Genomic DNA, 57,671 nt, shown 5'->3' with positions numbered 1-57,671 from the left:
CCTCAAGGACGTCCAGCGGACGACAGGCGTGACGACGCTCATGGTGACGCATGACCAGGAAGAGGCGTTGGAGCTGAGCGATCGCGTCGTCGTCATGAACGCGGGCCGTATCGAGCAGGTTGGCACGCCTGCCGACATCTATTATCGGCCGGCCTCGACTTTTACAGCTCACTTCATCGGCCGCGTCAACGCGTTACAAGCGACCGTCCGGGCCGTTTCGTCCGACAGCGTCGTCGTCGACTGGAACGGCGTTCTGATGGAGTGGCCGCACCCTGTCAACCAAAGCTGGTCGGCGGGCGATACCGTGACGCTGTTCGCGCGGCCTGAGAGCGTGCAGGTCTCTCCCACGCAGAACCCTGGCCAAATCCCTGCGCGGGTTACACACCTGTCATTCTCTGGCGCACTGACAAACGTTCACCTGCGTGCCGGCGACACCGAGATCGTGGCGGATATTTTGTCGTCACAAGCAGGTTGGCTGACGAATGGCGCGGAAGTGTATGTAAACATGATTCCGCCAAAACGTGCGGAATCTCAATGAACTCGTCTCGAAGAGCACCTAGTCCCCAAGACCGAATGGAGTGTCGACGCATGCATGAAGAACTGAAGCCTGACGAGCACGGCGAAAGCGCCCTCAGTTGGGACGGCCACACACATACACAATTTTGCCCACACGGCGACGGTTCTCTGCTCGAATCGTACATTCTGCGAGCTTGCGAATTGGGATTGACCCGCTACAGCGTCACCGAACATCCGCCGCTGCCTGCCGGCTGGCTCGCGGATGCGGACCTCCAGTCCCAGCTCGCCATGCAGCCTTCCCGCCTGGAGGATTATTTCGCCGCCGTGCAGAGATGCAAGGACCAATATCGAGAGCGGATCAACATCCGCTGCGGATTGGAACTCGACTACCTGCCTGGCGCTGAATCGTTTACGTACGATCTCGTCAGCCAGTATCGGCACGTGATGGACGAGGCCGTCGTCTCCGTGCACTTCCTGCCTGGACAAGGCGGCATGCGTTGCGTCGACCACACCGCGCAGGACGTCGCCGAAGGGCTCCTCGCCCACTACGGATCGATGGGCTCGCTGCTTCACGCCTACTACGATCACGTCGAGCAAGCTATCCGCTTCGCGTCGACGCTGCCGATGCCGACGCGCGTCGGCCACATCAACCTGATTGAGAAATTCCGGCTCGATCTGCCGGAGATGGACGAAGGCGCGATGCGGGAGCGCCAGGAGCGGTTGCTGCCTTCGCTGGCCGCCACGGGCGTCGGCGTCGATGTCAATCTGGCCGGACTTCGCAAGCCCTCGTGCGGCAAGCCCTACGTCGAGCCATGGTTCGTCGAGGCGTGCAGGCGTCAAGGAACCCTCTGCGTGTTTGGCAGCGACGCACACGCGCCTGGAGATGTCGGCAAAGGTCTCGAGACGTTTCTCACTTGGTAATGTGGGCCTGGTCATATGGTAGGATGGTCACAATAGGCTTGCTCGGAATCGGACAGAAGGCGGGATGACATTGCTTGCTGCAGAGAGACAACGGTGGATCATGGATCTGTTGGCGCGCGAATCGTCCGTTCGCGTTGTGGAATTGGCCAAACATCTTCAGGTCTCGGGCGAGACGATCCGACGCGACTTGGAAGTCCTGGAGTCACAGGGCCTGCTGCGGCGTGTGTACGGCGGGGCCGTGACGGACGCGAAAGAAACAGCGCGGCTCTACCAGGACAGAGAGGTGCACCGCACCGCGGAAAAGCAGGCCATCGGCCGTCTCGCCGCAACGCTCGTGCAGGACGGTGACACCCTCTTCATCGACGTCGGCACGACTGCGCTCGCCTTCGCCAATTGTCTCGCTGGCAAAGAGCGCCTGACCGTCGTGACGCCCTCCTTGCTCGCGGCCAATCGCCTCAAGCAGTCGACGGATGCCCGCGTGATCTTGACCGGCGGCGATCTGCAAAGCGACGAACCCTATCTCACCGGGTATTTGGCGGAAGAGGCGTTGTCGCAGTTTCACGCCGATCGCGCCTTCATCGCGACGGGCGGCATCTCGTTCGACAGAGGGCTGACCGATTACAACGACTTTGAAGTGCGAGTCCGCAAACGGATGATGGCGTCGGCCAGTCAAGTGGTCGTGCTTGCCGACACCAGTAAGATTGGAGTCCGCGCGTTCTCCGTGATCGGCGAATTGACGGCAATGGACGTCCTGGTGACGGACGACGCCATTCACGACTCGGTCCGCAATCGACTTGTCGAAATGGGCATCGAAGTCATGATCGCGCCGACGCGCTCCGCCACCCGTTTATCCTGATTGGAATCGACGTTGGAGTCGAGCGTTACTTGGCGGAACCGATTTCGGTCAGCGTTTGGAAGTCCGCGTCGCTCAGCGAGATCCCAGCCGCCGTCATGTTTTCTTCCAGGTGGGCAACCGACGACGTCCCAGGAATCGGGAGCATCACGGGCGAACGCTTCAACAACCAAGCCAAGGCCAGTTGCGACGGCTTCGCGCCTAGGCGATTGGCCATCTCGTCAAGCGGGCCGCCTGGCTTCGCCAACTGCCCAGTCGCCAGTGGGAACCAGGGGATGAAGGCGATCTGATGCTGTTCGCAGTACTGCAAAACCGGCTCCGCGTCGCGCTTGGCCAAGTTGTACAGGTTTTGGACGGAGACGATCTTCGCAATCTTGTTCGCCGCCTCAATTTCCTCGACGCTGACCTCGCTCAAGCCAATGTGACGAATCTTGCCCTCATCCTGGAGCAGCTTCAGCTCGCCAATTTGCTCCTCCAGCGGCACTTTCGGGTCGATGCGATGCAACTGCAGCAGATCGATCCGCTCCAGTCCAAGGTGACGCAAGCTGAGATGGACCTGCTGACGGAGATACTCCGGCCGGCCGACAGGGCGCCAGTCGTCCGGGCCGGATCGGGTAAGGCCGGCCTTGGTCGCGATGACCAAATCTTTGGGATACGGATGAAGGGCTTTTTTGATTAGCATTTCCGAGACAAAAGGTCCGTACGAGTCGGCCGTGTCGATGAAGGTGACATCGAGTTCGACAGCTCGCCGCAGGACGCGCACGGCTTCGTCGGGATCGCGCGGGTCTCCCCAAACCCCTGGCCCGGTCAACTGCATCGCGCCGTAACCGAGACGATTGACGGTCAAATCCCCGCCGATGGTAAACGTGCCAGAAAGCTTGGCCGACATCTTTTCCACTGACATATGTATCCCTCCGAATCGCTTACAAATGGTTAGTGCTACGTATCTAGTTTAACGCATCCATAGTACAATGCCAAAATACGAAGCGGATTCGTCGAATACAGTCAAGTGTACATCGGAAATTCCGCGCGCAGAAAATGGTGCCACATGCCTTGGTTTCGTCTCGTGATGCTGCCTGCGTGCGCGAGCGTGTTGTAGACCGTGAAGTCGGCGTACTGGATACGGCCGTGGGCCATCAGGCGCGAGACAGCAAGGACGTCTTCGTACAAGCGGCCATCCGCAAACGACGACACAGGAAAACCGCCAATGGCTTTCAGCGACTGCGTGCGGTATATCCTCGGCCCAAGCGGCAACGGATAGCGGAGAAGCGCAGAGACATCGTCGATTGGATACCCTCTGTGAACGCCTGTGCCTCGATACTTCCCATGAAGACCCTCTCTCCATGTTCGCAAGTTGCCATACAAGAGATTCGCCTCTGCCGGCAGAGCCGCGAGACAGCTTTGAATGGTCGCAACGGCGTTTGGATCGATCCAATCGTCTGCGTCCAACTCTAGCACGAAGTCTGCCTGCATCTGCGGCAGTGCGGCATTGAGCCTACGGGCCTTGCCTTCGTTCCCGCCACCGCCAAAAAAGCCAGCCCCGTGTTGATTGGCCCACTCTTGCAAGATCGTTGGCGAAGCGTCGGTCGATCCGTCGTCCACCAGCCAAATTTCGCTTGCAGGCACGGATTGGCTGCCAAGTGAAGCGAGCGCCATGGGCAGATAGCGGGCCATATTGTAGTTTGCGAGAATGACCGCGATGGACGGCACGGATGCTCCCGACGCGGGCGCAGGGATTTGGCCCGCCAAGGAACGCAGATACTCCGCGCGGAATCTATCGTTCAGTTTGCGCGTCTGTTTCACGGCTGGCAGCGACAATGTGGTCACCTGATCCGCAGGGAACCGTTGCATGACCGCTACGATGGCCGCTTCCGGGTCCATCGCCAGAAGGGAGTCGAGATTCCCCCATCGTTCAGAGAGACTCTTGCTGTGAATGAGAAAGGGACGCGCGAATGACTCGCTCGCGACAGAATACGGGCTGGCGATCACGCGATACGTTTGGGCTAGGTCCAACCGCAGGGCTCCCAAATCACCTGAGAGATAATCGTGATCGTAGAGAAACAGGTGGACATCGTCGTCGCCATACTCGCGACCATTCAACGCTTCGCTCAGCGTGGATACCGTCGTCCGCGGCCAGCCAGCACGGCCGAGTGGTCCACTGGGATCGATATCGATGTACGGCTGTCTATCGCTTCGAAGCATCGTGATATCGACCATCGAGGAGCCGCACCTGTTCAACGATTCAAACGCTCGAGTGATTCCGAATCCCGTGGAATACGGGCAAAGCACAACGTGAATCCGCATGGCGTTCCTCCCAAAGGTCGGGCGGCGAAGCACAGCGCTGCGCCGCCCGGCAGAGTTTAGCTCATCACTTGCACAAAATCGATGGCATTGATATTGATGAAGGTCACTTGACCAGACGGGGTGTAGTAACTGCCCGAAGGGATAACCGTCAGAATCATTCCTCGCGCAGAGGCGATCACCCCTGAAAGAAGCATATTGTCATAGGCGATTTCGACCGTTCTTCCGACGAGACGGTTCAGTTCACCGACAAATGTGTTTGCAAAGGCCATGCTTGACCGCTCCTTTCTCAAATGAACTATTCACGCAACGCGTTTACGCGGCTGTCGAAACGGACTCGATATTGTTAAACGGAATCAGGACCGTTTGGCCAGCGGCGTTGACGAGAACAGCGTAGTCGCGTTGGACGGCAATCAACGTTCCAGTAACCGAGTCAAACGGCGTGACAATGGTCACCGTTCGGTTCAACAGCCCAAGGAGAACTCCCCGGATGGTGCTCGGCGTGCTGGACGGAAACAATAACGATTCAACCGTCGATACGATGTTGCCGACCACGCCGTCGGAACTCAATTGCGCAGTCGCGGTCGTCAGCGACGAGTTGGTTGCGCTGGTTGTGTTGGTGGTGTTGACATTGGCGAGAGCGCTCTGGATTGCTTCAACGAGCACTTGCGCTCTCTCAGCAGGTGTACTCCCAGGTAACCCAAGACGAGCCATCAGGAATCATTCCTTTCTTCGTATTTGTCACCACGATATGAACTTGTACATCGGATTCGTTCGGACAAACAACCACCTGTGGACATAAATAGGTTTTTATCGCGAGGGACAAACGCCGCCAAAACTTCCATCTTTCTTCATTCTTTCTTCATCAAATGCGTGATTGCCCTAAGCATCTGAGCTTCGAGTGAATAGCGTAGAGAAGTGAGACAAAACCCATTTGCTCGATTGGGTAACGATATGAGGGGTGATATGGATGGATGTTTCCATTTTGATGCTCTTGGATCAACTGAATTTCGGCGGAACGGAAACGTACGTCCTGTCAGTAGCCAAAGAACTCGTCAAACGGGGAATACACGTCGTGATTGCTTCTGGAAACGGTCCGTTTATGGAACGAATCCAACAATCCGGCGTCACGGTGTACGAACTTCCGTCACTCGCGGCGAACTGGATCCATCCAGACGCACGTCGGACCATCTCGCGGGAACTCGCCGATATTTGCAGAAGAGAACGCATTTCGTTGCTTCATGGACATCAGACAACGTCGGCCAGTATCGCGGCGGATGTCGGCAGAGAACTGAATATCCCACTCGTTTTTTCCGTCCATGGAACGTACTACGACCCACAGGCCTTGCGACACGTGTTGGGACAATCCGCAGCAATCATATCCGTGAGCGCGCCTGTGCACGCGTATGTCCAGAAGCTGGGGTTTGCCGCCACCCTGATCCCCAATGGCATTGACGTCGACGAGTTCCGGCCAATGGACGGCCATTCGATTCGAGAAAAATTGGACATCCCCGACGATGCCTTCGTCGTGCTCAACGCCGGCCGACTCGCCTGGGAGAAAGGCTCGATTGCCAAGACGACGATTCAGGCCGCGCTGGGGATGGATATCGAGCGGACTGCCCCGCAGGTGCACGCCGTGATCGCAGGCGACGGAAACGCATTCGTGTGGCTGAACCAATACGCAAACAAGATCAACGCCTGGCGAGGCCACAAGTTCATCCACATGGTTGGCAACGTGCAGGAACTTGCGCGATATTACGCCGCGGCGGACTGCGTCATTGGAACCGGACGCGTGGCGCTCGAAGCCATGTCGTGCGGAAAACCGGTGATTGCGGCTGGAACCCACGGCTATTTCGGGTTGGTTCAACCAAGCAACTTCGCGCAGGCATGGTCCGTCTATTTCGGCGATCACGCCGCCAGTCAATCCCTGAGCCGGGCAGTGCTCACGCGCGGGGTGCGGGACCTCGTCCAAGATCGAACCAGCCTCCCCACCATCGGCAGCATGTGCCGAGAGTGGGTGACGAGCCAGTTCTCCATCCAGCATGTGTGCGACCAACTTCTGAATCTTTATGTCAACGCAGTACCTGCGACATAAACCATCTCAACTCATCCAACATGATCGCATACGGACTCACCTGAAACGTGAAATCCGGCCGGGTGTTCACGAGCGTTTTGTCGGAGCGAGGCTCATCGACGGGGATGACCTCGATGTCGCCTCGGCCAAACGCCTCCTTCAGCAAAACCAGAAGCTCGTACTTCGAGACCGGCTGCGGCGCAGCCAAATGAACCAGTCCAGTGATTGGCCGATGCATCAACCACTGAACTGCCTTTGCCAGTTCCAGCGTGGTCACGCCATTCCAAAACACGTTTCGGTAGCCTGACACTTCACCCGTTTGTCCCATGAACCAATGGAACAGACCGATGCCGTCGGCCTTTCGTTCGGGGCCGATGATCGAGGTCCGGATGGTCACGTTCCGCGCATCCACAACCTCACCCAGTGTTTTCGTCCTCGCATAGGCAGTCGCCCCATCAGGCTGGTCGGTCTCGCGGTATCCCCCTCTGAGCCCGGAAAACACACAGTCCGTGCTCAAGTGAATCAACCGATAGCCAAATTGATTGGAGAAATCTTTCAAAAGATGCGGGAAGAGCGCATTCACGTAGATGGCTTGTGTCAGATCGCGTTCCGCGAATTGGTTCAGGACGCCGACGCAGTTGATGACCACGTCGGGCTGAATATCGTCTATCATCCCGAGGACCCCATCCTGGTCCCGGGCATCCAACTCCACGATGTTCGGGTCGAGTCCCTGCTTGCGGGCAGTGCCCCACACCTCGTAGTTTCCATCGCGCTGAAAGTATTGGAAGAGCACGTGTCCCGCCATGCCGCCGGCTCCAAAGATCAAGAGTTTCAAGTTAGAAATCCCCCCTCTTTCAGCAAGGCCTCGATGCCCTGTTCGGTCATCAGGTTGGCACTGGATTCATAGATGGGATATTCAAAAGCTGGATAGGATCGATAGGCTTCTTGCAACTGTTGAGAAGCGCCGGGCGGAAGAATCACGTAGTATTGTTCGCTGAATTGAACCGTCGTTGGCGCCTCATGACGCGAAACCAACACTTCGTGCAGCTTCTCCCCAGGCCGGATGCCCGTTTCCACGATCTCGGCCGCTTGCGACGCATAGTGCTTGGTTAAAACGGCGGCGAGATCGACAATCTTGCACGATGCCATTTTCATCACGAAGATCTCGCCGCCAAGCGCGACGGTTGCAGCGTGAATGAGGAGATCGATGGCGTTGCGCAGCGTCAGAAAGAAACGAGTCATCTCCCGCGACGTGATGGTGATTGGCTGTCCAGCTTTTAGCTGCGAGATGAACAGCGGCACGACGCTGCCGTTGCTGCCGAGGACGTTGCCCCCGCGCACGCAGGCGAAACGCGTGGTCTCACTCAGCTTGTTCGCTTGCAGAATGAGTTTCTCGCCGAGCGCTTTCGACATCCCGTAAAAGTTCACGGGCTCCACGGCCTTATCGGTCGATACGTCGATCACTTTCTGGACACCGTGTTCGATACTGGAGCGGATGATGTTCTGCGTCCCAATCACGTTCGTCTTCAACGCTTCCATCGGTTGATCCTCACAGATAGGCACGTGCTTGAGCGCGGCCAGATGAAAGACGTAATCGACGTCTTTGCACGCCTCGTCGACGGCTTCCGCGTCCCGAACGTCGCCAATCAGAAAGCGGAGAGGCTTGGCGTGTTGAAACTTTCTTTGCATTTGTACTTGAGCAAACTCATTTCGCGACAAAATCCGGATTTCGCGTGGTTCGTGGGCCAACAAGGCCGTGGTCAACTGTTGTCCCCACGAACCGGTTCCCCCTGTGATGAGAATGACTTTGTCTTTAAACATATGTGAGTCCTCCTAATAAAAACTGGACAACTTTGGTCGACACCGTTTCGTCCATATAACCTTCAGGACATTTCCAGTCCCGGTTGGATTTCACCATCAATCGGACGCAATCCAGGATTCGTTCCGGATGGACGCCAGACAACACATTACTGCCGCAGATCACGGTTTCCGGACGCTCGGTGCTCTGACGAACCGTGACGGCGGGAACGCCGAAGATGCAGCTCTCTTCCTGCACGGTGCCGCTGTCGGTCAAGACGCACAGCGCGTGACGCTGCAACTTGGCGAAGTCGAAAAAGCCAAACGGATCGTGGAGCTTCAACTGCGGATGATGCAAATGGACGCCAAGTTTCTGCAAGCGGTCTTTCGTTCGGGGATGGACGCTTACGACGACGGGCAGTTGGAACGCGTCCGCCACACGCTCGAGTCCCTCGAAGATGGCTGAGAGCCGATCCGGTGAATCGACGTTTTCAGCTCGATGGATGGTGGCGAGAAAATACGCTTGTTCGATCAGCGACAGCCGCTTGAGGATGTCGCTCTCTTCGATTCGCGGTCCAAAGTGCTTGAGAACCTCGTAAATCGGATTGCCCGACATCCAAACCCGCTGCGGGTGCATCCCTTCCCTGAGCAGATTTTCCCTGCTGCCCGGTGTGTATGGCAGATTGTAAGACGACACGGCGTCGATGATCTTTCGATTGATTTCCTCCGGAACCATCGAGTCGTAGCAGCGGTTTCCGGCCTCCATGTGATAGACAGGAATGCCCAACCGCTCTGCAAGAATGGCATTCAAGGCGCTGTTGGTGTCCCCGAGGACGAGAATCTTCTCCGGACGTACGTCGCGCAAAACGGCCTCCACCCGCGCAAACATCTCGCCGATTTGAGACCCGAATGTGCTGCTTTGCAGCGAGAAATGATAGTCCGGCTGGCGAATCTTCATTTCTCGGAAGAACACTTCGCTGAGCGCCGGATCGTAGTTTTGACCGGTATGCACAATCACGTGCTCTGACGCGTCTTGATCTAGTTTTTCAATGATTCGGCTTAGCCGGATGATCTCGGGGCGCGTGCCCAGAATCGTCAAAACCTTCATGCTCCCCACCCTTACATTCCCTTGTTGTCCGCTTCCCTCCACTCATATGCGGCGCTCCCCTAGATGAACGGGCGATGCGACCGCGTTTCAAATTTGTGGACAAACGGACTGGTCAACTGGCCCGGATGGCATGACGTCTGCAACGACAGTTGTCCATGTCCCGACTCTCGGGATCGGCATAGGTTGTCATGGTTGAATTGCGTAACAGGTATGAAGCAAAAGGCGTTCGTGACGCATGTCTTGGGGGTGAGTGTTTGTTTGAACGTGTGCCCAATCTGGTGAGCATCGTCGTCCCGGTGTACAACAACGCGGTGTATCTGCCGGCGTGCCTGGACAGTCTCGTCAATCAGACCTATCGGAATATCGAAATCGTGATTGTCGATGACCATTCGACCGACGATTGCGCAGAGGTCGTGAGCCGGTGGCAATCCGAGGTCGCGCATCGGCTGCCGCCGGAGCGCATCATCTTTGTGTCGCTTCCAGTCAACGTGAAACAGCCTGGAAGCGCGACCGTGGGCCTGTTCCTCGCCCAGGGCGAGTTCATCGCGTGTCAGGCGGCGGATGACTTGTCGCACCCAGAACGGATCCAAAGACAAGTCGAATATTTGCGAAAACATTCGGATGTCGAGATGGTGGGGACCAATTACGCGACCTTTGAGGACGGGGATCTGGAACACGCGTCCTTGGACTATTCGGTCTGGATCAAGTACGGCAGAGAACAGATTCGTCAGAGCTACGGGCTTGGCGAGCATTGTGTCTGTGACGGAACCATTCTGATGAGGGGAGCGGCGTTTGATCGGATGGGAGGATGGACTCGCCGGATGACCAGTGCGTCGGATTTCGAATTTGTCGGGCGCTACGTGTCTGGCGGCGTGGTTACGGAAAACTTGCCCGACGTGCTGTACTACTATCGGTTGCATCCCGGTCAAACCACGCAGCGCCTGGCGAGAGGAGAATCATGGTAAACCGAAGCCATCGCCTTCACGACAAGGGGGGACATGCATGTCATTTGATCGCGCACCAGAACTCGTAAGCGTTGTGATTCCTGGCTGCAACCAGGCCCAGTACGCAGACGATTGCTTTGGCAGCCTGCTCAGGCAAACGTATCGAAACATCGAGATCGTCGTGGTCGACGATGCCTCAACGGACGGCCTGGAACATCGAGTGTCGGGTTTCCAGGAGGCGGCCGCCGCCGCCGGGATCGCCGTCGTGTCCGTGCGATTGCCGCGAAGAATTGGGTACGCCGGCGCCTTGACCATCGGGATGTTCCTGACGCGCGGCGAATATATCGCGTTGCAGGACTTGGATGATATCTCCGACCCCAAACGCTTCGAGATGCAGGTCGATTATCTGAAGAGCCATCCCGACATCGATCTCGTGGGTACAAACGTCGAATGGTTTCACGACAACGACTTTCAGCGGCGGACAGTCTGCTATTGGATTGAATACGGGAACGACATCAAAGAGAGTCTTGCGCTTGGACGGCCGTCGTTGTGCACCTCCAGTATCTTGTTCAGGGGCGTCGTCTTCGACAACTTGGGCGGATTGACACGGACGCCCTATGGATCTGAGGATGTGAATCTGATCCGCAAATACGTCATCAACGGCATCGCCATCGACAATTTGCGGGAGGTTCTCTATTACGCGAGACAACACGGGCATCAGCGATCCCGTCTGATACAGAGCAAGACCCACCGGCCTCTTTGAACGATACAAATTGGACACCGCGACAAAAGGAGGGGATTTGGTGCCACGAGGAAATCTCTTGATACTGATTGACAGCTTCGTTCTGGGTGGAACCGAGACCCAGATATATACCACCGTGCCGCATCTCTTGCGCGCGGGCATGAATATCGTCGTCGTCGGTGCCGATGGTCCGTTGAGCGCGGCGTTTGCAGCGCTCGGATGCAAAGTCCACCACATTCATTTTCCCTTGGGCGACTCTGTGCCCCCGCTTGTCTGGCAAGAGATTGAAGAGACATTGGACGACATTTTGGAACGCGAGGCCATTACCGTCGTGCACGGCCATCAACTGCCGTCCACGCGGTTTGTCGTCCGAATCGCGAAGCGGCGCGGAATCCCGATCTGCTTTACGGTTCATGGCACCTACTACGATACAGCCATGCTCAAAGCGGTCCTCGACGACACCGCCCACATCGTCAGTGTCAGCCCGCCAATCCACGACTGGCTTCAAGGGAACGGCATCGAATCCATCATGATTCCCAACGGGATCGCGACAGATTATTTTCAACCGATGGACGGCTCGGCTCTCCGGCCGAATTACAACCTGGACGCCGCAAGCCCGGTGGTGGTCTATGCCGCAAGAATGGCGTGGGAAAAGGCCGAAATCTGCATGCAGTTGATCAACGCCTGCCGATCCGTCCGCCGGGAAGCCATTCCGAATTTGCAGGTGCTCATCGCGGGCGGCGGCCCGGACCTCTTCCGGGTTGTCGAACATGCGCATTCCATCCATACGAACGAGGGAGCGTTCTACATCCATTGCTTGGGCGAACAGTTGGATCTGCGTCCCATGTTCGCGATCGCGGACTGCGTGGTCGGAACCGGCCGCGTCGCAATGGAGGCCATGGCATGCGGACGCCCGGTCATCGCCGCAGGTACGCGCGGCATGGTCGGCATTGTGACGCCTGCGAGATACGAACAAGCCATCCGCTGCCATTTCGGCGATCACGACGCAGACCGCCCCATCACCATGGACGCCTTGACGGCGTCCATCACGGCCGTCCTGTCTGCGCCTGAATGGGCCAGGGCACTGGGGCGCGACGGACGCGAACGGATTGTACGAGACTTCGACATCCACGCGATCGCACATCGATGGATAGAACAGTACGAACAAATAGGACATTCGAGATGAATGCCCGAGATACATGTTTCAGATGAATGAGGAAAGTACCGAGGCCCTTGGACGATGAGGGCCTCCTGCGAGTGACCCCGTCGCAAATGAACGTCGCTTCCCAGCGCGGATCACCACGACAAATCCGACTCATATCCTAGTTCAATCAGCCGAGCCCCAGCGACGCGCTTGAAATCTTCCTTGTTTTGCTCCGAGAACTCGAAGCGCCAATCGCCCGTCCGCCCTGCGCGGAATGTCGGCGATCGGCTGGGATTGATGTTGCCAATCATCTGCGAAACCAGGAGCTCTTTGGGGATTCCCAGCGCGGAAACATCGTCCCACAGAAAATCCACAATCTTTCGGACCGCTTCCACATTCTTCGGAGACGTAACGAGATCTTCATACCTGACGTGGCAAACGCACGGAGAATCCCGCCACGGCAAAAAAGACCTGATGAATTCGTCGATATTCGGGTAGCGGTTACCGCCATGCGCGACGACAAGTTCGTTGGCCAGCACCGTATCGGCCAGCTCGTCCTGAAACGACACCCCATTGATGATGGCTTGCAGCCGCTGTTCATTCGTCGTGAAACTCATCTTGAACGGAAGATGCAGAATATGCGAAGGCAGGCTGTGCAGGATGAAATACATCAGAGAAACGACAATGTCTCGGGGATCGCGCGTAATGAAGATGGCTTTCAGACCGTGATCGACAAGCAGCTTCTCAAATCGCGGATGGTAAGGCAGGTGCATGACGCCCATCTCGCCTCGCCCGATTGGGCCGGACGCCGATTCGGTCATCATATTCTCGCGAATTTGCTGCATGCCTGGAATGCCCATCACCACTTGCATCAGCAGATTTGTCCCACCTTTCGGCACAGACAGGACAAGTACGCGAGGCAGCGATTGCATCATACAGTCATCTCCTAACCCTGACACACGGTAGTCACTGACGTACACTATGCAATCGCCACTCCCGACGTATAGGACAATCATGGTGAAGTCCGGTTAGGGGGAGATGGTTCCTGTCCCATTTGTGCTTTGAGAACCGGACGTCATCCCGTTGGATTCAGGCACGTTCGCCGAATTGGACTGATTGCGATCCGCCGGCGACGTCACGTCCGTATTGGCCGCGTTGTTCGTGGATGTATTGGCAGCGCCGTTCGCCGTCGTGTTCGCAGTCGTATTCAGGCTGTTGCTGGTTGAATTTACGGTGTTGTTGACAGCTCCGCCGTTGTCGGCAGGACTGTTTTCCGTCGAATTCTCGGTATTGTTCATCGGCGTGGTGTTCGCGGTGCTGTTCCATGTCGAATTCGTCGTATTGTTCCAACCTGTACTCGTGTTGCCAGTGCTGTTCACAGTCGAATTCGTCAGATTGCTCGGGAACGCATTGGTGCCCACAGCGTTGTTCGTCGTTGTGTTCACGGTGTTGTTTACCGCGTTGTTTGTGGTGTTATTCGCAGTTGTACTGTTGTTTGCGGCGCTGTTGGCTGCCGAGTTGGACGTACCGCCAACAGCCTGCGTCTCTGTCAGCGCCGACTCGTTGAACTGCTCAGGCGGAATGCCTGACTCCGCAATACGGACAATGTCGCGGAAGATCATCGCCGCGTTGGCGGAAGGATCCAACGGCGACATGGTCATGTGGTGAGCTGGCGACGACTGATCGTAGCCGATGTGAATCGAACCCACCAGGTTGGGTGTATACCCATCAAACCAGGCATCCCGGATCCAATTCGGCTCGCTGCCATTCAACCCGGTGTCGTATTGCACGGTTCCCGTTTTGCCAGCCACGCCCCAACCAGGCACCTGTGCGGATGTGCCGGTTCCGTAGTTCACCACGTCCTGCAGCAAATTGGTCATGATGGCAGCCGTTCGCGCACTCATAATCGTCTTCGCTTGCGGCTGGAATTGGTAGATGATCTGTCCGTTTTGATTCACGATCTTGTTGATGAGATGGGCTTTCATCTGCACGCCATTGTTGTCGAACGCCTCGTACGCTTGCGCCATCTCCAGCGGATTGACGCCGTATTGCATGCCGCCAATGGCCACGCCAAGGTGCTCCCTGTCCTGTTGCGTCAGTTGAATGCCGTCTCTCATCGCGAAACTCGTGCCTGTGTTCAGACCAATCTGTTGCAGCAGCCAGACTGAGGCGATATTTTGCGACTCCTCCAAGGCGTACTGCAAGGTGACTTTCGCGGGACCGTCGACGCCCTCCCAGTTCTGCGGCTCATATCCCCCGCCAAAGTCCTGCGGCGCGTTGTCGAGAATGGACGTCGGTCCCCATTTTCCACTTTCAATCGCAGGCGCGTACTCCATGATGGGTTTGATGGACGATCCCGGCGAGCTGTCGCTGTAGATCCGATCCAAGCCAAGCGGCGCGTAATCGATCTTGCGCGACCCTGCCGCACCGGCGATACCGCCTGTCTTCGGATCGACAAACACAGCCGCCCCATCGACCGGACCTGGGAAGTCGCTGTCGTACTGCCCGCTCCAAAACACATCGTCCACAGCCTGTTGCACATTCGGCTCGATGGTGGTGTACACCCGAAGCCCGCCTTGCAGCAGTTGTTGGTTCGATATCCCGTTTCGCCGAGCATAGTCGAATAGGAAATTGGTGAACAGCGGATGGGCATTCCACGAATCGCTCGGCAAGGAGTGATACTTCACACCAAGCGGCGCGGCCTCGGCACGCCTTGCGACCTGCGGTGTGATGTAGCCGTACTTCACCATGTTCTGCAGCACTTCATTGCGGCGTGTCCGGGCCGCAGCAGGATGCTGCAGCGGATCGTACGCGGATGGAGCCTGCGGCAAGCCCGCCAGCAAGGCGGCTTGATCCAGTGTCAACGTCTCCCCCGGCTTTTCCAAGTCCACGCCAAAATAGCGCAGGGCCGCTTGCTGAACGCCCACGGTGTTCTCGCCAAGGAAGACTTTGTTCAAATACATCGTCAGGATTTCTTGCTTCGTGAAATCCTGATCGATATGAATACCCATTGCGATCTCTTTCAGCTTGTACGAAAGCGTCTTGTTGTCGTTCAGAAACACAATCTTCGCCAATTGTTCCTCGATGGTGCTGGCACCTTGATTGGTCGTTCGCGTCAGCAGATCGACAAACACGGAGCGAAGAATGCTTCGCATATCGACACTGGAACCTGTCCAAAAGTTGTGATCTTCCGTCGCAACAATCGCATCCTGCAGATTCGTCGGAATCTGGTTGTACTGTAAATCGGTTTCCTGTGTCCCAATCTTCTCGTAGACCTGGCCAGATGCGTCGTACACGACGGTCGGCTCTGGTGTCGCAGTCAATTTCTCGATAGAGATGGGAGCCATCCGGAGCAACAGAAAGTAAGCAATCGTGCCGAGCGCGGCGCCGCCAAAGACGAGACCCGCGAGTGAAAGCCCAGAGACCCATAGGATCTTGCGCCTGGAGAACGCCGGCCGTTGTTGTGCTGACCTGATTCGTTTCGACTTCGGAAGCTTCGACTTCGGAAGTTTTGACTCAGACCGTTTCAATTCTTGAATTCCTCCTAGCAATAGTACGCCTGCATGATGTCTGTCGCTCTAGAGGATACGGGCGGCAGGCTCTATTGATTCCGAATCGCACCGATATGCTGAATCGGAACGAAGAACTACGATGTCATATTCATACGTCCGGCACATTGAAATTGCGTCGAGTCGTCCTATTCATTTTACTCTTTCGTTCGCGGAAATCTGTGTAATTTCTGTGGATGGAGTGAGTGGATAGAGTGGATCGAGATCGCTTGTGACACTTCGCGGTCGCGATTCATGATCAACCGACTCGTGGTGATCCTACTTCTTACTGTCGTCCTTGTTGACGGATTTCTGATTGGTGTTTTCTACGTTGTATACCAGTCTCGGAAGCAGCGTGCTGTCGTTGTTTGGGACTGCTGAAGTGCCTTGAGACGGCGAAAGCTAAATGGCTTGCTCGTAACGCATCTTTGACAGCGATACAGGCCCAGCAAGGCATTGCAGGTTGGATTTTGCCCTACAGCACAAAGAGCCCCAGAATGTGGGCTCAATCGGTGGGGATTCTCGTTAAACAAGTGTGCCTGAGGAGAATGTTGCATGGTAACAATATGTCTGTGCCCCGGACCGGAGTCAGTCCTGCTTTGTTGCTTCACTAGCATCTCTCCGTTCCAACTTGTCCTCGCCATCATCGCCTTCTAGACCTCCGCTTCGCTCGGCTCTCGATTCGTTCCGATTCGTGCGTTGCATAGAGAGTTAGCTTGCCTGCGGACAGCGGAAACAGCCTTCGCAGGCGAAGACAGGCGAATGGATGTCTCAAATTGGCCACCGGGTGAAAGATCGATAAGGCCGATGATATTCTCGGCAGTCACGACATACAACGTGGTCTGTGACACCATCCCCAACTTTGAACGTTTTGATTCAATGTGAATAGAGATCGGTTGGCGACATTCATAATTTTTAGAGTTTGCCCACTGAGCGCGCCCACCTGGGTACTGTCAGATGACCATGAAATCACTGACCGTCGATTCGGCACATCCAAGGTGACTGGCGGTTCCGCCGCCAGACCCGCGCCTATCTTAAGGCGATCAAAGCACGAAAGACGTATCACCATCGTGATCGAATGTCGACTCAAAACGCACTTTTCATCATGAGCTATACCTCGCCGCGAAGAGTGCAGGAGGAACGAAAACATTCAGAGGAGTCGGGAAATTGAAGCCCGAGGTGATCTACGAAAGATCCACTGGCCGATTGCCAATTTGATGCCCGACTACACTGGGCTGTGTCGGCGCAACGCGTTTGCAATCAGTTCGGCAGCGCGCTGGCACTCGTCGGCCGTGGCGGATCGGCTCGCCAGGTAGTCGGACGTGCCCACGACCAGCATGGCAAGGTCTTCGATGGTCGCGTCAGATCTGAGATATCCCTGGGTGCGAAGCGCATTCATCAGGTACAGCAGGCGTTCATTGATCACGCCTACGATCTCCGCTGTCGATTGGTTTGAGAGACGTAGTGCTTCCAGCAGGATCGGTTCGGTGCGAATGCGCAACATGGTGTCGCGGACAAGGGACTCAAAGCCAGGCCAGCCATCATTGTCGTGGATGGCTTGTTCGATCCGCTCAGCAAGCCACTGTCCATGGTGCTCGACGGCGAAATCGAGAATCGCCGATTTCGTCGGGAAGTTGCGATACACAGTCGCCTTGCCGACGCCAGCATGACGCGCGATATCGAGAATCGTCGCACTGCTGCCTCGCTCGGCAAGCACCTCCAGCGCAGCTTGGTACACTCGTTCGCGATTGCGTCTCGCGTCTGATCGACTTCTTGGCTGCTCGGACGTTTCCTCCCGCCTGTCCATACGGATCACCTCCCTGCTTGATAAAACCAACTCTGCAAACCGCACGGCCATCCGGCGATAGGCCGTGATCGACGACGCACTCAGCTTGAAACGCCGCAGAGCGTCCGCCGGATTGAAACAGATCATAAATGACGTCAGCCCACAAACGCAAGGACACTTCGTTCGGCCTTTGAAGTCTCACGGCAAGCTGCTTGACAAACGGACCCAACGGTCCGATAATTTGGTTTGAACAAACGGACCAACAGGTCCATTTGATACCTCGCTGGGGGAGGAAATCAGATGAACACAAAAGAACAACCTGGAGGGCGTTCAGGCGTCGGTTTGTGGATTCTCACCTGGATGATGACCGTCATTATCATCGGTGAGTCCATTGCCGGCGCATTTGGCAAAGGTGTCCCAGCTCTCATGTTTTTGGGAATCCCGTTCGCGTTCTGGCATGGAGGACGCCGTTACGGCGCGAAGGGCATCATCTTGTTCTTTGTAATTACTGAAATAATCTCGAATTGCTCCGAGAACTTAAGTATCATGACAGGCTTTCCGTTCGGTCATTATTACTACACGCAAAACGGGACGCCATTTCTGTTTCATGTTCCGATCACAATTGGCATTGCCTACTTCTGCTACGGTTATCTCGCATGGTGCCTCGCGTCCACGATTCTTCGAAACGGGGACGAGCGCACAAATACCTTGAGCGGCATGATCATTCAGCCGATTACAGCCTCATTTATCATGGTCATGTGGGATCTCGTGTTTGATCCCATCAGCTCCACGGTGGAACACCAGTGGATCTGGGAGAACGGCGGCGGTTACAACGGTGTCCCGCTCACCAATTATCTGGGATGGTTCCTGACCGTCTGGGTATTCTTTCAGGTGTTCGCCGTCATACTGCGGGTGCGGCCGCAAGTGATTCGCCCGCAAAGTACGACCGGCTTTTGGGTGATGCCCATCATGATTTACGGCGCGACAGCCGTCAGCTACCTGGTTTCATATCTTCTGCTCGACGATCATCGAACCATCACGGACGCCGTCGGCCACACGTGGACCGTTCCTGGTATCTACGAGTCCTCGACGATTATCATGCTTTTCACCATGCTCTTTGCCACATACCTGGCGGCGATCACGCTCCTGAACTCCCGCTCGGAATTGCAACGCGCCGCAGGTTCTACTGCGAAGGACTAGAGAAGGTCGTGCGAGTGGGGGAATGCGGGCGACGGAGGGAGGCCGGCGGAGGGAGGCGGGCAGAGGGAGGCGGGCAGAGGGAGGCGGGCGAATAAGCGGCGCTCAGCCGCTTATTCCGGCAAACCGGCGAGATCGAACGCAAATAAGCGGCGCCCGGCCGCTTATTTGCCTCCGAAGCCCCCGAAATGGAGCGGTTGCGCCCTCTTAAGCGGCGCTCAGCCGCTTATTCGGCGTCAATCGGACGATTCGACACACTTAAGCGGTTTAGCGCCGCTTATTTGCCTCCACGCACTCCACGCACTCCACGCACTCCACGCACTCCACGCACTCCACGCACTCCACGCACTCCACGCACTCCACGCACCGCCACGCACCGCCGCCCGCCACCACTGGTGTCGCCGACATACTTACCGCTTACACGATCCGATTCTGCAACCGTCCCAAATGCCCGACTTCGCACACGATCTCGTCGCCGGGCCGCAGCCAGACTTTTTCCGCCATGCCCATCGCGACGCCTTCGGGCGTGCCGGTGTAAATGACATCGCCGGGCTCGAGTGTCATGATTCGGGACAGATCGGAAATGACGTCGGCCACCGAGAAGATCATGTCCGCCGTGGTGGAATCCTGCCGAAGCTCGCCGTTGACCCAGCACTTCAGGGGGAGGTCCTGCGGATCGGCGATGTCGTCCGCGGTGACCAAGTAGGGGCCAAGCGGCGAAAAGCCGTCGATGGCCTTGCCGTACAGCCACTGGCTGCTGCGGAACTGGAGATCGCGCGCCGACAGGTCGTTTCCGACGGCATAGCCGAAGACCGACGCCAAGGCTTGCTGCGGGTTCACATTCCTCGTCTTGCGCCCGATCACGGCGACCAACTCCACTTCGTAGTCGCACTGTTCCACAACGGCAGGCAGTTGAATGGACTCGCGATGGGCGGCGAGACTGTTCGCAAATTTCGCGAAATACACGGGCGCGCTTGGGATCGGCATGTTCGACTCCAAGGCGTGTTTGCGATAGTTCAGACCGACGCACAGAATTTTGCCTGGGTGCGGAATTACGGGCGCGAAGCGCACGACCGACTCGTCGATGGCTGCCGTCGCCGCCTTTTGAATCTGTTGCAGTTGCTGGATGGCGAGATCGCCGCCCTGAATCACGTCCAGCATGGTGATGGGCGCCGGAATGCCAGACGACTCACTCGCGGCCGCGACGTCGATCACGCCGTGGTCCGTGACCAGTCCTACCCCTTCGTGGCCGTTGTCTCGATACAATGTGCAAAGTTTCACAGCCGTCAACCACCTTTCCCATGTCGATATTCGCTACACGTCCGTAAAGCGCTCCAATTCGTTGTAGGCGGGAATTCCGTGAGCGGCAATGTCCAAGCCTTCTTCCTCCGTGTCACTGGATACGCGAAGCCCGAATGTGCTGCGCAGGAGGAAGCCAATGAAGACGGCGCACCCGAAGCCCCATGCGGCAAATGTGATAGCGCCGAGGGCCTGAACGCCGAGCAGATGCGCGTGACCTGTCGTGAAGAGGCCCTGGCGAGAGTCGAACAAGCCGACTGCCAAGGTGCCAAATAGGCCGTTTGCGCCGTGGACGGCGAAGGCGCCGACGGGATCGTCCACTTTCAGGTTGTCCAGCCATCCTGTCGCGAGGACGACGAGAACGCCCGCCACGCAGCCGATGATCATGGCGGACGCCTGATTGACATAGGCGCAGCCTGCGGTCACAGCGACGAGGCCTGCGAGCACGCCGTTCATCGTCATGCTGGGATCGGCCACTTTGTAGCGGAGCATCGTGAACAGGACGGCGGTGGCGCCGCCGGCCGCGGCAGCCAGAATCGTGTTGAGGGCGATGTTGGACAGCCGTGGATCGAACGCGTTCAAGGTGCTGCCGGCGTTGAAACCGATCCAGCCGAAGCAAAGGATGAACGTGCCCGCCGAAGCCAACGGAATGTTGCTCGGTGCGAAGACGCGGACGCCGCCGAACGGATCGAACCGGCCTTGCCGCGGGCCGACCATCCACGCGAGACCAACTGCCATGAAGCCGCCCATGGCGTGGATGGCGGCGGATCCCGCAAAATCCTCCATGCCCAAATTGGCAAGCCACCCGCCAGAACCCCAAACCCAGTGCGCGGACGTGGGATAGACCACGCCGCAGACGAGCACGACAATCACGACATACGCCGAAAATCGCATGCGTTCGGCTACAGCGCCGGAAATGATGGAAGCGGTCGCGATGGCGAAACCAATCTGGAACAACTCAAACGCCGCAACCGGAAGCTGCGAAGCCGACGGCACGACCTTGCCCCATCCCCACAGATGAAAGAGATCATGACCCCCGAACAGCAGATGTACCCCAAGTAAGTAGAACACGAGGACGCCAAAGGTAAGATCGACGAAGACTTTCATCGTGACATTGACCGCGTTTTTCGTCCGTACGAAGCCAGCCTCGAGCAGACTGAATCCACCCTCCATAAAGAGGACAAGCCCAGCCGCGATCACGACCCAAATTGCGTTCAGTGCTGTGTGCTCGGGCAATTATGAGTCCTCCCTTGGCGAGTTGAGCTCGTCGATGGTTTCGTCGACCGCGCCGGTTCGGATGTTGTACGCTTCCTCAATGTGGTACACGAAGATCTTGCCGTCGCCTGTCTTGCCGGTTTGCGCGGCGTTCATGATGGCTTGAATCGTCGGATGCAGATAGTTGTCGGACACGACGATTTCCAGCTTGATCTTCGGATGCAGGTTGATGTCGTACACATGTCCGCGATAGACGCCAATCGTGTCCTTTTGCTGTCCTCGGCCCTGCACGGGAATCACCGTAAACCCGGAAACGCCGACCTTCCGCAGGGCCTGAATTGTCGGCTGCAGCTTTTCTGGGCGAATGATGGCATCGATCCGTTTCAACGAACATACCTCCGCTTCAATGGGATGCAGTTGCAGATGGACGCAATGACAGGGACGGCGCCTTGCCAAGCCCTTTCATCGACAAGCCGAGTCTGCCTTTGGCGACGTCCACCTGGATCACGCGGACCTTGACAATGTCCCCGACCGCGACGACATCCATGGGGTGTTTGACGAACGTGTCGCCCAACTCGGAGATGTGGACCAGGCCGTCGTTCTTGACACCGACGTCGACAAACGCGCCAAAGTCCACCACGTTGCGAACCGTCCCGGTCAACTCCATACCAACCTGCAGGTCTTCCAGCTTCACCACATCCGTCCTCAGCAACGGAGGCGGGACGTCGTCGCGCGGATCGCGCCCAGGGCGCTCCAAGGCGTCGAGAATGTCCCGCAAAGTCGGCAATCCGACGTCGATGCGGCGGGCCACCTCAGCGAGTCCCGCCGCGCGAATCTCGGCCAGCCACGCCTGTCGGCTCGCGGTGTCGCGCAGAATGTCCGCGTCGACGCCGCTGTCTGCCAGCAAGCGTTCCACCACAGGGTAGGATTCCGGGTGGATGGGCGTGGAATCGAGGACGTTCTCACCGTCGTGAACGCGCAGGAAGCCGACGCACTGCTCGAGCGTCTTCGGTCCAATCCGCGGCACCTTCGCAAGCGCCCGGCGACTCGTGATCCTGCCCTGTGACTCGCGAAACTGAACGATGTTTTTCGCCGCGGTCTTGTTCAATCCTGCCACGTACGTCAACAGCGAAGGCGACGCGGTGTTGACGTCGACCCCGACTTGGTTCACCGCGCTTTCCACGACGGCGCCGAGCTTCTCTCCCAAGCGCGACTGTGAGACGTCGTGTTGATATTGACCGACGCCAATCGATTTTGGGTCAATCTTCACCAATTCCGCGAGCGGGTCCTGCAGCCGCCGGGCAATCGAGATGGCGCTGCGCTCGGCGACGTCCAGTTCCGGAAACTCCTCCCCGGCGAGCGGCGACGCCGAATAGACGCTTGCGCCAGCTTCCGACACCATGACATAGGCGAGATCGGCGCCAGCATGCCCTGGGACGGATTGATACTTGCGGATACACTGGACGATAAACGCTTCGGTTTCGCGCGAAGCGGTTCCGTTGCCAATCGCGATCACGCTGATCCCATGCCGCTGAATCAGCTCAAGCACCTTCGCCTCAGCCTCTGCCACCCGGTTTTGCGGCGGCGTCGGATAGATCACCCCGACTTCGAGCAGCTTTCCCGTCTCGTCGACCGCGGCCAGCTTGCAACCTGTGCGATAGGCGGGATCGACCCCAAGCACTCGGCGGTGGCGCAGCGGCGGCTGCAACAGCAGACTCTTCAAGTTCGCACCGAACACGTCGATGGCCCGCTCTTCCGCCGCCTCGGTCAGCGCGCCACGGACATCCCGTTCAATGGAAGGCGCAATCAACCGCTTGTACGCGTCGGCCGCCGCCCGTCCAATCAGGACGCCAACGGTTGGCTCGCCGCCCTCGTCTGGCAGGCCCCCGTACCTGCGCAACAGCCGTTCGACCACGGCATCCTCTGGCGCGACGATGGACACTTTGAGCTTTTCGTCGCGTTCGCCGCGATTCATCGCAAGAATCCGGTGCGGCGGCACCTTGGCCACCGCCTCGCTGTAGTCGTAATACTGCTCGTACACCGTCTGCTCGTCCGGATCCACCGCCACACTGCGAATCAAGCCCTGCCTGAACGTCGCAGTGCGAATAAACCGGCGGTTGTTGGCGTCGTCCGAGATCGTCTCGGCGATGATGTCCAGCGCGCCCTGAATCGCGTCTTCCACAGTCGAAACGCCCTTCTCTTCGTCGACGTACGCCCTGGCCGCCGCCTCCACCTCGCGATAACCAGTCGATCTCGCCGCCCCCTCCAACCACTCGGCCAACGGTCCGAGCCCCCGCTCCCGAGCGATGGACGCGCGCGTCTTCCGCTTTGGCCGATATGGACGATAGATATCGTCGACCTCCGCCACGGTCGTTGCCTGCGCGATGGCGAGGCGCAATTCCCTCGCCTTCGCTTCATCCTGCAGCACTCCCTGCTCTTCGAGCAGCCGCAACACGTCGGCTTTTCGCGCCGCGAGGGCTTTCGCCGCTTCGTACGCCGCCGCGATATCGCGAAGCTGGTTTTCGTCCAACTCCCCGGTCAATTCCTTGCGGTACCGAGCGATGAACGGAATCGTATTGCCCTCGTCCAACAAACGGATGGCCGCCTTGACCTTCCGCGGATCTATTTGAAGTTTCTTCGCCACGTCATTACTGAAATCTTGTGAATCTTTTAATCCAGTCGCTGTCGCTTCGGTCATGCGTCCGTACTCCTTCAGACCTTTTACTCGATGCATGCCGGCCGCCGTGCGCCGAGCACCATGCGCCGAGCACCGTACTGCGTTTCAGAATAGCAGGCATCGCCCGGAATGTCGATTCCACCCCGCCTTCGTCCCTTGGCGCCGAGTTTCACAGGAAAGGTCGGCGAGGACGCCGAATACGTATCGTGCTAGAGTGGAGTGACTGATATGCTTCGACAGATTTCTGGAAATGCTCGAACGTGCGTCTGGATGGAACCGCTGTTTGTCATTCCGTACAGCATGTACACGACGTACGCTTCTGTCTATATGCTCAAACTTCACGTCACCGATACGCAGCTCGGCCTGGTGACAACACTCAATTTACTGCTGCAGATGGTTTCCGCCTTCGTAAGCGGCTATTTGACCGACAGGATGGGCCGGCGCAAGGCGTTGTGGACCTATGACGTCGTCAGTTGGTCCGTCGCCACGCTGGTCTGGGCCATCTCGCAGAATTTCTGGTGGTTCGTGCTCGCCGCCGTGCTCAACGGATTGCAGCGCATCCCAGCCACCGCCTGGTATTGCCTGCTCGTCGAAGACACGGAGCCGGACAAGCGGACATTCGTGTTCACGGGGCTGCAAATTGTCAGCGTGATCGGAGGCTTGTTTGCGCCTATCGGCGGCATCTTGGTCGATCACTTTTCCGTCGTGCCTGCCACGCGCATCATGTACGCGTTCGCCTGCGTCAGCATGAGCGCGATGATTTACTTCCGACACATTGGGCTTCACGAAACGGAGATTGGCATTCGCAAAATGCACGAGCGGAGATCCGTGGACTTCAAGGCCGAACTGCGAAAGTACGCCGAGGTATTCATGCAAATCCTGCGCAACCGCACGTTGCTCATCCTGTTCGCCGTGTACGTGTTGTGGAATATTCAAACGACCATTCGAACGACGTTCCTGTTCGTCTATCAAATCGATTACCTTGGTATCCCAGCCGGCCTGGTCTCGCTCTTTCCCGCGATCTCGTCGGCAGCCATGGTCATCCTGCTGTTCACCGTCGTCCCTCGCTTTCGCGAGGAGCACGCCTTGCGGTGGATGAATTTTGGCTTCGTGCTGTTCGGCATCGCGAGCGTCATCCTGGTGGTAATGCCTGTCCACAACTTCATGTGGGTCGTCGTCAGCACGATTCTCGCCGCGATGGGCACCATCATCGCCAATCCTTACGTGGAGTCCGTCGTGGCGAACGCCATCGACGACGAACATCGGGCGACCATGCTTTCCGTGCTCAACGTCATGATCCTCGCCGCGACATCGCCGGCTGGCGTGATCGGCGGCTGGACATACAGCATTCAGCCGTCCATCCCCATGTTCCTGGTGATCCTGGTCTTTTTGGTCAGCATTCTCCTCGTTTGGTGGGCGTCCCGGACGACGAGCGGCAGCGACGTAAGCCAAAAGGCGTAGACGCGGTAAGCCAATCAGCGGACTCGCCGCCCCTCCCTCCTCCTGTACGCTCCTGGTAGCGACATCCGCAGCGACATTCGCGGTGGAACAGTTCCTGATTATCCCACCGCCAGGAGGAGGAGAATCCTAATGAACTTCCCGCATGACAAGAATTCGAACAGTCCCGTCATCGTGATCACCGGCGGCACGCAAGGACTCGGGCGCGCACTCGCGGAAACGCTGCTGCAAGGCGGCTTTCGCGTCTCGTTCTGCGCGAGATCGAGCGTCGACGTCGAAGCAGCCAAAGCGGCACTGCAGTCCATCAGTCCTGTTGTCGCCGTCTCGGGCGACATCAACGACGACACCGTTCAAACGCGGCTCGTGGACGAGACCGTCCGCGCGTTCGGCCGGATCGACGGGGTCGTCAACAACGCGTCGACGCTCGGATCACTGCCTCTGCCAGTGATCCTCCAGAGCAGCTTCGAAAATGATCGCCATGTGTTCGCCACCAATGTGCTGGCGCCGCTGCAGCTTCTCCGCAAAGCTGTACCGATCCTGACCCGCCAGAGTCGCAGCCTCATCCTGGGCATCTCGAGCGACGCCGCGGCGGGCGGATATCCCGGCTGGGGCATCTATGGCGCGTCCAAGGCGGCGCTCGACTTGCTGCACAAGACGATGGCGGCGGAGTTGGCTGCCGACGGCGTCCAGGTCCACAGTGTCGATCCCGGCGACATGGACACGACCATGCACCACGCTGCCGACCCGGGCGCGCAAGGGTTGGCGTCCCCCGCAACGGTCGCGAGGGCCTTGCTGCCACTGTTCATGCCGCTGTTGGATAGCCGGAGCCATCCATTCGCAACCGGCACGCGGCTGCGCGTCGCGGGCGGCGTACTGGAAGGGGCCGATCTCGCATGAACACGAATCTCCTTCGCCAACGATCGCAGTGTGCGGCTCAAACCTCGACGGCAAACTCCGCGGACCTCCATCTGCATCTCCAAGGAACGCCCATTCCGGCGCCCTGCCCGGCGGAAGAGCGCGGCATTGCCCGGGACATGGTAAAGCTGCTCGTACTCGACGCGCAAACGAGCGCAACCCGGCACGACGTCTTTCGGAACGTGAGCCGCTATCTGGGCCAGGGCGATCTGCTCGTCGTCAACACGTCCAAGACCCTGCCCGCCAGCCTGCCTGCGTCCATGTGCGGAAAGCCGCTGCGGATTCATCTTTCGAACCGCATCACGCGGTCCATCTATATCGTCGAACGCCGGTCGGCCGAGGGCGGCCCGAATGAGGAACCGTTTGCCGTCGGTGATCGGCTTGCCATCGGCGCCAACAGTTCCGCGGCGATGGCGACCGTGATCGGCCGCTTCCACCCGAACAGCCGACTCTGGTACATCGAGTGCCGCAGCGACCTGTGGAAGCTGGCGGCGCGCGTCGGCGAGCCAATCCGTTATGGCTACTTGCAGAGCAAACCGGATGTGAACGCGTTTCAAACGATGTTTGCGCGGGATCTCGGTTCTGCCGAGATGCCGTCCGCAGCGCGCGCCTTCACGCCGCGGGTCGTCAGTTCCCTGCAGGAGCGAGGCGTACTGTTCGCCGAGATCACGCTGCACACCGGCGTGTCCAGCCATGAAGTCGCAGGCCCCCTCGCGGAACATCCATTCCTGCCCGAATGGTTCAGCGTGCCCAGCGAGACGGCTGAACTGGTCAACCGAACCAACGCGGCTGGACGGCGCGTGGTTGCGGTGGGCACGACGGTGGTGCGCGCCTTGGCGGCCGCAACCAGCCCGGCAACGGGCAGAGTCGACGCCAGGCGCGGCTGGACCGATATCGTCATCACACCGGAACATCCGGTGCCTTCGGTGACTGGACTCATCACTGGCATGCACGAGAGCGATACCAGCCATCTGGCGATGTTGTTTTCCTTCGTCAGCCCTGACAAACTGCGGCAAGCCTACCAGAGTGCCCTGGAACGCGGTTATCTGTGGCACGAATTCGGCGATATCAACCTCATTCTCTCGTGATAATCTGAAGGAGACATAGCGCGAGATCAATCAGCTGGATGGCGGCCGAGATGAGCCTGGAGGTGAACGGGGGAAATGGGCGGAGAAGTAAACGGGAAAGCAGACGGGATAAACCCCCGAGGCATTCACGACGTCGACAATCAAATCGCCGTATTCCGCGACATCGCGGAAGCGCTCAACCGAGCGAACGACATCTCTTCCGCGATGGACGCCTTATTGCCGCGCTTGGGCGAAGCACTTGGCTTGCGCACGGCATGGGCGTTTCGCTTCAACGAGCAGAAGCGATCATTCGTCGAGGTCGGAGCGAGCGGCTTGCCGCCTGCGCTCGACGAATGCGGGCAAAGGCGGTTGCGCACAGGCTGGTGTGAATGCCAGAGCCAGTTTGTCGAACGCAAGTTGGATGAAGCAGTCAACATCGTGCGTTGCAGCCGACTCAAATCGGCGGTCGGAGACACGGGCAATCTCCACTTTCACGCGAGCATACCCCTGCGGACGAAATCGAAATCACTTGGCATCCTCAACCTGGCCGCGCCCGGAACCACCGTCTTCGACGCAGAGACGCTCGCCTTTCTGGCGACGGTCGGTCGGCAAGTCGCCGTCGCCATGGAGCGGGCGCAGGTGCTGCAGGCGGATCGCGATCACGCCGATCGCCTGCAGCGGCTCGCGAAGATCGCGACCGACTGGGTGGGCGACGCGCGACCGGATCGACTGCTTCAGCACGCCGTCGAATCGTACGTGCGCGAATATGGATACCGGGCGTGCGGCGTGATCGAACAGCCTCAGGGGCAAAGGGCCGCAGGGAGCGATCTCGCCGAAGTGAACATACTCGCCGTCGCGGAGACGAAATCGGCCGCGGACGAGGAGCGGCCGTACGTCTACACCGCCCCGAGCGGTGAAGTCCGCCCTCTGGAAGAGTGCTGCAGCATCCTGTTGTCCGAAGCAAAAAGCGCCCTGACCGCGAACATCCCGATGACGTCGCTGGCCCTGCGAGTGGAGAGCGACCTGCCGCACGCGTTCGACAGCCAGGATGAACTGTTGCTGCAAGCGTTCGCCTGGCAAGTCGCCACGAGCTACGTGCATGCGTCGGGGCGTCAACAAGCCTTGCGAAACGCGCAACTGCAAGAGCGTCAACGCATTGCCGCCGATCTGCACGATTCGGTGAGCCAACGGTTGTTTTCGGCGCAGCTGCTTCTGCGGACGGCGGTCGCGCAGTTGCGCGAACTGACGGATAACGTGCCTTCGACCATTTTGCGAGTCGAGGAACTACTTCGCGATTCGCAGCAGGAGATGCGCGACTTCGTCCGCGCCTTGCGTCGGGACGACAGCCAATCGTCCTTGTACGAGGCTCTGCGCGATCGCGTCCGAACGTTGCGCATGCAGCAAGGCATCCAGGTGTCACTGGCCGTCGACGACTCCAACCACCTGGAGCCGGACCCGCCCATCCGCCTGGCACTCTTGGCCATCCTCGATGAGGCTTTGCACAACGCCTTGAAACACGCAGACGCGAAATCGATCACCGTTCGCTGCGATCAGACGACAGCGACGCTCGTCGTACGAGTTGAAGACGACGGCGTGGGTCTGCCCGACGCGGCAATCGGCAAGGGCTTTGGCACCCGCACCATGGTGGAACGCGCCCGCGCGATAGGCGGCGCTGTCGCGTTTCGCCGCAGTCCGACCGGCGGCACCGTCGTAGAAGTGCAAGTACCGATTCACGCACCTGAGAAGGGAGATGGTCAGACATGATCAGCGGGGTTCGAATTCGGGTTCTCATCGTCGATGATCACCCGGTCGTCCGCGAAGGTCTGCGCGCCTTTCTGCAGATGGCGGACGATCTCGAAGTCGTCGGCGAAGCGGACAGCGGCGAACGGGCCATCCAACTGTTCCGAGATCCCGCGTTCGCGGTTGATGTGGTGATCATGGACCTCAAGATGCCGGGACCGTGCGATGGTGTTGAAGCCATCCGGACTCTGACCAGCCTGCGCCCTTCGCTCCGGATACTCGCCTTGACGTCGTTTGACGACGACGCTTCCGCCGCGGCCGCCTTGGCGGCGGGGGCCGTTGGGTATTTGCAAAAGGATGTGGCCCCAGATATATTGCTGGGCGGAATCCGCCAAGCGGCCGCAGGCAAAATGGTGCTGGAGCGGCATGTCTGGAACTCGACGCAACGGGTCAGGCAAACAGCGGATCAAGCTTCGCCAGGACGTTTGCGCGAAGCCTTGACCGACCGCGAACTGGACGTCCTCCGGGCGATGGCGAGGGGGCTCTCGAACAAGGAGATTGCTGCTGCGCTCGGTATCAGCGAAAAGACGGTCAAAGTTCACGTCAGCCATATCCTTGGCAAAATGGAGGTATTGGACAGGACACAGGCGGTGCTCCTCGCCGCCAAACTGCGACTCGTGAAAATCGACTGAAACGTCATGACAATTGTTGTGGCAAGGGAAGGAGTTTATCGCTAAAATGGAAACAGCTTCTTCCCTTTTGGAAGAAAGATTCAATCTTCCCGTCTGGGACAAGCCGGCATCGAATTCAGTCAACGTGTGCTTGGTTTGGAATTGTTGAGTAGGACGTGCGTGAATGGAAATTAGGAACTTCCTCGCGGATTTTTTGTGCGTATTGCTGCCATTGTTTGTTCTCGACGCTTGGCAGGTGCGCAGCTCGAGGGCCTCTACAAATGTATACCCCACTCCAGCGCTCCTGTCCTTTATCTTTCTGATTTCGTCGGTCATCACCACTTTATTCAACTTTCGACTCGCCAACCACCTCGAAGTCAACCTTAGCATCGTCCCACTGACGTTGGCCTTCTACCTGCTGTCGTGGCGGCTTAGCCTGCTCGTACTCGCCGCTTACGCGTTCGTGGAAATCGTCGCAGGTTATTTCACGTTGTCCCACTATCATCTGAGTTTGACCGCGCTTCACACAGTCCTTCGCCTGTTGCCACACGGCCTGGAAATCCTTGGCATCTACGCAGCCATGGTGTCACTGGCCTACTTCTTTTCGAAAGATCGCACACAGTCCCAGAGAATCACAATATTTGTATTGACTTTGTTCTGCTACACATTCGTCGACTACGTTTTCGTCAACGCGCCGCGCTTAAGCGGGGCACAGATGGACTACTTTATCACGTATGTCCTCGTGTTCAACATCACCTTTGTTCTATCCATCCGGATCGTCGAGAGCATGAGAAACGCGCAGCGGCGGCGGCTTGCCGAACGGCAGAGTGATCGACTGAAACTCATCGGCCAATTGTCCGCCTCCGTCGCGCACGAAGTCCGCAATCCAATCACCGTCGTCAAGGGCTTCACCCAACTTATGCTGAGCCACGACTACGGTCGAGAGAAGTCCGTGGAGTTTATGCAGAGCATGATGAGTGAATTGGAGCGGGCAGAGTCCATCATTGCCCATTACCTGCAGCTTGCCCGCACCGGAGACGACGACAAGAGTATGATTCGCAGAGTCGATCTCGCCGGACTGATCGCCTACGCCGTAGAGATGCTGGGTCCTTACGCGGAAGTCCAACACGTCGACATTCGGACTTCCATAGACGGCAACGCCGTCGTGGCGGCCAACCCGGAGATCTTGAGCCAAGCCCTCGTGAATTTGGTGAAAAACGCCATCGAATCGATCGAAGGCAGCGGCGTCGTGACTCTGTCATTGAAAGAGGCGGATCGACGTGTCACCGTGATCGTCACAGACACAGGAAGAGGGATCCCAGCATCCGAGTTGCCGCGCCTCGGGGAGCCGTATTACTCCACCAAGACGACGGGTACGGGGCTGGGGCTGACGTTCGTCTACAAGACCATCCACGATCTCGGCGGCTATATCGACATCAAAAGCCAAGTTGGGCGCGGCACCGAAATTCGCATCACGCTGCCGAAACTCATCGCCTCGCCCACGGATCACGATCCCAAGCGCACGCGAACCTCCATGGAAACCAACACGCCTCAGTTCGGAGGGTGACGGAAGCGCGCAAGGGAAATTTGGGGGAGCAGCCATGCCGTTCGATGTCTATGCATTCGCCGACTACAGCGGCAGCAGTTCGCCTGCCGGACAGCGCCAACACATCGTCTTCGCGATGAAACAACGGGACGGCGGCCTAACGGTCGTTCGTCGCCTGACCCGGGCGGAGTTGTGGATTGAGACGTGCAACATGCTCATCCATGCAGAGCAGGAGGGCCGGCGCGCCATCCTCGGTTTTGATCACTCGTACAGCTTCCCTCGGGGTTTGTTCGATCACGTCGCGCATCGACCGTGGACGTCTTGGCGGGAACTGCTGAACTGCCTGGCACAGCCCACGCCCGCCGCGCCGCACCCGCTTGGCGATCCGCTGACCAAGCGACAGATTGAGCAATTGCGGACACGCTGCGCCGCCCATCCGGCCGCCGCCCACGCACTCGACGATGTTCTGCGCCGAATGGATAACACGGTCCATCCCCGCACCTGGGCCGCAAGCGTCAACCACTGGTTCAGAGCCGTCGGCATCACGCTGGAAGGGCCGTTCTGGGGCACGAACTGGTCCATTCAAGAGCGTACGCCCGACTTCCCCTTTTCTGTGGAAATGCCGGAAAAGCGGCTCGTGGAACGACTGTGTCAGGTGAAACGGGGCAAGTCTATGAAACCCATTTACCAACTCGGCGGTCAAGGCAGCGTCGGCCAGCAATCGCTGTTCGGCATTCCCTACGTGCACGCGCTGCTCGAGTTCTGCGATCGCCTCGGCATTCCCCTCTTTTGCTGGCCATATGACGGCTGGGATCCCCCATCGTACGCGCACGTGCTCGTCGAAGTCTATCCAACTTTGTACAACCACGGCCCTCGCACAGACGAAGGAGACGCGGTGGCATGCGTCGAGTGGATGGAGAAGCAGGACCATTCAGGCGGCATTCCGTTCGCCCCTGATCCCGGACTATCCGAAGACGAATGCCGCCTGGCTCGACTCGAAGGCTGGGTCATCGGCGTGTGACGAAGCGAACCACGGAACGCAACGGAGCGAGCGAAGGTGGCGACGGTAGACTATAGAAGGTACTGGAGAAGCGGAAGCATGCGGCCAGGGATCGATCCCGACGGAACCTCCCCCACACGCTGCGCGCCCATCGCGAGATAAAACGGTTCAGCGTTTGGATCCGGGCGAATGGTTAACTCGTCGCGGCACTGCTCCATGAAATGATCGTCGTAGCCCCAGACCGCTTTGGATCGAAAAGCGATGTCCGTGAGCACAGGCGCTTCCGACGGATCGGCGCTCCGGACGATTAGGCGGTTGTTCGGCTGCGGCGATGGCTGATTGCCACTGTCCATGTTCCGATCACTCCGATCACCCCAATGCCCCCGTGGCCTCCGACACTCCCGGCGCCACCAGTTCCACCTTGATCCGATCCGGATCTTCAAAATAGACCGCGTAGTGACCCCCGCCGCCTGCATATGGATGCCTGTCTTCATACAGAATGGAAATCCCTCTGTCGCGCAGTTGTTCCGTGATATCGTCCACCTGCTGGCGGGAGGCGGCATGGAACGCCAAATGATTCAACCCGACTCGGCCGCGATGGTACGGTATATCAAGATGTTTGTCCACGGTCTGGACGAAGACCAGGTAAGTCTCTCCGAATTTCCAGCTGCGCCCTTGCGGCCAAGCCTGAAATGGCGTATAGCCGAGTTCCTTGAGGAACCATTCCCAAAACGCCGTGGTTCGGCGCAAATCGGAGACGTTGATTTCTACATGGTGAAGCATTCGCGTTCCTCCTAGGCTTTCAATCGGAATGCGGAAACCCGCTGTCAGATTGCGCGTTGGCGTCGAGCGCGTTCGCGATGCCGAGCAGCGACTCTCGAACTTGGCGCGCTTGTCCAATCTCGTGCGCGTATAGCAACACCATCAGGCTGACGTACAGCGCGCGGAACCGTGCCCGCAACTCCATCTCCGGAGAGACTGCCCCATAGACTTCGAAAAACGGAGGCCGGGCGGCAGGGGGACAGAAGCTGAAGATGATCGACAGGTCGACGGCGGGATCGCCGATGTGCGCGTCCCCCCAATCGATCACGCCGCTCAACACCCCGGCCTCGTCGACGAGGAAGTTGCGGAAGTTCAAGTCACCGTGGACGACAGCCCGCGGTGGTGGATCAGATGGCAGACGTTGCAATGCGTCGATGAGGGCGTGAACGCGATGAACGAGTTGCTCCCGCCCGTCGAAATACCCCATGCCGCACGCCTGCTCCACCTTGTCCAGCAAGAGCGGTATGCGTTTGCGCAAGTCCATGCGACCAATGGAATCTTCGATCGCGATGCCGTGCGCCATCGCTTCCCCGATGGACACGGAATGAAGCGATTGGAGAAACGACCCAAACGCCCGCGCGATGGATGAGCGGGCGGGCGGGTCGGAATCGGCATGATAGGGTGGATGTCCATGGATGCGGGTGTAGCCTGCAAAAGAGAAAGGATAATCGTCGCTCGGCCGTCCCACGATGTGCGGCACGGGAACAGCACACGGCAAGTGCGGCGCCAGCCATGGGAGCAGTTGAATTTCCGCCTCCATCAGCGGAACGGCGATATGCCTCCGAGGAAGGCGAAAGACGTATTGCTGGTTGACGGCGAACACGGCGTTGTCCCACCCGGACTCAAGCGGCTCCACGTGCTCGATGGCAAGCCATGGGAATTGACGCCCAAGGAGGCGCCGAAGCAGCCGCTCATCGACGGCAATGTCCGCGTCCCATTCGAACGGCATGCGACACATCTCCTCTCAGACGATATTCACGGTTCCCGCGCGTCGGCGATGCCGAACGAGAGAAATGCACCCCACAATGACGGCGAGCACGACAAACAGCGTCACGACGAACGCAAGGATCAGCCACAAGACCTGCCCAGGCAAGATGTGGTCCATGGCGTAGCCGACAATCGCTGGACAGACGGCTCCACCAATGCCGGCAAAGCCCGTCACCGCGCTGGTGACAAAACGCTCCATGCCGGGAAACGTGTGATTCGCGTAGACCATCGTGACGGAATAGACGGCCGACATCGCGAGACCAAGTCCAAATATGGTCGCGTACGCGGCAACCAGACTCCGCGCTTGACTGAACAGCAGAAGGCAACCAATCCCCGCCGCCACGCTGCCAAGCAGATAGATTTGGTAAGCTACGCGTCGAACGATCCAACCAATTGCGGTCCGGCCGACGACCATCGCGATCCAAAACACGGACGTGCTGAGCGCCGCGATACCAGGCCTGGTTTTCAGATACGTGGTGACGATACTCGGAAGAAATCCGTTCAAACTTCCTTCGACGCCCACGTACACGAGAATCATGAGGAGAAACAGCGAGAGAACGGCATATTTCGACGCGACGCCGCGAAACACGGGAGGAGGCGTGCTGCGCTCCTCTGCGTGCTTGCCGACACTCGACGCCGGTAACGCCGAAGTCATGGTCATCCAGACCATCGCCAACACGAAGGCAAAGATCGCCACAAGCAGCGACGACAGCCGCCAAAGGTTCATGGCGATGAATCCGCTGGACACAGCCGGCATCACCAGGGCGCCGAGACCAAACGCGACTTCCAGCCGACTCATCATGCCTGCGCGCCGCCCGACGAACATCTCCATGATGTACGAAGCGACCGCTGTCTCCAAAGCCGACGCGCCAGCTCCGTTGACAATCACGAGGCACTGCACCCACACGAAGTTCGGCAGCAGGAGAATGCCTGTCTGGGCAACGACAATCGCCAGCGCGGAAGACGACAGAATGACGCGATAATGCGTGCGACTCATGCAGCGTACCGTGATCGGCACGCCAATCATGAAGCCGATTGACTGAAGGAGAATCAGTAAGCCTGCCGAGGTGTAATTCACGTGGTAGTGGGCCAGCAATTCCGGCATGATGGCCCCGAAGAACACGCTGGTCATACCCCCCAAGCCATACATGCCGTATGAGGCCCAGAGAAATCGATTCAAGCTCATGTTCCCCCTCGTCCCATGGACGGTCGTCTATCGATCCGGACCTTCATCATACTGTCCGGCGAATGTGTATCATCTCAGCCCAAAGCCAGTTTACACGAGATATGTCGCCTTGGCATCGACTTCACGCAGAAACGCGGGCGATAACACAGAAAAGGACTGCCCGCTTCCATGGTGAAGCGGACAGTCCCTCGAAAAAACTTGTCATGCATGCTCGAATCGAACTAGCCCTCCTGGTGGACAGATGGCTCTCCCAATGCCCACAAAGCCTGTCACTGCGATTCTGACGACGCGCTCCCAAAGAGTGTGATTTGCGTTGACCATCGTGACGGAATAGATGACCGACACCGCGGATAGGCCGCGGGTACCAGTAGCAACCACAGATGCCGCATCTGTCAAACGCACTCCATATTATGATGAGAGATGGTATTTACACTGACTATTCTCAAGTGGGCTATCGGTGCGACGACAAGTCTTGTCGTCGTTGGCTCATCACTCATGAGTGTTCCCCAAGCGTTGGCTGAAACAACCACTTCGTTTTCTCAGAGGGGGGACATCCCTCCTCTGAACATGAAATTTTGGCATGTTTGGGCTTAGCACAAGTTAATCAAGTGTTTTGGGGAAATATTTAACAAACCCTTTCACTCTTCCGGTTATAATGATAAAGGCGAACCATTTAGATGACACCCCTCTTTTCGATTGAGAGCCTGTTCTACAACAGGTTCGCCTAAAGCCACTCTAAGATGGGGCGATGCTGATGGTATTTTCGTTTGAAGTCGGGAATACGGAAATTCACAAAGTTTTATATGATTTTAATCAAAACTTGGGGACAGTCTACATCGACGTTGATGGAATAAGAATCATTAGTGATTTTCGTCTCTTCTCTTTCAAGCTGACTAAATCATACACATTCGAAGTAGGCAGTTCTGAGGTGCATAAAGTACGAATTGAACAACGGAGAAAACTAATATTGGGAGGAATCCGGCCATATAGACTACGTGTTTTTATAGATGAAGAACTCGTGCATGAACAGGTAGGGAAAGGAAATGCAGTGAAGATAGTCTCTAAAGGGGTAAGGTCAACAAAATGACGCGAAACCCACTCCAAAACATGTCAACTCGGATTTCGACGGTTAGGTGATTGAGGTCATTGACCGAGGTGTTTTTCGGTATTCGGTTGATTTGTTAGCGGACACGACGAAATCATGGTATGGAACTTGAGGAATGATACCGCCTCTCCAGGCCAGGCTATGACCTCCACTTTTTCAATTGGAAAAAAATCTCCTTGACAGCACGAAACATAATCGACGACCGATGCTTTGCATACACTGGCTGACGAGTACTCCACTGGCGTACATGGCGCGCTAGTATCCCGGGCAGGTAGCATAGTCTTCATCGGAGCCGTCCGGCGGTCCACTCACTGTCTCCCACCCGGTTAAATCGCGACGCTTGTCCAGCAGGAGTAGATGATACGCAAGTAGCTCCAGACCTTGCGGCGCTTTGTTGACATTGGCTAGAGAACTGGTCGATGGCAAATCCATATTGGACTTCCTTGATGTGATTCTCGGCGTTACCCCAAAATTTACAGAAATACCACACATCCCCGTCGCTCCAGTCAAACGTTGTGGCAGTCGTCTCGTATTCCCAGAGCCAATCGCACGCAGGCACTCTTGGAGGCCAATGTCTTCGACCTAAAAATCACGCTCCGCCGAGGTTTGTCCCCGGATGTTGCCTGATACATCATCGATGTAACGCCACCATGTTCCCAATCACTCTCTGTGACTCAGTGCCAAAGGAGATTTGGCGCTTGCGCCAACCGTGCGATGCGTTTGGTCCACTGCAGTTTGAACTGGTAGAAATCCGCAAATCCATCTTATGTATGGGCGTCACCAGGGCGCAACTCATCATAGAGACGACGACCAGTGAGTAAGCCAAACACCAACAAGGGGTGGAAACTCGCTCGTCCGTGATGGTGTGGACGATATCCAACAGATGTGACACAGAAAAGGACTGCCCGCTTCCATGGTGAAGCGGACAGTCCCTCGAAAAAACTTGTCATGCATGCTCGAATCGAACTAGCCCTCCTGGTGTGCGGCGACTTCTTGTTCAGCCTGAGCCAACGGTTCCGGCTCGCCATCCGATGGACTTTCCTCCGCCGGAGCTTGGATCGCGTCAGTGACGTTCTGCCCGGAAGCAGCTTCCGATCCCGGCGTCACCGCACTCGCCGCCGCACCACCTGAAGCTGCGCCTGCCGCAGCCATCGCGGGCTGCTTGATATGGCGGATGAAGAACGACAGCACAAACGCGATGGCTGTGCCAATCGTGGCCCACCAGAAGGCGTCGTTGATGCCGTAGATGGTGGATTGTTGTTCGGCGAGATCGTACAGCACCTGCCTCGCGGCGATGGTCCCGTTGGCGATGGAACCATGCAGTTGCGTGGCGAAATACTGGGTCAGTTCGTGAAACATCCCGTTGACGTACGAATTCGTCGACGTCATGGTGTCGCGAAACTCTTCGTAGTGAACCTTCGTCCGGCTGGTCATGACCGTCACCAAGATGGCCGTGCCGATGGACGAAGCAATGGTGCGCGCCGTATTCGACGCCGAGGTCCCATGCCGGTACAGTTCCCGTGGCAACTGGTTCATGCCTGCCGTCTGCACCGTCATCATCAGCAGCGACATGCCAAGCATGCGGATGGTGTACAGCAGCATGATGTGGCCGTATGTCGTCGAATCGTTGAGCAGCGTAAACTCGTACGTTGAACCGATGGTGATCCCGAGGCCGACCAACGCCAGCGGACGGGCACCCAGCTTGTCAAACAAAGCTCCGGAGATGGGCGACATCAGACCCATCAAAATCGCTCCGGGCAACATGACCACGCCTGACTGCAACGCCGAAAAGCCACGGATATTCTGCATGTAAATCGGCGTCAAAATCATACCACCGTACATCGACATGTTGATGAGCGCGCCAATCACCGTCGTCAACGAGAACATCCCGTATCTGAACACGCGCAGATTCAACATGGGCTCTTTGCAGGTCAATTCGCGAATGACAAACAGAACCAAAAACACCGCGCCAATGATCAGCGACAGACGTACAGCGGTGTCCCCCCAGCCTTTGCTGCCTGCCTCGCTCAACGCGTACAGCAAGCAGAAGAAGGCGACGAGCGACAATACCATGCCAGTGCCTTCAAATTTGGGTCGGGCTGGCTTGGATACGTTCCTGAGCAAAAAGACGCCCAGCAGCACGTCGATCACGCCGAGCGGAATCACCACGTCGAACAGCAAACGCCACGACCAGTGCATGATCATCCAGCCGGACAAGGTCGGGCCAATCGCTGGCGCGAAAAACATTGCGATGGCCATCGTGCCCATGGCCCGGCCGCGCTGCTCAATCGGAAAGAGCTCCAGGATCACGGTCATGACCAACGGGATCATGATGGCCGATCCCGCAGCCTGAACCACTCGGCCGATAACCATGATCGAAAACGTCGGCGCGATCGAACAAATGAATGTACCAATCGTAAAGCACGACATTGCGGAGATGAACAGTTGACGCGTCGAGAATGTCCCCATCAAAAAGGCGGTGATGGGAATCAACACGCCGTTCGTCAGCATGTACGCCGTCGTCAGCCATTGCACCGTGTCGGCGGTGACGTTGAACGAAGACATCAGGTGCGGTAAAGCGACATTCAACAGCGTCTGGTTGAGAATCGCGATGAACATGCCAAACACAAGTGTGATCATAATAGGCAGACGATGCGCTTGCGGCGATTCCTCAGCGGGCGGCAGATTGGTCTGCGCCGACAGCGCTGCGGTACCGGCTGCCTGGTTGGCGGGCACTAGCGTGTCATTCGACATCGAAGTCCCCCCTTACTTGTGAATCCGGACGGTTGCGCTCATACCGGGCCTCAGGCCGCTTCCAGCTGTACTTTGCAGCGAGATCGTCACCGGAACGACTTGCGTGACCTTCGTGTAGTCGGCTGTCGTGCTTTGCGTCGGGAGCAGCGAGAACGTGCTGGCCGTCGCGAGGCCAATCTGACTCACGGTGCCGGACAGGGATCCCGACTGGCCCGCCACATAGACGTCGACCTGTTGACCAACCTTCACATCGTTGATCTCGGTTTCCTTGATATTCGCGACGATATCCAAGTGGTTCATGTCATACGCGTAAGCAAGCGGCGTACCTGCCGCCACGTACTCGTTGTTCATGGCGTCCGATTGCACGATGGTGCCAGCCGCCGGAGTCTTGATGGGGATGTCGACCACTTTGTTGCCTTCTTGCGTTTCGACATCGGCAATGGTAGCTCCAGAGGAGAACGTGTTTCCGAAATTGCCTTGCCAATTGGTGATCTTTCCTGTCGCGGGCGACGAAATCACAATCTGCGTTCCACTCACCTGCGCATCGTCCGTCTTGAGATAGAGCGTGGACTGGTTGTAGAAGTAGTAACCTGTGAGGGCGGCTGCGATCACGACAATGATGACGATGATCTGGATAGTGATCAGGCGGCGGTAACTGTTTCCTGTGTTCAATTCTCTTCCCCCTACGATGCGTGCTCTCGCATGATGTGTAGAATCATGGATAATAGCTGTTTAGACATTGTACTATTTAGTCTATGTATATTTAATACAATGATGTAAGTCAGTCAAGTGACCGATGTGGCGATTTTGTTAACGTGCAGACAATCCCATGGTACAATTGGGCGTGTGTCCCAGTCGAGGCGGAATACAAGGAGTGTGGCTGGCCGTGGGTGAAACGACTGTCCTCAAGCGATGCGCGTCGTGCCATACCGTCAATCGTGTTCAGATGGCCCGAGGCGTTGAATGCCGTTGTGGGCAATGCGGCTCAGATCTGCCACTGACACATTATGACGTGCTTGGCCTTCCCTATGACGCATCGCCATCTGACATCAAATCCGCATACAAACGATCCATTAAGATCTGGCACCCTGACGTTCATCCGAACCGCGAATTGGCGCAGCGGCAGACCCAGCGCATACTGGCTGCGTATGTCACACTCGCGAATCCAGACACGAGAGGTATCTACGATTCGAGCCTGCGAGGACCGTCCGGGCAGCCGAAATCCACGGACAACGCGAAAGGCTTTCAAGCCTCCGGCGTCTCTCAGGATGGGACCTCAGCGTCTCTTCGATCCACCGCTGCCGGTCGCACGTCGAACTTCTACCTCGCCCTCGGCGGGTTTACGGCTTTCACCCTAGGCGGAGCCATCTTGAGCGGTCTGTCGGGATCGCCGATGGCATTGTTCATCCTGCTCGCGCTGTCCGTCATCGGCGCTGTACAGCTATTGGTTCGCCTATTTCACGAAGGTGCTGGTTCGTAAACTCGAAGGCGTACAGAGCCTCCCCCTCCGGTCGCTTCAGGCAAATCTGCTCAAACAGATCTTGCGGCTGCGGCGGCAAAACGAGATAACCTTGAATTTCGTCACATCGGTTTGCCTTGAGCACCGCCCACTGCCCTGGATGTTCAACGCCCTCCGCAACCACTCGCATGTTCAAAGAGTGCGCCAATTCAATCATGTTCGCGACCACGAGTTTGGCCCGATCCGTCTCTTGCAAGATCCGGACAAACGCTTGATCGATTTTTAACGTGGACAATGCCATAAACGGCAAATAGCGAAGCGCGGAATAGCCCGTGCCAAAGTCGTCAACAGCTATACTCACCCCGAGTTCCGTCAGTCGATTGACGACCGAGATCACTCGCTCGAGGTGATTTGCAAATACAGATTCGGTAATTTCCAGCTCAAGCCACTGCGGGTCAAGCTGTGTTTCTTCAAGAACCTCTTCGACCAGTTGAAGAAAGCCGTCGTGTTCAAATTGAACGACGGAGACGTTGACAGCAATTCGAATTGAAGGCAGTCCCGCCATTTGCCACGATTTCGCGCATGCGCAAGCCCGCCGCAAAACCCATGCGCCAATCTCCCAAATCAGTCCAGACTGCTCTGCAAACGGAATAAAATGTTCAGGCGAAACCTGTCCCAATTCAGGGTTGAACCACCGCAGCAACGCTTCCGCGCCCAGCAGTCTGCCTGTTTCCGTGTCGACCTTGGGTTGATAGTACAGTTCGAATTCGTTACGCTGCAAAGCCTGCGTCAACGCTTCGTACATACGTATTCGATCCCGATGAACAAACAGTTCCGTGGATCGGAAGTCCTCCGCCGCAAAGATGGTGCTGCCTAGGACCTCTCCCGCAGCATTGATATGGGGATAGGCCCAGATGATCACAGTGAGAATATCGCCGGACTTGGTTTGACGTTTCACGAGTTTGCCGTTGATGATTTTGCCATTCAGGATTTCTCTTGTGATTTGATATGTCTCTTCGATTTCACCCGCTGGAATCAACTGCAATCCGGCGTGTCCAATCAGCTCTTCCGCAGACCAACCAAATATGCGTTGAGCTGCTTCCGACCAACTGATGATAAAACCATTCTTGTCCAATGCATAGACCGCCACTGGCGAGTTTGCCGTCATCCAGGCAAACGTGGACACCTGTTGAATCTCCTGTCCGTTCTCCGCCAGGGAGTCTTGCGATGTCGACGACATGACACCACACCCCCCTTTAAAACGGAAAATCCCCGAAACCGTGGGTTGCAGGGACAAGAGATGCAACCCGGCGATCATGGGCGATTCCGCCTTTAGACCCGTAGCTTTGCGTCCACACTTTTCAGTGTGTTTGCCAAGTATTCCATTCTTTCGCCATCATACTACACATTTCGACAGATTTCTACAGTTGTCGATAGTTTTGAGATAAACTTCTAAATATCGGCGCAAATTCGAACAAACGCCGAGCCGCAATCGCGGACTCGGCTTCGCACATTTAGATAAGTATGGTCTGAATGGAATGCGGTTGACTCGAACCCGATGCAAGTATCCCCGCTTCAAACTGCAGGTGGTACGATATCACGGCATCGGTGCGGTTCAACACGATCACCACGATGGAATCGTCAGGGTTCTGGAATGCGGTACATTCGAGCTCGTCCGTAAAGACGCTGCAGCCAATGCGGACCGCGCCAGGACGAACGTACTTGGAAAAATGGCCAATGTAGTAGTACGAGTTCTCATAGGTCAGCGTGTTTGTACGCGTATCCGCAATCACGGGTGCGTCGCAGAAATTTCCGACGTGGTTCGGCCCACCCTGTTCATCCAAGACGAGATTCCAGTCGACCCACCCGCACGCCCAGTGGTTCAGATCGCCGAGGATGTGGTGGGCGTAGCGTTCACCGGTACTCCAATCGTTCAGGTGGACGCCGCCTTCGATACAACCTTCGGTGAACAGCAACTTTTTGTCGGGAAACCGATAACGGGCAGCGTCGAGATCGCCAAAATGATCTCCCGAGTACCAGTGGAACGCGGTTCCCCAAATGTACGCGGCAGCTTCGGGATCCGAATACGCCGCCTTGGCGCGAGGATATACACCGTCCTTGTTGTGATCCCAAATCATCAGCCGAATGTTTTCCAACCCCGACCGGCTCAAAGCTGGGCCGAGAAAACGTTTTACGAATTCCACTTCGTCATGCGCGTCATAGATACAAGAATCCCATCGCTGCACCGCATGCGGTTCATTCTGTACAGTCAGTCCCCAAATCGAAATTCCCCTATCCCGATACGCCTCAATGTACTTGACGTAGTAGTCTGCCCACACCGCTCGATATTCAGGCAGGAGCCGCCCGCCGCCGTTCATTGCGCCGTTGGTTTTCATCCATGCGGGAGGACTCCACGGCGACGCAAACAAGCGAAACGACGCGCCCTCGACGCCCATCGCACCGCGAATCATCGGAATGAGGGCCTCCTCGTCGCGCGAGACGCTGAACGAGGCGAGCTCTGTGTCGCCGTCCGTGACATACGTATAGTTGCCTAACGCAAAATCACAGCTGTGTATGTGCGTTCGGCACAAGGAATAGCCAATGCCCAAGGTCGGATGGAAATAGCTTTGCAGCACCTGCTGCTGGACATCCTCGCTCATCTTGGCCAATGTCACAGCGGCCGCTTCCGTAAACGCTCCGCCAAAACCTTCTATCTCCTGATACCGCACGTCCGGATAAATTTTGATAAAGCCGCGCCAGGTCTCGTTGTCCTCGACAAAGACCAGTGGACTGATTTCACTCAGACGATCACCCGTGTCTCTCGCTGTCTGGATCACCTTGGCTGTCCGCGGAGTCAAATTCGTTTCGCGAATCATCGATAGTTCCCCCTCCTCTCATAGCGCGCTCGTCGCAGGGACGAACGCAGAAAGGCGAGGAGCTTCATTCCTCTGGAATCGCTCCTCGCCTTTGGAAACCCTCAATCTGCGTCGAGCAACTTAGTGAACTGGCTTGAGGTGCTGCATCACAATAGCCGCCGATTGCGTGTTTGCCGGACCAGGCGTAATCCAAAGATTCGACTTGGTCGGCCAACCGGTGTAGTCCTTGTCGTTGTACTCGTACCAATAAGCGCCCGTCAGCAATGGAATCACAGGCAACTGTTCGGCAGCGATCTTCTCGATGGTGTACATGTCCTTCTTCTGCGTGGTCAGGTTCGTTGTAGACGCAAAAGAGTTCAACGCGTTGTCTACGGTTTTGTTCTTAAATCCTTCCACGTTGAACACGCCGTGCGAATCCAGCATGTCGTAGTATGCAAGGTACGGCGTCGGACCTTCGTTCGTCCAAGAGACAGCCAAGTCGTATTTGCCTGTTGTCACGCCATTTTTACCTGGTGTTGGAGCGATGTTGGCATAGTACGTGCCATAGTCGACCTGATTGACGGTGATGCCGATGCCAATCTTCGAAAGATCCTGCTTGATGAGCAGGCAATCTTCGTCCCAGTCGCTCCAACCAGAGACGACTTCGAGGTTGAAGTTCAGCTCTTTGCCGTTCTTCGCAAAGATGCCATTCGAATCTTTCTTGAACCCAGCGGCCTCAAGCAGTTGAATGGCTTTCGCGTCGTTCGGAGCCGAGAACGTCAAATCGGATTTCGGCAAGCTCGGATCTACCCAGTCCTTGAAGTTGGGCAACGGCAAGCTGATTGGATTGCCGACGCCTTCGTAACCGGTTTCACCGAGTGTAGAGAGTTTGTTTCTGTTGATAGCCAGGCTGATTGCCTCACGCACATTGTATTGAGCCAACAAAGGATTGCTGAGGTTTGGATACAGCTCCACTTCGTTGTCTGGCGGGAAATAGTAGTGGTTGTGGCTGTTGCCGGCAACGTACGTCTTCTCGACATTCGGGATGTCCAAGTTGCCGTACTGCACACTGCCGTTCGCCAACGCGAGATCCGCGCTTGCATTGCTGGCGAATGCGGGATAATCCAGTTCCGGAACTTTGGGAGCACCAAGGTAATAGTTTGGATTGGCCTTAAATTTGTAGTCCTGTGTGGTAAATGAGCTCACAATGAACGGGCCTGTGCCAATCGCGTTGCTGACCGTGATCTTCGCCTTGGCGGGATCTCCGAGCGAAGACCATTCGTGTTGCGGGAGAATCCACGTCTCGCCCAAGACATACTGCTCCGCGAACGGCACGTTGACCGACTTGAAATTGAATACGACCGTGTGGGTTCCCTTCGCTTGAACACTCTTCAAATATTGCCAAACGCCGTTTGAATCGGCATCAGGGTATTTCTTGAGATCGTTAAACGTAAACACGACGTCGTTCGCCGTAAACGCCTGTCCATCCGTCCACTTCGCATTCGGTTGGAGCTGTACGGTCAACGTTTTGTTGCCATTCGAGAATGCGTAACTCTTCCCAAGCAGATCCCACGTTTTCCCCGTAACCGCGTCAAAGAAGAACAGGGATTCGTATACGTTGCCTTGTGTGCCTGCCAATTGTCCGGAAGAGTACGGGTTGAAATTCTCAGCATACGTACCTTGTGGACTTGTCACGACGACGAGCGGAGGCTCTGTAGCCGCTGATGCCTGCAACATGGGGCTCGTCGTTAACGCGAGCGCCATGGCCGAGGTTGCCGCAAGACCGATTAAACGCTTTTTGGACACTGGTGAATCCTCCTCTGGTCTGTCAAGTTTGAAAATGCTGCCGGTAGGTAGGAGTGCCCTTGGCACATTTCATATCTCTTCTGACCCCCACCATCACATTCCAAGAAATTTCCCGCGAAGATCTGCAGTCAACTCGTCGGCATCACCACCCTTTCGGCACCAGAAATCTTGAAAACGCTTACCCATTGGACGTAAAGTAAATGTTCGAATCGGCCTCAGGCGATTGGAACATCCGCTTTAACGTTAAAGCAGTTATGCGAAGCGTACACCTTTCTAGAAAAATATGCAATAGTTTTTCTAACCTTCGACGTGAGTCACAGGCGCTGTCGAGTCCCGGACAATCAATCGAACCGGCAAATTGACAGGCCTGGTATAAGGACGCCCCTCCAACTTGGCAATCAACATCTGGGCTGCGTGGCGGCCTGCTCGATAAATATCGTGGCGAACGGTCGTGATCGACGGTCGGACATACTTGGAGAATTCAGCGTCATCGAATCCGACGACAGACACGTCCTCAGGGACAGCGTACCCGACTTCGCGCAAATACTCAATGGCTCCCAGGGCCATGATATCGGTTGACGCGAGAATAGCGCTGGGCCGCTCATCCGCGCGAATGATCCGCCTGACTGCGCTTGCGCCGCCTTCTCGACTATTTTCTCCGGTAGCGACCCATTGCGGGCGATACTCGAGACCAAGATGGCGTTGCGTCTCACGAAACACTTGATACCGTTCATACACGTATTCGTAAGCCAAGGGCCCGAGTACGTAACCGAGTCGACGATGCCCAAGCCGATAGAGATGATTGACAGCCTCCTGAAGACCGCGCCTCGTATCGGACATCACGTAATCCATGAGATCGGCATCCCCGCCGCGCCCCAATGCCACAAAAGGCATATTGGATTGCTTGAAGTACTGGATGTATTGGTCGTTCACTTTCACTTCCGTGAGCACCAGTCCGTCGATCCGCTCCCGCACCAAACTGTCCAGGCTGTCCGAATAGATAATCGAGACGACGTAGCCGTGATCGAGTGAAACCTCTGTCAAACCGCGCAGCAATTCGGAGTAGTACGGATCGGAAAAGGCTCGCGGCGTTGCGGGAATGAATAAGCCAATCGCGTAGGTCCGTTTCTTCACCAACGCCCGCGCCGACATGTTCGGCGTATAATTCAGTTCTTCAACCGCTTGAAGGACACGCTTCCTCGTTTCGTCACTGATCCGATTGGTGCCGTTCAGCACATTCGAAACGGTCGTTGGAGTCACACCGACATGCTTGGCAATGTCCTTTATTGTTACTTTTTTCGGCATCGTGCGGCCTCCATACAAGACAACCCATTTTCATCTCAATGTTCGATCATTGCAAACACTATAGCATGTCCTGTAGACCATTCAGTAAAACGAGATTGTGAAGAAGATCTATCAGAGGTATATCATACACCGATCCGTTGCAAGTTTTGAACGCGGGCGTGCTTCTAGCAATCACAAAAAACGGGACCACATTGCGCAGAGGGAACGCTGCGCATGAGACCCCGTGTATGTAGTGGATAGAATTTATGTAGTAAAAGTTACGCCATTGGGCGCGGCGGATCCAACGCGATGAGCGAGTTTCCGTTCACGCTGACCCAAATATAGTCGTGCGAAACATCTGCACCCGTGGCTTGGTACAGACTCTCTTGCAAATCGAATGTGGCTGTGGACAAGGCCGTTTGCGATGTTTGCCCGGACGATCCAATATTCACCGTGGTATCATCGGACGAGTCATACCCAGTACTGGTTGCCGCCATGGCGGTTACAGTGCCAACCACCTGTACTGCACCAACAACCAGCGCAATTGCTATCGATTTCTTCATCACCCGACATTACACCTCCGCGTCCTCGCGCCGGACGACAAATAGGAAAATGCACCCGATTTACACGGGTGCATTCCGCAACCGATGCAAATTCGGCAGCTGGCTGGCGTGCAATCACTGCGTAGCCCCTCTAGCTTTGCGTCCCCACTTTTCAGTAGGTTTGCCTTTGTCGTCCCCGAAACGTATATTTTCTATTAATTCCATCATATACTCGTTGATTCGCTAAATCAAGCACCTGCTTGAATCCCCGGGTCCTCCTCAAGCACGCGGATAAACGCGTCGACGACGTCCGGGTGAAACTGCGTTCCTTTGCATCGCTGCAACTCCGCCGCCGCGTCAGCGCGACTTACCGCTTTGTGATAAGGTCTATCAGTGGTCATCGCGTCAAACGAGTCGACAACCGAAATAATTGCCGCTTCGATACAGATTTCGCCTCCGCGAAGACCGAGCGGATAGCCTCTCCCATCCTGGCGTTCGTGATGCTGCGCGACAATATTGGCCGGTTCCTTCAAGTACGGAAGTTCGCTTTCGAGCAGAATCCGTTTCCCGTGCAGCGCGTGTTCGCGCATCTCTTTCCACTCGTCGTCCGTCAACTTCCCCGCTTTCAGCAGGATAGCTTCTGGCACGCGAATCTTGCCGATGTCGTGAAAAAACGATCCCATGTTCAGATTGAACAATTGCGATTGCGAGAGCCCCATGACTCGTCCAACCTGAACCGACATCGTTTTGATTCGGTCACAGTGGCCCGAAGTATACCCGTCCTTTTCCGCGATAGAAATCGCCATCTGCACCAATGCGTGCAATTGCTGACTGTATTGGTGAAAGACTGGCTGCGTGACAACATACAAAAAATCTGTATCTTCCTGGGCCGTGAAGACGACGTACTTTTGAATCGGGTGTGCGGACAGGACGTCACCCGGCCGCAGATGCTGAGTGCCTTCTTGAGACTCCCATGTCAGGTGCCCTCGCAGCACACAAATGGATTCGAATGCTTGCCAGCCCTCTTCTGGTCCGATTGCCCAATCGTACCCTGCCGCCAAATGGTGATGGATCAATTCCGTCCCGTCTCCCGAGGCTAACAAAGACATCGTCAGGCCGTTAAAGTGAGCCTGTTCGAGCGATGAATCTCGCGAGGTCACCATGATATTTGATTCGCCATCGTAGATCGGCATGATGATCCTCCTCGTCCATTCCGCTGCCGAAGCCGCCAACTTGTTTCATTTGACTACGGATGGACGAAATCCTTTGGTTAACCATGGGAAGAGGTCGATGTTTGTCGAACTATCTGTCAAAACTCGGGCAATTCATCCAGGTTGTTTTCCTTGATTCCGTCTGGCTCACTTCGCAGAATATCGCGGCCGTACTTGTGAAATACGTCGACGTGCGACAACCGGCCCGCTTTCGCCTCCGCCATGGCTGCTCCTCCTTACCTTTGATAGGTTGCGTGTCGGAGATTAGCTTTCCCAGCCATGACGAATTCCATCAAGCGTTTGCAGCGCTCAGGACGCCATTCGTCGCAGTCATGGCGATGATGACGCAGCCCCAGAACAGTTTGTATCCGGTCACCATATCCGCAGTCGTGAATCGTATGGTGGTCGGCGATGTCTGCTCGATGAGCGGGATCGTCGTCGTCATGTGCGCTTGAGCCGTATTCTTGAATGTGACCTCAAAGGTTACCTGGCCATCCAGCCGTTTGGGCTTCGCTGTGCCAATCAGCCCCATCGCCGCTTTGGCTTTTTCGCGAATGATCTGCTGCGCCTTTGCGGGTGGCAGCAATTTGGCCGAATATCTGTCGATGCCCCACTTGACGATCGCTGCCTCAATATGCGGCAGGTCGCGCTTTACCTCTTCCACATACGCGTCGTCACCTGAGATGAATAGGGCTGGAACCCCAAACTGGCCTGCGACTCTGGCATTCAGTTGAGTTTCACCCAAGACTGTTCCATTCACTTTGAGTTCGCTGACGCAGATGCCCGCAAGCGTGTGGTTGATGACCGCACGCACATCTCCGCCTTCCCGTCCATGGTGCCCGACAAAGAACAGACCGTCATAGGACTCGTCGAGACCTTCCAGTTGGCACATCACGCGATTGTTGCCGCTGATGAGGACGGCGCGATCGTCCAACTCCTCAATGAGGATATTCGACATATTGCCATGGCCGTCAGCCACAACCACTTCGGTGGCCCCGCCATCAAACGCCCCCGCGATGGCCGCATTGACATCTTGTGTGTACAGCCGCCGAAAGCGTTGGTACTCGCCCTCCTTGGTAAGTTGGACATTCGTCGCTACGCCCGAAACGCCCTCGATGTCAGCAGAAATAAATATCTTCATGGAAAAATGCTCCCTTCAGTCGAAGACTGTGCAACTATCATATCCACGTGCGCATTGGACATCCTATGCACATGGACAAGAGCAGATATGACACCACAGACAAGGTCAAAGACAGAAAACGGCGATCCCCCGCCAAAGTCGCCGTCATCGCAGTCATCGCGTTGGCAGTTTTGTTTGTGCTGCTGGAGTGGCAGGAATTTGTTCACCTGAGTTCAAACTGGTTTTATGGAGGCCGTTAGCAGGTTCATGCAATCACACAGGACGACCCCTTCCAGTTTCGCGAAGGGGTTGTTTCCTTGAACCCGGTTCACACTACACGCCCAATATCGTCCTGATATAATCAGCCAATTCGGACGCGGCCTTTTGATGGGCGAGAGTACCAGGATGGTTGCGAGCTCCCACCGTCTCGGCTGTCGTGTTGGGCAGTTGAAACACGGAGACTCTCCGATCTCCCGTCTTCTGCTGATACCGATCCACGGCCCGATAAATCGCCGGCATCAGCGGAATGCCAATCATACCGTAGGCCCAGACAATATGAGCATGCTGGTTGCAGGCCCGCAATTTGACCAAAAACCGCTCTGCCGCAGCCACGAACTTTCCCAAGTCCTCTTCACAGTACGTCCCATCTTCATGGAGACGTTGCTTGTACGCTTCTCCAGTAACCGGATCGATCCATGCAGGATTGTGGAACGCGCCCGCGTCATTCGTCCCCAGATTGACAATCACGACATCCGGCTGCCACAACGTGAAGTCGTACGCGTCCAACGCGCCGAGAGCCTGATTGCGCGTTCCCGACAACAGACCGCATACTTTCTCGTAACCATCTGGGATATTCGCGTTGGGATTGTTGTCCCAACTCGTGAGTACCCCCCATCCGGATTGTGAAATCACACGATACTCCGCGTTCAATTCGTTGGCCGTCATTTCTGGGTAGCTGTGGACGGCGCTGAACCACATCGGGATCCAATCGCTCTCCGCCTTCGCGCCAACAGCCCCCTCTCCGGACGTGATGCTGTCGCCGATGAATTCAATCTTGAGCGGCCTCTCTTCGACCGGAAAAAACGCGCCGTCGCACTTCACGCCATGGATTTGCAGCAAACAGTCGGGATCGCCGCTCATTGCCTGCAGTTCTTTAACAATGCGGACATGCTTCACATTGTCTGGATTCATGCCGCGGAAGACGCAAAGCCACTGTCTTCCGGCCGTCAGCATTTGTCGGGACACCAACGCGCCGTTGTTCAACATGGCGATCCACGGCTCATACTGCCCATAGTCCGCCTCAACCTCGATCCAAAGCTCTGACCCATCGACATTCAGTTCGATCCCGCTCGCCGTCCAAAACAGCGTCAACGGCGTCAGCGATCCCGTCGTTCGTCCGAGTACCTTGACATGATCGAGATCGGCCAAGGAATACGTTTGCAACGCTCGTGAGATTGGCATTCTCCGTCCTCCACATCGTCAGCGATGAATGATTAGCTATAGGCCAGTTCTTTCTCACTAAGACCAAGCGTTTCGGCGGTTGAAGCGTGAATCTCTTCGAACAATTCCGGATTGTCCTTGAGCGACAAGCCATAAGAAGGGATCATCTCTTCGATTTTTGGTTTCCACCCCTTCATCTGTTGCGGGAAACACTTTTCCAATACTTCCAACATGACATGAACCGCCGTCGAAGCGCCGGGAGATGCGCCAAGCAACGCGGCGATCGATCCATCGGCCGCGCTAACGACCTCTGTGCCGAATTGGAGCGTGCCTTTGCCGCCGTCCTCGGTGTCCTTGATCACTTGCACCCGCTGACCCGCGACGACCATGTCCCAATCTTCACTCTTGGCCGTCGGAATAAACTCGCGCAATTCTTCGATGCGCTTTTCATTCGACAACATCACTTGTTGCACCAGATATTTGGTTAACGCCATTTCTTTGACGCCTGCCGCCAACATCGTGAAGACGTTGTTCGGTTTGACGGAACCGATTAAATCGAAATTGGAACCGGTCTTTAAGAACTTCGGAGAAAACCCGGCAAACGGCCCAAACAACAACGATTTTTTGTTGTCGATGTATCTGGTGTCCAGATGCGGAACAGACATCGGAGGAGCGCCAACCTTCGCCTTTCCGTATACCTTTGCATGGTGTTGCCCGATGACTTCCGGATTCTTGCATACCAAGAACAGTCCACTGACCGGGAACCCTCCAATATGCTTTGACTCCGGAATGCCGGTCTTTTGCAGTAACGGCAAGCTTCCGCCGCCAGCGCCGATGAACACGAATTTGGCCGCGTGGGATTCGGTAGTGCTGCCATCTATGTCGAGCACTTTCACTTCCCAAAGGCCATCGTCCGTACGCTTGATATTCTTGACACTATGCCTGTAGTTGACTTCGACACCTTGACGCTTCAGGTGATCAAAGAGGATACGTGTCAAGGCGCCAAAGTTGACATCCGTCCCTGAGTCGATCTTCGTCGCCGCGATCGGTTCGTCCGAAGTACGCCCCTCCATGATGAGCGGAATCCATTCCTTCAGTCTGTCAGGATCGTCGGAGAACTCCATTCCTTGAAACAGCGGACTGTTTGACAAGGCTTCAAACCGCTTCCTCAAGAAAGCCACGTCTTTTTCTCCCTGTACCAGACTCATGTGAGGTATGGGTCGAATAAAATCCTGCGGATTTCGGATGATGTCCGAGTTCACGAGATAAGACCAAAACTGTCTGGACAATTGGAACTGCTCATTGATTTTAATCGCCTTACTAATGTCTATGGATCCGTCCGGTCTCTCGGTCGTGTAGTTCAACTCACACAGCGCGGAGTGTCCCGTGCCCGCGTTGTTCCATTCGTTCGAGCTTTCCTCTCCCGCGCTTCCGAGTTTCTCAAACACTTTGATTTCCCATTCGGGTGCCAACTCTTTCAGTAACGTTCCGAGCGTCGCGCTCATGATGCCAGCACCAATTAAGATTACGTCCGTTGCTTTCTGTACGCTGCTCATCCCAATCCTTCCTTATCCGATGTATTTTCAAAAGAGTAGGCGCTCTCTTTCGTGCTGTATCAAGCAACCAAAGCAAAGCGCTATTTAGAAACATACTTTTCCACCATTATTATACCCCTTTTGATAGTCTATCAGGACTGGTAAAAAGGTGAGAAGTTCGCACATCCTATGAACATCAGACAGCGAAAAAACCAAGGACACGGTTCTAGGTCTTCCGCGTCCTTGGTCTGTACTTGCCCGATCTGGCTTGCACCCGTGATTCGATACGAATTCGTTAACCTTTCAGACCCTGAGTTGCGATCCCTTCAACGAGATATCGTTGGAAGAATATGAAAATGATGAGCACAGGAATGACCGATACAATCGACATGGCAAACAGGTCACCCCACTGCGAATTCCCCATGTTGTCCATAAACATGTTTAACCCAATCGGCACTGTGAACAAGTTTGGATTGTTGAGATAAATCGTCTGGCTGAAAAAGTCGTTCCAGGTCCAATAGAAGGCGAAGATGGCTATGGTAATCAGCGCAGGCCTGGTTAACGGGAGAATCACGGAGACAAAGAGCCGATATGTGCTGCATCCGTCGATAGCAGCAGCCTCGTCGAGATCTTTAGGAATACCCCGAACAAATTGCACCATCAGATAAATGAAAAACGGCGTTGTTCCTAAAAAACTCGGCAGCATCAACGGGACAAACGTGTTGATCAGGCTCAGTCTGTGAAAAATAATGTACTGCGGAATCAGCACGACCTGAGCCGGAAGCATCATGGTCGCCAACATGAACCCAAACAAAAACCGTCTTGCGGTGAATTCCAGTCTGCCAAACGCGAACCCTGTCAGCGCTGAGCTAAACAGCGATCCAATGACGACCACAACGGAAATCTCCAGAGAATGCAAGAACATGGGCCCGAAATTCGTGCCTGATTTGCCCGTGATCCCATCGATATAATGCGCAAAGGTCCATGTGGTTGGGAAGAGATTGCTCGTCGAGAAAATTTGGTCATCCGGCTTGAACGATGCGAAGAACATCCACAAAATCGGATAGATCATGAGGAACGAAACCACGATGAGAATCACGTGCCGCATCGCGAGTCGCAATCCCGCCTTGGAAGTAGAAGGCACCTCACACACCACCTTAGACGTCGTAATTCACCCAGAACCTGGATGTCAAGAAAATGAACCCCGAGCAAAGGGCGATGATGATCAGCAAGATGACAGCCAGTGCGGCGGCATAGCCCATATGGAAGTACTGAAATCCCTGTTGGTACAGGTATAGAACATAGAACAAAGTCGAGTTCATCGGTCCACCGTCAGTAATGACATAGACCTGCGTGAACACCATAAAGGATGAGATGGTCCCCATAAGAAGATTAAAGAAGATAATAGGTGAAAGCATCGGCAGGGTGATTCGAAAATACCTCTGAACGCCGGATGCGCCGTCGATGGTGGCGGCTTCATTGAGATAGCTCGGAATTTGTTTGAGACCAGCCAAAAAGATAACCATTTCGGATCCGAACTGCCAAGCGCTCAACAGCACCAAAACGATGATTGCGGTAACTGGATTGCCAAGCCAAACCGGACCGTGGATGCCAAACAGGCTCAGCACAGAATTGATGGGACCGTTTTGATCGAACAACGTCCTCCAGCCGATGGACGCGCCGACGCTCCCGCCGAGCAATGAAGGCAAGTAGATCAGCGCCCGATAGATCCCGATCCCGCGAATAGGCTTGTTCACCAAAGTGGCGACAAGCAATGCGGCCGCGAGTCGGATCGGAACGGAGACCACAACATAGATGAAAGTCACCCGAATGGACGTCCAGAAATTAGGGTCTTGCCACAACTGACGAAAGTTTTCCGCACCGATAAATTTGGGAGGAGTCAGCAGATCATAGTTCGTAAATGCGAGATATAGAGTGAACAGCATGGATCCCGCAGTTAGAAAGAGCATGCCCAACAGCCACGGCGTCATAAAGACATAAGCAGATTTGTTTTTCTTGCTCGCCAGCCTTGTGGCGGAACGAGCCACTGCGTTTGACTTTAACGCGTTACCCATGGATATTCCCATCGTAAAACCTCCTGAAGTACGGGGCCTCGGCGACCCCGTACCACGGTTGGGCCACAAGATTTATCCTTGGGCCAGAATCTGATTCGCCTGCTGAATGAACTGCTTTGCTGCCTGATCTGGCGTCAGTTTCTTGAACGTTACCTCTTGACCAATGTTCTCCAGGAGATTTCCCTCGATTTGACCCGCTGCCGGAGGGTCAAGCGGCACGACGCTGGAAACCTTCTCGACCTTATCCATGAAGTTGTCCTGCTGGGCGACCACGCCGCCGATCGCCTTTTCGTCAGCCGCGCGGTTTTTCAAATTCGCGGTTACGCCGCGATCATTCTGGAATATCTTTGACACCTGCGGATCGTTCTCAAGGAAATTGACTAACTTTTCAGCCGCATCGGGATACTTCGTCTTGGACGATATGGTCCAATACATAGCCGGATGCAGGATATTTGGCTTGCTCGGCTGGTTCCAATCCGGGAACATCATGCGCTCAATCGGTTTGCCCAGATATTGTTGATAGCTCGCGTCCTGCCCAATCGACGCATATGTGAATGCGACTTGTCCTTTGTCAAACGGGCTCGCGGTCGGATCAGTGTGATCCCAAGCGGCATTCGCCTGAGCCGGCTCGACCCCGCCCTTGTTTTGCAGGTTGAGCCAATACTGGAACCACGCTGCAAGGGTTTTCTCGGATATTGCAATGGACTTGCCATTGGCGGAAAAGAGTGATTCGCCGTGGGATCTCGCCCAATACGCGAGAGGCGCACCTTGCCAAATATCGTCGGTCGAACCGTACACATTGGGCAACTTCTTATGCACTTCAATCAGGATGTTGGCAAACTGATCCCACGTGTAACTCTTGTTAGGATTGAAGCTAATGCCCGCTTTCTTCAATATGGCTGGGTTTACGATCTCGCAAAAGGTGTTGATTGCCACAGGCACCGCATACAACTTGCCATTCACTTTGCCCATATCCACAACATCCGGACTCAGCCCCGACGTATTGATGGACGTCTTGGTCAAGTTCATGAGCGATCCATTCGACACGTACTGATTCAGATACGACGCGTCCATTTGCATGACGTCAGGAAGAGCACCGCCAGCCGCTTGCGTGGCCAGCTTGGTCCAGTATCCATTCCAAGGCTCATATTCCGAAGTCACATGGATATTGGGGTACTTTTTTTCGAACAGCGCGATGGCTTGCTCCGTCATCTTTGTGCGGATTGGTGTCGTCCACCAAGCAAACGTGATGTTCTCCTGCTGCACCGAAGCCGCTCCCGACGAAGACGAAGACGGAGATGAAGACGACGTGCTATTCGTTTGCGGACTGCTTGTAGCACACCCCGCCAGTGCAACAACCGCCGCTAAACTGACCCCCGCGGCCATTGAATACGCTTTCTTTCTGCCAATCATAAAGCTCCCTCCCGAATTAACGAATCCGTTAATCAGTCAACGTCTTGTATACTAGCATACTATTATATGAGTTTCAACATAAAATCTGTATAACAATGGCAGGTCACCGGGTCGATCACCAAAAATCATCGTGCAATATACGGATTCTTGTATTAATATTCACTGGGAAATTCACAAGAAGGCGAAGGTGTCATCACGGAGTGAATCACAAGGTGAATCAAGAAAATGATGTTCAATTAAAAGCGGACAGTATCAGTATTGTGGACAACACCATCCTCGGCATCTCGTCCACTGCCCCCGCGTATTCTTTGGCGGTATCGCTCGGCGTCATCATATCCATTGTAGGGTTCTCGTCTCCGGCCATGCTTGTGTTTTCTTTCATCCCCATGCTCGGCGTGGCGTGCGGTTTTTACTACTTGAACCGATACTACGGGCCGAGTGCCGGAGGCATCTACAAATGGGTGAGTGGCACGTTCAATCGATACATCGGCTACATGGTTGGCTGGTCAATCGTGGCCGCCAATCTCATTTTTTTGGTCACCGGTTCCGTCCCATCAGGCACGTATACGTTGGATTTGTTCAACCCGGCATGGGCGAACAACCAGCTCGCCGTATCGCTGGTGTCCGCGGTATGGTTCCTGCTGGTGGTCTTTTTAACAGTCAGGGGGATGCAAATTTCGGCGCGTTTCCAATCCATCCTGTTGTTGATTGAGTATGGTGCGCTGCTCGTATTTGCGGTCATCGGGATCTGCCGCGTGATCACGACGCATCCTCTCGGATCGCATTCATTTTCATTCCACTGGTTTACGTTCCACGGCAGCTTTTCCGCATTCGCAGGAGGGGCGACCATCGCCATCTTCTTTTACTGGGGATTCGATTCGATCACGAGCTTGGGTGAAGAGTCCAAAGATGCCCGCGTGAATCCAGGCATCGCAAGTATTGCAAGTACATTCGGACTCTTGCTGGTGTTCGCGATTATGTCCATTTCGTTGCAGATGTTGCTGCCTGAAAAAGAGATCGCCAACCATCAAGACGATATTCTGAACTACTTTGCCCTGCAAATCGTTCCGCGGCCTTGGAATGACATCATGATTCTGTGTGTCATTTCATCCACAGTCGCCGTTCTTGTGACAGCGTTGTTCCCAGCGGTTCGTGTCGCCTTCGACATGGCGCGCGACAGCGTGTTTCCGCGTATCTTCGCCCGCGTTCATCCGACCTGGCGTACGCCCCATTTTGGTACATTTATCTTCGGCGCACTCGGTCTGATTGGCATATTTCTGATCAACCTCGCGCCAAGCGTAAGCTCCTTCCTCCGTGCAGCCAGTACCAACATTGGTATCGTGGTCGCCTTCTATTACGGTGTAACAGCTTGGTCGGCCGCTTGGTTTATGAGGAAACATTTCCACAGTCCCACGGTCTTGATATTTGGCATTCTGTTGCCCTTCGCGAGTGGCGCTTTCCTGTTTTTGATGGGCGGAGAGGTGCTCGTTCAGAGCGGCTTCGGCAGTTGCTTACCCGCGCTCATCGCCTTTGTCGTCGGCATCCCGATTTTGATCTA

General features: G+C 56.1%; 51 protein-coding genes, 1 pseudogene and 2 riboswitches (1 of these 54 running past the window's edge). Of the genes and pseudogenes, 19 read left to right on the top strand and 33 right to left on the bottom strand.

What is annotated here, in order from left to right:
- The 3 genes from AAC01S_RS05325 to AAC01S_RS05315 form a co-directional block, all read left to right on the top strand.
- Positions 1–538 carry the 3' portion of an ABC transporter ATP-binding protein gene (locus tag AAC01S_RS05325; protein ID WP_067619965.1) on the top strand. 518 nt of this gene lie to the left of the window's left edge, so the window shows 538 of its 1,056 coding nt (coding positions 519–1,056); its start codon lies off the left edge, out of view; its stop codon occupies positions 536–538.
- A 50-nt stretch (positions 539–588) separates the two neighbouring features.
- Entirely contained in the window at positions 589–1,437 is an 849-nt protein-coding gene (gene hisJ / locus AAC01S_RS05320) for a histidinol-phosphatase HisJ (protein ID WP_067619960.1), read from the top strand.
- A gap of 70 nt (positions 1,438–1,507) precedes the next feature.
- Positions 1,508–2,293 carry a DeoR/GlpR family DNA-binding transcription regulator gene (locus tag AAC01S_RS05315; protein ID WP_169794011.1) on the top strand — a complete coding sequence of 262 codons (786 nt, stop codon included), beginning with the start codon at positions 1,508–1,510 and terminating at the stop codon, positions 2,291–2,293.
- 25 nt (positions 2,294–2,318) lie between these two features.
- On the opposite strand, the gene AAC01S_RS05310 is transcribed toward AAC01S_RS05315, so the two are convergent.
- The 4 genes from AAC01S_RS05310 to AAC01S_RS05295 all read right to left on the bottom strand — a co-directional run bounded on the left by AAC01S_RS05310 (position 2,319) and on the right by AAC01S_RS05295 (position 5,305).
- A complete protein-coding gene (locus tag AAC01S_RS05310; RefSeq protein WP_067619954.1) occupies positions 2,319–3,194 on the bottom strand; it encodes an aldo/keto reductase in 876 nt (291 codons plus the stop codon).
- 101 nt (positions 3,195–3,295) lie between these two features.
- Positions 3,296–4,594: a glycosyltransferase family 2 protein gene (locus AAC01S_RS05305; protein WP_067619951.1), complete on the bottom strand. Its 1,299-nt coding sequence runs from the start codon at positions 4,592–4,594 to the stop codon at positions 3,296–3,298.
- Positions 4,595–4,650: 56 nt separating this feature from the next.
- Entirely contained in the window at positions 4,651–4,863 is a 213-nt protein-coding gene (locus AAC01S_RS05300) for a hypothetical protein (RefSeq protein ID WP_067619948.1), read from the bottom strand.
- Positions 4,864–4,906: 43 nt separating this feature from the next.
- The gene (locus AAC01S_RS05295; RefSeq protein ID WP_157071054.1) at positions 4,907–5,305 is read right to left on the bottom strand and encodes a hypothetical protein; all 399 of its coding nucleotides are present in this window, start codon (positions 5,303–5,305) and stop codon (positions 4,907–4,909) included.
- 256 nt (positions 5,306–5,561) lie between these two features.
- Between AAC01S_RS05295 and AAC01S_RS05290 the strand changes: the two genes are divergently transcribed.
- Positions 5,562–6,686: a glycosyltransferase gene (locus AAC01S_RS05290; RefSeq protein WP_067619942.1), complete on the top strand. Its 1,125-nt coding sequence runs from the start codon at positions 5,562–5,564 to the stop codon at positions 6,684–6,686.
- On the opposite strand, the gene AAC01S_RS05285 is transcribed toward AAC01S_RS05290, so the two are convergent.
- Genes AAC01S_RS05285 through wecB form a run of 3 tightly spaced genes read right to left on the bottom strand, consistent with a single transcriptional unit; the run spans position 6,664 to position 9,570 of the window.
- Positions 6,664–7,500, bottom strand: coding sequence for a dTDP-4-dehydrorhamnose reductase family protein (locus AAC01S_RS05285; protein WP_067619939.1), 837 nt, complete (start codon positions 7,498–7,500; stop codon positions 6,664–6,666). The two genes, AAC01S_RS05290 and AAC01S_RS05285, sit on opposite strands and share 23 nt — an antisense overlap.
- Positions 7,497–8,486, bottom strand: a complete 990-nt coding sequence (locus AAC01S_RS05280) for a polysaccharide biosynthesis protein (RefSeq protein ID WP_067619936.1) — start codon at positions 8,484–8,486, stop codon at positions 7,497–7,499. The genes AAC01S_RS05285 and AAC01S_RS05280 overlap by 4 nt, the downstream gene beginning before the upstream one ends.
- Positions 8,479–9,570 carry a non-hydrolyzing UDP-N-acetylglucosamine 2-epimerase gene (gene wecB / locus AAC01S_RS05275; RefSeq protein WP_067620077.1) on the bottom strand — a complete coding sequence of 364 codons (1,092 nt, stop codon included), beginning with the start codon at positions 9,568–9,570 and terminating at the stop codon, positions 8,479–8,481. The genes AAC01S_RS05280 and wecB overlap by 8 nt, the downstream gene beginning before the upstream one ends.
- Positions 9,571–9,824: 254 nt before the next feature.
- On the opposite strand from wecB, the gene AAC01S_RS05270 reads away from it, so the two are divergent.
- Genes AAC01S_RS05270 through AAC01S_RS05260 form a run of 3 tightly spaced genes read left to right on the top strand, consistent with a single transcriptional unit; the run spans position 9,825 to position 12,442 of the window.
- Positions 9,825–10,535 carry a glycosyltransferase family 2 protein gene (locus tag AAC01S_RS05270; RefSeq protein WP_067619934.1) on the top strand — a complete coding sequence of 237 codons (711 nt, stop codon included), beginning with the start codon at positions 9,825–9,827 and terminating at the stop codon, positions 10,533–10,535.
- Between the two features lie 37 nt (positions 10,536–10,572).
- Entirely contained in the window at positions 10,573–11,277 is a 705-nt protein-coding gene (locus tag AAC01S_RS05265) for a glycosyltransferase family 2 protein (protein WP_067619931.1), read from the top strand.
- 40 nt (positions 11,278–11,317) lie between these two features.
- Entirely contained in the window at positions 11,318–12,442 is a 1,125-nt protein-coding gene (locus tag AAC01S_RS05260; RefSeq protein ID WP_067619927.1) for a glycosyltransferase family 4 protein, read from the top strand.
- A 110-nt stretch (positions 12,443–12,552) separates the two neighbouring features.
- On the opposite strand, the gene AAC01S_RS05255 is transcribed toward AAC01S_RS05260, so the two are convergent.
- The 3 genes from AAC01S_RS05255 to AAC01S_RS05245 all read right to left on the bottom strand — a co-directional run bounded on the left by AAC01S_RS05255 (position 12,553) and on the right by AAC01S_RS05245 (position 17,755).
- Positions 12,553–13,335, bottom strand: coding sequence for a sulfotransferase domain-containing protein (locus tag AAC01S_RS05255; protein WP_067619924.1), 783 nt, complete (start codon positions 13,333–13,335; stop codon positions 12,553–12,555).
- A gap of 93 nt (positions 13,336–13,428) precedes the next feature.
- A complete protein-coding gene (locus tag AAC01S_RS05250; protein WP_067619920.1) occupies positions 13,429–15,930 on the bottom strand; it encodes a transglycosylase domain-containing protein in 2,502 nt (833 codons plus the stop codon).
- Positions 15,931–17,173: 1,243 nt separating this feature from the next.
- Positions 17,174–17,755, bottom strand: a complete 582-nt coding sequence (locus AAC01S_RS05245) for a TetR/AcrR family transcriptional regulator (protein ID WP_067619917.1) — start codon at positions 17,753–17,755, stop codon at positions 17,174–17,176.
- Between the two features lie 279 nt (positions 17,756–18,034).
- On the opposite strand from AAC01S_RS05245, the gene AAC01S_RS05240 reads away from it, so the two are divergent.
- Entirely contained in the window at positions 18,035–18,934 is a 900-nt protein-coding gene (locus tag AAC01S_RS05240) for a carotenoid biosynthesis protein (protein ID WP_067619914.1), read from the top strand.
- 414 nt (positions 18,935–19,348) lie between these two features.
- Here the strand turns inward: AAC01S_RS05240 and AAC01S_RS05235 are convergent, their stop codons facing one another.
- The 4 genes from AAC01S_RS05235 to AAC01S_RS05220 are packed head-to-tail and all read right to left on the bottom strand — an operon-like array spanning position 19,349 to position 24,143.
- Positions 19,349–20,212: a fumarylacetoacetate hydrolase family protein gene (locus AAC01S_RS05235; RefSeq protein WP_067619911.1), complete on the bottom strand. Its 864-nt coding sequence runs from the start codon at positions 20,210–20,212 to the stop codon at positions 19,349–19,351.
- Between the two features lie 33 nt (positions 20,213–20,245).
- Positions 20,246–21,466, bottom strand: a complete 1,221-nt coding sequence (locus AAC01S_RS05230; protein ID WP_067619908.1) for an ammonium transporter — start codon at positions 21,464–21,466, stop codon at positions 20,246–20,248.
- Positions 21,467–21,832 carry a P-II family nitrogen regulator gene (locus tag AAC01S_RS05225; protein ID WP_067619905.1) on the bottom strand — a complete coding sequence of 122 codons (366 nt, stop codon included), beginning with the start codon at positions 21,830–21,832 and terminating at the stop codon, positions 21,467–21,469. It abuts the gene before it with no gap.
- Positions 21,833–21,848: 16 nt separating this feature from the next.
- Positions 21,849–24,143 (bottom strand): Tex family protein, encoded by a 2,295-nt coding sequence (locus AAC01S_RS05220; RefSeq protein ID WP_067619902.1) that lies wholly within the window; start codon positions 24,141–24,143, stop codon positions 21,849–21,851.
- A 207-nt stretch (positions 24,144–24,350) separates the two neighbouring features.
- Between AAC01S_RS05220 and AAC01S_RS05215 the strand changes: the two genes are divergently transcribed.
- The 7 genes from AAC01S_RS05215 to AAC01S_RS05185 all read left to right on the top strand — a co-directional run bounded on the left by AAC01S_RS05215 (position 24,351) and on the right by AAC01S_RS05185 (position 32,540).
- A complete protein-coding gene (locus AAC01S_RS05215) occupies positions 24,351–25,583 on the top strand; it encodes an MFS transporter (protein ID WP_067619899.1) in 1,233 nt (410 codons plus the stop codon).
- Between the two features lie 129 nt (positions 25,584–25,712).
- Entirely contained in the window at positions 25,713–26,477 is a 765-nt protein-coding gene (locus AAC01S_RS05210) for an SDR family NAD(P)-dependent oxidoreductase (protein ID WP_067619896.1), read from the top strand.
- Positions 26,474–27,583, top strand: coding sequence for an S-adenosylmethionine:tRNA ribosyltransferase-isomerase (locus AAC01S_RS05205; protein ID WP_067619893.1), 1,110 nt, complete (start codon positions 26,474–26,476; stop codon positions 27,581–27,583). The genes AAC01S_RS05210 and AAC01S_RS05205 overlap by 4 nt, the downstream gene beginning before the upstream one ends.
- Before the next feature lie 75 nt (positions 27,584–27,658).
- Positions 27,659–29,326, top strand: coding sequence for a GAF domain-containing sensor histidine kinase (locus AAC01S_RS05200; protein WP_067619890.1), 1,668 nt, complete (start codon positions 27,659–27,661; stop codon positions 29,324–29,326).
- On the top strand, positions 29,323–29,994 hold the full coding sequence (locus AAC01S_RS05195) for a response regulator (RefSeq protein ID WP_067619887.1): 672 nt from the start codon (positions 29,323–29,325) through the stop codon (positions 29,992–29,994). The genes AAC01S_RS05200 and AAC01S_RS05195 overlap by 4 nt, the downstream gene beginning before the upstream one ends.
- 163 nt (positions 29,995–30,157) lie before the next feature.
- Complete coding sequence (locus tag AAC01S_RS05190) at positions 30,158–31,540, top strand: ATP-binding protein (protein ID WP_067619884.1); 1,383 nt, start codon at positions 30,158–30,160, stop codon at positions 31,538–31,540.
- Positions 31,541–31,574: 34 nt separating this feature from the next.
- Positions 31,575–32,540: a hypothetical protein gene (locus tag AAC01S_RS05185; RefSeq protein WP_067619881.1), complete on the top strand. Its 966-nt coding sequence runs from the start codon at positions 31,575–31,577 to the stop codon at positions 32,538–32,540.
- Positions 32,541–32,590: 50 nt separating this feature from the next.
- On the opposite strand, the gene AAC01S_RS05180 is transcribed toward AAC01S_RS05185, so the two are convergent.
- From AAC01S_RS05180 to AAC01S_RS05165, 4 genes are read right to left on the bottom strand one after another with little or no spacing between them, the layout of a single operon-like run.
- Positions 32,591–32,872, bottom strand: coding sequence for a hypothetical protein (locus tag AAC01S_RS05180; protein ID WP_067619878.1), 282 nt, complete (start codon positions 32,870–32,872; stop codon positions 32,591–32,593).
- Between the two features lie 16 nt (positions 32,873–32,888).
- Positions 32,889–33,302 (bottom strand): VOC family protein, encoded by a 414-nt coding sequence (locus AAC01S_RS05175; RefSeq protein WP_067619875.1) that lies wholly within the window; start codon positions 33,300–33,302, stop codon positions 32,889–32,891.
- Positions 33,303–33,321: 19 nt separating this feature from the next.
- A complete protein-coding gene (locus tag AAC01S_RS05170) occupies positions 33,322–34,290 on the bottom strand; it encodes a phosphotransferase (protein WP_067619872.1) in 969 nt (322 codons plus the stop codon).
- A gap of 15 nt (positions 34,291–34,305) precedes the next feature.
- Positions 34,306–35,508: an MFS transporter gene (locus tag AAC01S_RS05165; protein WP_169794010.1), complete on the bottom strand. Its 1,203-nt coding sequence runs from the start codon at positions 35,506–35,508 to the stop codon at positions 34,306–34,308.
- Between the two features lie 1,809 nt (positions 35,509–37,317).
- Between AAC01S_RS05165 and AAC01S_RS20045 the strand changes: the two genes are divergently transcribed.
- Entirely contained in the window at positions 37,318–37,440 is a 123-nt protein-coding gene (locus tag AAC01S_RS20045; RefSeq protein WP_281178109.1) for a hypothetical protein, read from the top strand.
- 145 nt (positions 37,441–37,585) lie between these two features.
- Here the strand turns inward: AAC01S_RS20045 and AAC01S_RS05155 are convergent, their stop codons facing one another.
- Both AAC01S_RS05155 and AAC01S_RS05150 read right to left on the bottom strand, forming a co-directional pair.
- Entirely contained in the window at positions 37,586–39,373 is a 1,788-nt protein-coding gene (locus AAC01S_RS05155) for a DHA2 family efflux MFS transporter permease subunit (RefSeq protein WP_083511539.1), read from the bottom strand.
- 12 nt (positions 39,374–39,385) lie between these two features.
- Positions 39,386–40,045, bottom strand: a complete 660-nt coding sequence (locus tag AAC01S_RS05150) for an HlyD family secretion protein (protein WP_067619863.1) — start codon at positions 40,043–40,045, stop codon at positions 39,386–39,388.
- Between the two features lie 214 nt (positions 40,046–40,259).
- Between AAC01S_RS05150 and AAC01S_RS18660 the strand changes: the two genes are divergently transcribed.
- Entirely contained in the window at positions 40,260–40,853 is a 594-nt protein-coding gene (locus tag AAC01S_RS18660; RefSeq protein WP_169794009.1) for a J domain-containing protein, read from the top strand.
- Here AAC01S_RS18660 and AAC01S_RS05145 read toward each other — a convergent pair.
- The 8 genes and pseudogenes from AAC01S_RS05145 to AAC01S_RS05115 form a co-directional block, all read right to left on the bottom strand.
- Positions 40,798–42,072 carry a sensor domain-containing protein gene (locus AAC01S_RS05145; RefSeq protein ID WP_067619860.1) on the bottom strand — a complete coding sequence of 425 codons (1,275 nt, stop codon included), beginning with the start codon at positions 42,070–42,072 and terminating at the stop codon, positions 40,798–40,800. The two genes, AAC01S_RS18660 and AAC01S_RS05145, sit on opposite strands and share 56 nt — an antisense overlap.
- A 58-nt stretch (positions 42,073–42,130) precedes the next feature.
- Positions 42,131–42,217, bottom strand: a riboswitch (cyclic di-GMP riboswitch).
- Positions 42,218–42,346: 129 nt separating this feature from the next.
- Positions 42,347–43,708 carry a glycoside hydrolase family 30 protein gene (locus AAC01S_RS05140; protein WP_067619857.1) on the bottom strand — a complete coding sequence of 454 codons (1,362 nt, stop codon included), beginning with the start codon at positions 43,706–43,708 and terminating at the stop codon, positions 42,347–42,349.
- A gap of 120 nt (positions 43,709–43,828) precedes the next feature.
- Positions 43,829–45,451, bottom strand: coding sequence for an ABC transporter substrate-binding protein (locus AAC01S_RS05135; RefSeq protein ID WP_067620074.1), 1,623 nt, complete (start codon positions 45,449–45,451; stop codon positions 43,829–43,831).
- Positions 45,452–45,790: 339 nt separating this feature from the next.
- Entirely contained in the window at positions 45,791–46,798 is a 1,008-nt protein-coding gene (locus tag AAC01S_RS05130; RefSeq protein ID WP_067619854.1) for a LacI family DNA-binding transcriptional regulator, read from the bottom strand.
- Positions 46,799–47,055: 257 nt separating this feature from the next.
- A complete protein-coding gene (locus tag AAC01S_RS05125) occupies positions 47,056–47,340 on the bottom strand; it encodes a hypothetical protein (RefSeq protein WP_157071052.1) in 285 nt (94 codons plus the stop codon).
- Between the two features lie 91 nt (positions 47,341–47,431).
- Positions 47,432–47,515, bottom strand: a riboswitch (cyclic di-GMP riboswitch).
- A gap of 52 nt (positions 47,516–47,567) precedes the next feature.
- Entirely contained in the window at positions 47,568–48,512 is a 945-nt protein-coding gene (locus AAC01S_RS05120) for an HD-GYP domain-containing protein (protein ID WP_245630090.1), read from the bottom strand.
- A gap of 116 nt (positions 48,513–48,628) precedes the next feature.
- Positions 48,629–48,757, bottom strand: a pseudogene (locus tag AAC01S_RS18655) (DUF3892 domain-containing protein); the annotation flags it as partial.
- A gap of 65 nt (positions 48,758–48,822) precedes the next feature.
- A complete protein-coding gene (locus tag AAC01S_RS05115) occupies positions 48,823–49,671 on the bottom strand; it encodes a M55 family metallopeptidase (RefSeq protein WP_067619848.1) in 849 nt (282 codons plus the stop codon).
- Positions 49,672–49,742: 71 nt separating this feature from the next.
- Between AAC01S_RS05115 and AAC01S_RS19195 the strand changes: the two genes are divergently transcribed.
- Positions 49,743–49,910 (top strand): hypothetical protein, encoded by a 168-nt coding sequence (locus AAC01S_RS19195; RefSeq protein WP_157071051.1) that lies wholly within the window; start codon positions 49,743–49,745, stop codon positions 49,908–49,910.
- Between the two features lie 73 nt (positions 49,911–49,983).
- Here the strand turns inward: AAC01S_RS19195 and AAC01S_RS05110 are convergent, their stop codons facing one another.
- The 5 genes from AAC01S_RS05110 to AAC01S_RS05090 form a co-directional block, all read right to left on the bottom strand.
- Positions 49,984–51,111, bottom strand: a complete 1,128-nt coding sequence (locus AAC01S_RS05110) for an SGNH/GDSL hydrolase family protein (RefSeq protein ID WP_067619845.1) — start codon at positions 51,109–51,111, stop codon at positions 49,984–49,986.
- Positions 51,112–51,143: 32 nt separating this feature from the next.
- Entirely contained in the window at positions 51,144–52,646 is a 1,503-nt protein-coding gene (locus AAC01S_RS05105) for a malate:quinone oxidoreductase (protein ID WP_067619842.1), read from the bottom strand.
- A 274-nt stretch (positions 52,647–52,920) separates the two neighbouring features.
- Positions 52,921–53,769, bottom strand: a complete 849-nt coding sequence (locus AAC01S_RS05100) for a carbohydrate ABC transporter permease (RefSeq protein ID WP_245630089.1) — start codon at positions 53,767–53,769, stop codon at positions 52,921–52,923.
- Between the two features lie 13 nt (positions 53,770–53,782).
- Positions 53,783–54,712 (bottom strand): carbohydrate ABC transporter permease, encoded by a 930-nt coding sequence (locus tag AAC01S_RS05095; protein ID WP_083511536.1) that lies wholly within the window; start codon positions 54,710–54,712, stop codon positions 53,783–53,785.
- 60 nt (positions 54,713–54,772) lie between these two features.
- On the bottom strand, positions 54,773–56,113 hold the full coding sequence (locus AAC01S_RS05090; RefSeq protein ID WP_067619839.1) for an ABC transporter substrate-binding protein: 1,341 nt from the start codon (positions 56,111–56,113) through the stop codon (positions 54,773–54,775).
- Between the two features lie 212 nt (positions 56,114–56,325).
- Between AAC01S_RS05090 and AAC01S_RS05085 the strand changes: the two genes are divergently transcribed.
- The coding region (locus AAC01S_RS05085; protein WP_169794008.1) for an APC family permease at positions 56,326–57,671 on the top strand (1,346 nt) is incomplete at its 3' end.

The organism is Alicyclobacillus acidiphilus NBRC 100859 (assembly GCF_001544355.1).
Taxonomy (GTDB): Bacteria; Bacillota; Bacilli; order Alicyclobacillales; family Alicyclobacillaceae; genus Alicyclobacillus; species Alicyclobacillus acidiphilus.
The sequence above is the reverse complement of the archived record's forward strand: the minus strand, read 5'-3'. Positions and strand labels throughout refer to the sequence as shown.

Excerpts from the sequence above, each read along its gene's own strand:
- hisJ (WP_067619960.1), top strand. The coding sequence starts at position 589 with ATGCATGAAGAACTGAAGCCTGACGAGCACGGCGAAAGCGCCCTCAGT.
- AAC01S_RS05310 (WP_067619954.1), bottom strand. The coding sequence starts at position 3,194 with ATGTCAGTGGAAAAGATGTCGGCCAAGCTTTCTGGCACGTTTACCATC.
- AAC01S_RS05305 (WP_067619951.1), bottom strand. The coding sequence starts at position 4,594 with ATGCGGATTCACGTTGTGCTTTGCCCGTATTCCACGGGATTCGGAATC.
- AAC01S_RS05300 (WP_067619948.1), bottom strand. The coding sequence starts at position 4,863 with ATGGCCTTTGCAAACACATTTGTCGGTGAACTGAACCGTCTCGTCGGA.
- AAC01S_RS05295 (WP_157071054.1), bottom strand. The coding sequence starts at position 5,305 with ATGGCTCGTCTTGGGTTACCTGGGAGTACACCTGCTGAGAGAGCGCAA.
- AAC01S_RS05290 (WP_067619942.1), top strand. The coding sequence starts at position 5,562 with ATGGATGTTTCCATTTTGATGCTCTTGGATCAACTGAATTTCGGCGGA.
- AAC01S_RS05280 (WP_067619936.1), bottom strand. The coding sequence starts at position 8,486 with ATGTTTAAAGACAAAGTCATTCTCATCACAGGGGGAACCGGTTCGTGG.
- wecB (WP_067620077.1), bottom strand. The coding sequence starts at position 9,570 with ATGAAGGTTTTGACGATTCTGGGCACGCGCCCCGAGATCATCCGGCTA.
- AAC01S_RS05265 (WP_067619931.1), top strand. The coding sequence starts at position 10,573 with ATGTCATTTGATCGCGCACCAGAACTCGTAAGCGTTGTGATTCCTGGC.
- AAC01S_RS05255 (WP_067619924.1), bottom strand. The coding sequence starts at position 13,335 with ATGATGCAATCGCTGCCTCGCGTACTTGTCCTGTCTGTGCCGAAAGGT.
- AAC01S_RS05245 (WP_067619917.1), bottom strand. The coding sequence starts at position 17,755 with ATGGACAGGCGGGAGGAAACGTCCGAGCAGCCAAGAAGTCGATCAGAC.
- AAC01S_RS05240 (WP_067619914.1), top strand. The coding sequence starts at position 18,035 with ATGAACACAAAAGAACAACCTGGAGGGCGTTCAGGCGTCGGTTTGTGG.
- AAC01S_RS05220 (WP_067619902.1), bottom strand. The coding sequence starts at position 24,143 with ATGACCGAAGCGACAGCGACTGGATTAAAAGATTCACAAGATTTCAGT.
- AAC01S_RS05215 (WP_067619899.1), top strand. The coding sequence starts at position 24,351 with ATGCTTCGACAGATTTCTGGAAATGCTCGAACGTGCGTCTGGATGGAA.
- AAC01S_RS05210 (WP_067619896.1), top strand. The coding sequence starts at position 25,713 with ATGAACTTCCCGCATGACAAGAATTCGAACAGTCCCGTCATCGTGATC.
- AAC01S_RS05205 (WP_067619893.1), top strand. The coding sequence starts at position 26,474 with ATGAACACGAATCTCCTTCGCCAACGATCGCAGTGTGCGGCTCAAACC.
- AAC01S_RS05200 (WP_067619890.1), top strand. The coding sequence starts at position 27,659 with ATGGGCGGAGAAGTAAACGGGAAAGCAGACGGGATAAACCCCCGAGGC.
- AAC01S_RS05195 (WP_067619887.1), top strand. The coding sequence starts at position 29,323 with ATGATCAGCGGGGTTCGAATTCGGGTTCTCATCGTCGATGATCACCCG.
- AAC01S_RS05190 (WP_067619884.1), top strand. The coding sequence starts at position 30,158 with ATGGAAATTAGGAACTTCCTCGCGGATTTTTTGTGCGTATTGCTGCCA.
- AAC01S_RS05185 (WP_067619881.1), top strand. The coding sequence starts at position 31,575 with ATGCCGTTCGATGTCTATGCATTCGCCGACTACAGCGGCAGCAGTTCG.
- AAC01S_RS05180 (WP_067619878.1), bottom strand. The coding sequence starts at position 32,872 with ATGGACAGTGGCAATCAGCCATCGCCGCAGCCGAACAACCGCCTAATC.
- AAC01S_RS05175 (WP_067619875.1), bottom strand. The coding sequence starts at position 33,302 with ATGCTTCACCATGTAGAAATCAACGTCTCCGATTTGCGCCGAACCACG.
- AAC01S_RS05170 (WP_067619872.1), bottom strand. The coding sequence starts at position 34,290 with ATGCCGTTCGAATGGGACGCGGACATTGCCGTCGATGAGCGGCTGCTT.
- AAC01S_RS05155 (WP_083511539.1), bottom strand. The coding sequence starts at position 39,373 with ATGTCGAATGACACGCTAGTGCCCGCCAACCAGGCAGCCGGTACCGCA.
- AAC01S_RS05145 (WP_067619860.1), bottom strand. The coding sequence starts at position 42,072 with ATGTCGTCGACATCGCAAGACTCCCTGGCGGAGAACGGACAGGAGATT.
- AAC01S_RS05140 (WP_067619857.1), bottom strand. The coding sequence starts at position 43,708 with ATGATTCGCGAAACGAATTTGACTCCGCGGACAGCCAAGGTGATCCAG.
- AAC01S_RS05135 (WP_067620074.1), bottom strand. The coding sequence starts at position 45,451 with ATGGCGCTCGCGTTAACGACGAGCCCCATGTTGCAGGCATCAGCGGCT.
- AAC01S_RS05130 (WP_067619854.1), bottom strand. The coding sequence starts at position 46,798 with ATGCCGAAAAAAGTAACAATAAAGGACATTGCCAAGCATGTCGGTGTG.
- AAC01S_RS05125 (WP_157071052.1), bottom strand. The coding sequence starts at position 47,340 with ATGAAGAAATCGATAGCAATTGCGCTGGTTGTTGGTGCAGTACAGGTG.
- AAC01S_RS05120 (WP_245630090.1), bottom strand. The coding sequence starts at position 48,512 with ATGCCGATCTACGATGGCGAATCAAATATCATGGTGACCTCGCGAGAT.
- AAC01S_RS05115 (WP_067619848.1), bottom strand. The coding sequence starts at position 49,671 with ATGAAGATATTTATTTCTGCTGACATCGAGGGCGTTTCGGGCGTAGCG.
- AAC01S_RS19195 (WP_157071051.1), top strand. The coding sequence starts at position 49,743 with ATGGACAAGAGCAGATATGACACCACAGACAAGGTCAAAGACAGAAAA.
- AAC01S_RS05110 (WP_067619845.1), bottom strand. The coding sequence starts at position 51,111 with ATGCCAATCTCACGAGCGTTGCAAACGTATTCCTTGGCCGATCTCGAT.
- AAC01S_RS05105 (WP_067619842.1), bottom strand. The coding sequence starts at position 52,646 with ATGAGCAGCGTACAGAAAGCAACGGACGTAATCTTAATTGGTGCTGGC.
- AAC01S_RS05095 (WP_083511536.1), bottom strand. The coding sequence starts at position 54,712 with ATGGGAATATCCATGGGTAACGCGTTAAAGTCAAACGCAGTGGCTCGT.
- AAC01S_RS05090 (WP_067619839.1), bottom strand. The coding sequence starts at position 56,113 with ATGATTGGCAGAAAGAAAGCGTATTCAATGGCCGCGGGGGTCAGTTTA.